At 72.3% G+C, this 56,577-nt stretch carries 51 protein-coding genes and 1 pseudogene (1 of these 52 running past the window's edge); 27 read left to right on the top strand and 25 right to left on the bottom strand.

Annotated features, from left to right (window positions below):
• The 6 genes from OG782_RS21665 to OG782_RS21640 form a co-directional block, all read left to right on the top strand.
• Window positions 1-139, top strand: the 3' portion of a protein-coding gene (locus OG782_RS21665) for a hypothetical protein (protein WP_406453409.1). Its footprint begins 1,121 nt before the window's first position; 139 of the gene's 1,260 nt are visible here — the last part of the coding sequence; its start codon lies off the left edge, out of view; the stop codon is at window positions 137-139.
• Window positions 140-357: 218 nt separating this feature from the next.
• Window positions 358-3,549: a hypothetical protein gene (locus OG782_RS21660; RefSeq protein WP_406453407.1), complete on the top strand. Its 3,192-nt coding sequence runs from the start codon at window positions 358-360 to the stop codon at window positions 3,547-3,549.
• The gene (locus OG782_RS21655; protein WP_406453405.1) at window positions 3,546-4,253 is read left to right on the top strand and encodes a DUF4255 domain-containing protein; all 708 of its coding nucleotides are present in this window, start codon (window positions 3,546-3,548) and stop codon (window positions 4,251-4,253) included. Before OG782_RS21660 ends, OG782_RS21655 begins: the two co-directional genes overlap by 4 nt.
• A 113-nt stretch (window positions 4,254-4,366) precedes the next feature.
• A complete protein-coding gene (locus OG782_RS21650) occupies window positions 4,367-6,460 on the top strand; it encodes an ATP-binding protein (RefSeq protein ID WP_406459201.1) in 2,094 nt (697 codons plus the stop codon).
• 87 nt (window positions 6,461-6,547) lie between these two features.
• Window positions 6,548-7,180 carry a DUF4157 domain-containing protein gene (locus tag OG782_RS21645; protein ID WP_406453403.1) on the top strand — a complete coding sequence of 211 codons (633 nt, stop codon included), beginning with the start codon at window positions 6,548-6,550 and terminating at the stop codon, window positions 7,178-7,180.
• Window positions 7,181-7,318: 138 nt separating this feature from the next.
• Window positions 7,319-7,909, top strand: coding sequence for a DUF1707 domain-containing protein (locus OG782_RS21640; protein ID WP_406453401.1), 591 nt, complete (start codon window positions 7,319-7,321; stop codon window positions 7,907-7,909).
• 6 nt (window positions 7,910-7,915) lie between these two features.
• On the opposite strand, the gene OG782_RS21635 is transcribed toward OG782_RS21640, so the two are convergent.
• Window positions 7,916-8,299, bottom strand: coding sequence for a Zn-ribbon domain-containing OB-fold protein (locus tag OG782_RS21635; RefSeq protein ID WP_406459199.1), 384 nt, complete (start codon window positions 8,297-8,299; stop codon window positions 7,916-7,918).
• 98 nt (window positions 8,300-8,397) lie between these two features.
• Window positions 8,398-8,850, bottom strand: a complete 453-nt coding sequence (locus OG782_RS21630) for a DoxX family protein (protein WP_406453399.1) — start codon at window positions 8,848-8,850, stop codon at window positions 8,398-8,400.
• 148 nt (window positions 8,851-8,998) lie between these two features.
• Here OG782_RS21630 and OG782_RS21625 point away from each other — a divergent pair, with 148 nt between their 5' ends.
• The 3 genes from OG782_RS21625 to OG782_RS21615 all read left to right on the top strand — a co-directional run bounded on the left by OG782_RS21625 (window position 8,999) and on the right by OG782_RS21615 (window position 13,770).
• Window positions 8,999-10,186 carry a flavin-containing monooxygenase gene (locus OG782_RS21625; RefSeq protein ID WP_406453397.1) on the top strand — a complete coding sequence of 396 codons (1,188 nt, stop codon included), beginning with the start codon at window positions 8,999-9,001 and terminating at the stop codon, window positions 10,184-10,186.
• A 382-nt stretch (window positions 10,187-10,568) separates the two neighbouring features.
• The gene (locus OG782_RS21620; protein ID WP_406453395.1) at window positions 10,569-12,797 is read left to right on the top strand and encodes an acetate--CoA ligase family protein; all 2,229 of its coding nucleotides are present in this window, start codon (window positions 10,569-10,571) and stop codon (window positions 12,795-12,797) included.
• 133 nt (window positions 12,798-12,930) lie between these two features.
• Window positions 12,931-13,770, top strand: a complete 840-nt coding sequence (locus tag OG782_RS21615; protein WP_406453393.1) for an enoyl-CoA hydratase/isomerase family protein — start codon at window positions 12,931-12,933, stop codon at window positions 13,768-13,770.
• Between the two features lie 31 nt (window positions 13,771-13,801).
• On the opposite strand, the gene OG782_RS21610 is transcribed toward OG782_RS21615, so the two are convergent.
• A complete protein-coding gene (locus OG782_RS21610) occupies window positions 13,802-14,365 on the bottom strand; it encodes a Uma2 family endonuclease (protein ID WP_406453391.1) in 564 nt (187 codons plus the stop codon).
• A 161-nt stretch (window positions 14,366-14,526) separates the two neighbouring features.
• Here OG782_RS21610 and OG782_RS21605 point away from each other — a divergent pair, with 161 nt between their 5' ends.
• Both OG782_RS21605 and OG782_RS21600 read left to right on the top strand, forming a co-directional pair.
• Complete coding sequence (locus OG782_RS21605) at window positions 14,527-15,981, top strand: sensor histidine kinase (protein ID WP_406453389.1); 1,455 nt, start codon at window positions 14,527-14,529, stop codon at window positions 15,979-15,981.
• Window positions 15,982-16,042: 61 nt separating this feature from the next.
• Complete coding sequence (locus OG782_RS21600; protein ID WP_406453387.1) at window positions 16,043-16,729, top strand: response regulator; 687 nt, start codon at window positions 16,043-16,045, stop codon at window positions 16,727-16,729.
• 87 nt (window positions 16,730-16,816) lie between these two features.
• On the opposite strand, the pseudogene OG782_RS21595 reads toward OG782_RS21600, so the two are convergent.
• A pseudogene (locus OG782_RS21595) lies at window positions 16,817-17,410 on the bottom strand (phosphatase PAP2 family protein); the annotation flags it as partial.
• Between the two features lie 154 nt (window positions 17,411-17,564).
• On the opposite strand from OG782_RS21595, the gene OG782_RS21590 reads away from it, so the two are divergent.
• Complete coding sequence (locus OG782_RS21590; RefSeq protein WP_406453385.1) at window positions 17,565-18,188, top strand: flavin reductase family protein; 624 nt, start codon at window positions 17,565-17,567, stop codon at window positions 18,186-18,188.
• 180 nt (window positions 18,189-18,368) lie between these two features.
• Here the strand turns inward: OG782_RS21590 and OG782_RS21585 are convergent, their stop codons facing one another.
• Window positions 18,369-19,694, bottom strand: coding sequence for an MFS transporter (locus OG782_RS21585; protein WP_406453383.1), 1,326 nt, complete (start codon window positions 19,692-19,694; stop codon window positions 18,369-18,371).
• 224 nt (window positions 19,695-19,918) lie between these two features.
• Here OG782_RS21585 and OG782_RS21580 point away from each other — a divergent pair, with 224 nt between their 5' ends.
• The gene (locus OG782_RS21580; protein WP_406453381.1) at window positions 19,919-20,251 is read left to right on the top strand and encodes a hypothetical protein; all 333 of its coding nucleotides are present in this window, start codon (window positions 19,919-19,921) and stop codon (window positions 20,249-20,251) included.
• Here OG782_RS21580 and OG782_RS21575 read toward each other — a convergent pair.
• Window positions 20,208-20,627 (bottom strand): DUF2809 domain-containing protein, encoded by a 420-nt coding sequence (locus OG782_RS21575; protein WP_406453379.1) that lies wholly within the window; start codon window positions 20,625-20,627, stop codon window positions 20,208-20,210. The genes OG782_RS21580 and OG782_RS21575 overlap by 44 nt on opposite strands.
• Window positions 20,624-21,886 carry an MFS transporter gene (locus OG782_RS21570; protein WP_406459197.1) on the bottom strand — a complete coding sequence of 421 codons (1,263 nt, stop codon included), beginning with the start codon at window positions 21,884-21,886 and terminating at the stop codon, window positions 20,624-20,626. Before OG782_RS21570 ends, OG782_RS21575 begins: the two co-directional genes overlap by 4 nt.
• Window positions 21,887-22,051: 165 nt before the next feature.
• Between OG782_RS21570 and OG782_RS21565 the strand changes: the two genes are divergently transcribed.
• Window positions 22,052-23,074 carry a GlxA family transcriptional regulator gene (locus OG782_RS21565; protein ID WP_406453377.1) on the top strand — a complete coding sequence of 341 codons (1,023 nt, stop codon included), beginning with the start codon at window positions 22,052-22,054 and terminating at the stop codon, window positions 23,072-23,074.
• On the opposite strand, the gene OG782_RS21560 is transcribed toward OG782_RS21565, so the two are convergent.
• Together OG782_RS21560 and OG782_RS21555 are read right to left on the bottom strand one after the other, a co-directional pair.
• Window positions 23,071-24,120, bottom strand: coding sequence for a Zn-dependent alcohol dehydrogenase (locus tag OG782_RS21560; RefSeq protein WP_406453375.1), 1,050 nt, complete (start codon window positions 24,118-24,120; stop codon window positions 23,071-23,073). The genes OG782_RS21565 and OG782_RS21560 overlap by 4 nt on opposite strands.
• A 550-nt stretch (window positions 24,121-24,670) precedes the next feature.
• Window positions 24,671-25,588 (bottom strand): SDR family oxidoreductase, encoded by a 918-nt coding sequence (locus OG782_RS21555; RefSeq protein WP_362544058.1) that lies wholly within the window; start codon window positions 25,586-25,588, stop codon window positions 24,671-24,673.
• 83 nt (window positions 25,589-25,671) lie between these two features.
• Here OG782_RS21555 and OG782_RS21550 point away from each other — a divergent pair, with 83 nt between their 5' ends.
• The gene (locus tag OG782_RS21550) at window positions 25,672-26,598 is read left to right on the top strand and encodes a cyclase family protein (RefSeq protein WP_406453373.1); all 927 of its coding nucleotides are present in this window, start codon (window positions 25,672-25,674) and stop codon (window positions 26,596-26,598) included.
• Window positions 26,599-26,641: 43 nt separating this feature from the next.
• Here the strand turns inward: OG782_RS21550 and OG782_RS21545 are convergent, their stop codons facing one another.
• From OG782_RS21545 to OG782_RS21530, 4 genes are all read right to left on the bottom strand, one after another.
• A complete protein-coding gene (locus tag OG782_RS21545) occupies window positions 26,642-27,196 on the bottom strand; it encodes an ATP-binding protein (protein WP_406453371.1) in 555 nt (184 codons plus the stop codon).
• A 496-nt stretch (window positions 27,197-27,692) separates the two neighbouring features.
• Window positions 27,693-28,640 (bottom strand): acyl-CoA dehydrogenase family protein, encoded by a 948-nt coding sequence (locus tag OG782_RS21540; protein WP_406453369.1) that lies wholly within the window; start codon window positions 28,638-28,640, stop codon window positions 27,693-27,695.
• Window positions 28,641-28,647: 7 nt separating this feature from the next.
• Entirely contained in the window at window positions 28,648-29,805 is a 1,158-nt protein-coding gene (locus tag OG782_RS21535; protein ID WP_406453367.1) for an acyl-CoA dehydrogenase, read from the bottom strand.
• An 11-nt stretch (window positions 29,806-29,816) separates the two neighbouring features.
• A complete protein-coding gene (locus OG782_RS21530; protein WP_406453365.1) occupies window positions 29,817-31,010 on the bottom strand; it encodes an amidohydrolase family protein in 1,194 nt (397 codons plus the stop codon).
• 145 nt (window positions 31,011-31,155) lie between these two features.
• Here OG782_RS21530 and OG782_RS21525 point away from each other — a divergent pair, with 145 nt between their 5' ends.
• Complete coding sequence (locus OG782_RS21525; RefSeq protein ID WP_406453363.1) at window positions 31,156-32,691, top strand: class I adenylate-forming enzyme family protein; 1,536 nt, start codon at window positions 31,156-31,158, stop codon at window positions 32,689-32,691.
• A 447-nt stretch (window positions 32,692-33,138) separates the two neighbouring features.
• Here OG782_RS21525 and OG782_RS21520 read toward each other — a convergent pair whose 3' ends face one another.
• Window positions 33,139-33,660, bottom strand: a complete 522-nt coding sequence (locus OG782_RS21520) for an EF-hand domain-containing protein (protein ID WP_406453361.1) — start codon at window positions 33,658-33,660, stop codon at window positions 33,139-33,141.
• Window positions 33,661-33,763: 103 nt separating this feature from the next.
• Window positions 33,764-34,135 (bottom strand): STAS domain-containing protein, encoded by a 372-nt coding sequence (locus tag OG782_RS21515; protein ID WP_406459195.1) that lies wholly within the window; start codon window positions 34,133-34,135, stop codon window positions 33,764-33,766.
• Window positions 34,136-34,532: 397 nt separating this feature from the next.
• Between OG782_RS21515 and OG782_RS21510 the strand changes: the two genes are divergently transcribed.
• Window positions 34,533-35,144 (top strand): RNA polymerase sigma factor, encoded by a 612-nt coding sequence (locus OG782_RS21510; protein ID WP_406453359.1) that lies wholly within the window; start codon window positions 34,533-34,535, stop codon window positions 35,142-35,144.
• 8 nt (window positions 35,145-35,152) lie between these two features.
• A complete protein-coding gene (locus tag OG782_RS21505; protein ID WP_406459193.1) occupies window positions 35,153-36,517 on the top strand; it encodes a zf-HC2 domain-containing protein in 1,365 nt (454 codons plus the stop codon).
• A gap of 17 nt (window positions 36,518-36,534) precedes the next feature.
• On the opposite strand, the gene purU is transcribed toward OG782_RS21505, so the two are convergent.
• Window positions 36,535-37,413 carry a formyltetrahydrofolate deformylase gene (gene purU / locus OG782_RS21500; RefSeq protein ID WP_406453357.1) on the bottom strand — a complete coding sequence of 293 codons (879 nt, stop codon included), beginning with the start codon at window positions 37,411-37,413 and terminating at the stop codon, window positions 36,535-36,537.
• A gap of 28 nt (window positions 37,414-37,441) precedes the next feature.
• Complete coding sequence (locus tag OG782_RS21495; RefSeq protein WP_406459191.1) at window positions 37,442-37,888, bottom strand: hypothetical protein; 447 nt, start codon at window positions 37,886-37,888, stop codon at window positions 37,442-37,444.
• A gap of 174 nt (window positions 37,889-38,062) precedes the next feature.
• Here OG782_RS21495 and OG782_RS21490 point away from each other — a divergent pair, with 174 nt between their 5' ends.
• Window positions 38,063-39,343: an ABC transporter substrate-binding protein gene (locus OG782_RS21490; protein WP_406453355.1), complete on the top strand. Its 1,281-nt coding sequence runs from the start codon at window positions 38,063-38,065 to the stop codon at window positions 39,341-39,343.
• Between the two features lie 75 nt (window positions 39,344-39,418).
• On the opposite strand, the gene OG782_RS21485 is transcribed toward OG782_RS21490, so the two are convergent.
• Both OG782_RS21485 and OG782_RS21480 read right to left on the bottom strand, forming a co-directional pair.
• The gene (locus OG782_RS21485) at window positions 39,419-40,930 is read right to left on the bottom strand and encodes a hypothetical protein (RefSeq protein WP_406453353.1); all 1,512 of its coding nucleotides are present in this window, start codon (window positions 40,928-40,930) and stop codon (window positions 39,419-39,421) included.
• 197 nt (window positions 40,931-41,127) lie between these two features.
• A complete protein-coding gene (locus tag OG782_RS21480; protein WP_406453351.1) occupies window positions 41,128-42,510 on the bottom strand; it encodes a transcriptional regulator in 1,383 nt (460 codons plus the stop codon).
• A gap of 322 nt (window positions 42,511-42,832) precedes the next feature.
• On the opposite strand from OG782_RS21480, the gene OG782_RS21475 reads away from it, so the two are divergent.
• The 3 genes from OG782_RS21475 to OG782_RS21465 are packed head-to-tail and all read left to right on the top strand — an operon-like array spanning window position 42,833 to window position 46,008.
• Window positions 42,833-43,489, top strand: coding sequence for a bifunctional DNA primase/polymerase (locus tag OG782_RS21475; RefSeq protein ID WP_406459189.1), 657 nt, complete (start codon window positions 42,833-42,835; stop codon window positions 43,487-43,489).
• A 39-nt stretch (window positions 43,490-43,528) separates the two neighbouring features.
• Complete coding sequence (locus tag OG782_RS21470) at window positions 43,529-44,359, top strand: ABC transporter ATP-binding protein (protein ID WP_406453350.1); 831 nt, start codon at window positions 43,529-43,531, stop codon at window positions 44,357-44,359.
• Complete coding sequence (locus OG782_RS21465; protein WP_406453348.1) at window positions 44,356-46,008, top strand: transporter; 1,653 nt, start codon at window positions 44,356-44,358, stop codon at window positions 46,006-46,008. The genes OG782_RS21470 and OG782_RS21465 overlap by 4 nt, the downstream gene beginning before the upstream one ends.
• A 93-nt stretch (window positions 46,009-46,101) precedes the next feature.
• Here OG782_RS21465 and OG782_RS21460 read toward each other — a convergent pair whose 3' ends face one another.
• Window positions 46,102-46,995 carry an alpha/beta fold hydrolase gene (locus OG782_RS21460; RefSeq protein WP_406459187.1) on the bottom strand — a complete coding sequence of 298 codons (894 nt, stop codon included), beginning with the start codon at window positions 46,993-46,995 and terminating at the stop codon, window positions 46,102-46,104.
• 747 nt (window positions 46,996-47,742) lie between these two features.
• On the bottom strand, window positions 47,743-48,435 hold the full coding sequence (locus OG782_RS21455) for a metal-dependent transcriptional regulator (protein WP_406453346.1): 693 nt from the start codon (window positions 48,433-48,435) through the stop codon (window positions 47,743-47,745).
• A gap of 208 nt (window positions 48,436-48,643) precedes the next feature.
• Between OG782_RS21455 and OG782_RS21450 the strand changes: the two genes are divergently transcribed.
• Window positions 48,644-49,399 carry an SIS domain-containing protein gene (locus OG782_RS21450; RefSeq protein ID WP_406453344.1) on the top strand — a complete coding sequence of 252 codons (756 nt, stop codon included), beginning with the start codon at window positions 48,644-48,646 and terminating at the stop codon, window positions 49,397-49,399.
• 232 nt (window positions 49,400-49,631) lie between these two features.
• Here the strand turns inward: OG782_RS21450 and OG782_RS21445 are convergent, their stop codons facing one another.
• Window positions 49,632-51,074, bottom strand: coding sequence for a PAS domain-containing protein (locus tag OG782_RS21445; protein WP_406453342.1), 1,443 nt, complete (start codon window positions 51,072-51,074; stop codon window positions 49,632-49,634).
• A gap of 356 nt (window positions 51,075-51,430) precedes the next feature.
• A complete protein-coding gene (pdxH, locus tag OG782_RS21440; RefSeq protein ID WP_406459185.1) occupies window positions 51,431-52,063 on the bottom strand; it encodes a pyridoxamine 5'-phosphate oxidase in 633 nt (210 codons plus the stop codon).
• 222 nt (window positions 52,064-52,285) lie between these two features.
• Here pdxH and OG782_RS21435 point away from each other — a divergent pair, with 222 nt between their 5' ends.
• The 4 genes from OG782_RS21435 (at window position 52,286) to OG782_RS21420 (ending at window position 54,960) form a co-directional block, all read left to right on the top strand.
• Window positions 52,286-53,395 (top strand): citrate synthase 2, encoded by a 1,110-nt coding sequence (locus OG782_RS21435; protein ID WP_406453340.1) that lies wholly within the window; start codon window positions 52,286-52,288, stop codon window positions 53,393-53,395.
• Between the two features lie 55 nt (window positions 53,396-53,450).
• Window positions 53,451-53,687 carry a FitA-like ribbon-helix-helix domain-containing protein gene (locus OG782_RS21430; protein WP_327709548.1) on the top strand — a complete coding sequence of 79 codons (237 nt, stop codon included), beginning with the start codon at window positions 53,451-53,453 and terminating at the stop codon, window positions 53,685-53,687.
• A complete protein-coding gene (locus OG782_RS21425) occupies window positions 53,684-54,088 on the top strand; it encodes a type II toxin-antitoxin system VapC family toxin (RefSeq protein ID WP_406453338.1) in 405 nt (134 codons plus the stop codon). The genes OG782_RS21430 and OG782_RS21425 overlap by 4 nt, the downstream gene beginning before the upstream one ends.
• Before the next feature lie 227 nt (window positions 54,089-54,315).
• Window positions 54,316-54,960 (top strand): hypothetical protein, encoded by a 645-nt coding sequence (locus tag OG782_RS21420; protein ID WP_406453336.1) that lies wholly within the window; start codon window positions 54,316-54,318, stop codon window positions 54,958-54,960.
• A gap of 129 nt (window positions 54,961-55,089) precedes the next feature.
• Here the strand turns inward: OG782_RS21420 and OG782_RS21415 are convergent, their stop codons facing one another.
• Window positions 55,090-55,443: a beta/gamma crystallin domain-containing protein gene (locus OG782_RS21415; RefSeq protein WP_406453334.1), complete on the bottom strand. Its 354-nt coding sequence runs from the start codon at window positions 55,441-55,443 to the stop codon at window positions 55,090-55,092.
• Window positions 55,444-55,613: 170 nt separating this feature from the next.
• Window positions 55,614-56,201, bottom strand: a complete 588-nt coding sequence (locus OG782_RS21410; RefSeq protein ID WP_406453332.1) for a hypothetical protein — start codon at window positions 56,199-56,201, stop codon at window positions 55,614-55,616.
• Window positions 56,202-56,577: the final 376 nt, after the last annotated feature.

Genomic DNA, 56,577 nt, shown 5'->3' with positions numbered 1-56,577 from the left:
GATCAACCAGATGCTGATCTATATGCACCTGTGGGGGATCGACCAGGGACACCCCTTCTACGCACGGCTGCTGACGGCTTCCGGCACGGCCCGCGGCCGCCGGGACGACGCCCGCGAACGCGGGGCCGGGACGGCGTAGGACGCGACGGGCGCGGGGCCGGGACGGCGCACGCCGGCCGGTCCGCGAGACAGGTGTGGGGGATGTGGCGCCGGGGAGACGTGGTGCCCTGTCCGGCGGTGAACAGCCGCAAAGGGCACCGGGTCTTCCCCGCTCGGGGTACTCCGGGCCCTGTCCGTGTTCCCCCGCGCCCGCGATGCTTGAGGTGGAGAACCATCGACCAGACTGTGAGGTGGACCGTGGGCGGTCCTGCTGGCCCGGCACGACGTACCCGGTCACGCCGACTGGGCGGTGTCGTGGTGCTGCTGACCCCGCTGCTGGTGGCGGGTTCCATGTCCGCCCCGCAGGGCGCCCCACGAGCGGCCGCCGCCGCGGAGGCGGCTGGGGCGGACACCGGCCGGATCGCCTTCGCCGGCACCGGGCACCGCAGCCTCGGGCTGCGCACCTCCGTGACGACCTCCAAGGACCTGTTCAGCACCGGCCCTGCCCACTACGACCAGGACGCCTTCGGACTCGGCAGGACGCTGGTCTTCACCAGCCTCCGCGACGAGGCGAAGCCCCAGGTCTACCTGCGCGACGCGGACGGCGCCGTACGCAAGCTCACCAAGGGCCTTGATGCCGCGCACCCCGAACTCTCCCCCGACGGCCGGACCGTGGTGTTCGACTCGGCCGATCCCGGAGCCCCCTCGGCTCAGCGTGACCTCTGGTCGGTCGGGGTCGACGGCTCCGGTCCGCGGCGGCTGACGGACACGCCCGCCGACGAGACGCATCCGACGCTCTCCCCGGACGGCACCCGGATCGCGTTCGCGAGCGACGGCGGCCCCGAACAGGGCACACAGATCTACGAACGGGCGCTGTCCGGTGGGGCGGTGACCTGCGTCAGCGATCCCACGGAGGGCGACGCGAGCGAGCCGGAGTGGAATCCGGTGAACGACGACGCCCACCGGGAACTCCTCGTGTACACCCTCCACCAGGAGCCCGAATCGGACACGGACACCGGGCATCGGCTGCGGGTCACCAACGGTCCGGGGACCGGACGCCCCCTGCTGACGGGCGCCTTCGCCGGCTGGGGCACCCGCTCGGCCGCCTGGGCGCCGGACGGGGACGATCTGGTCTTCCTCAGCCCCAACACGGACTGCGGATGCTCCGTCTACGACCACGTGTACCGGGCCGGCTCCCTCGACAACCCGGTTCCGGTGATGAAGCTCTCCGAGGACCGTCAGATGGAGTCTCCCGCCGTGATCGACTGGGGGGACTCCTGGAACGTGGTCGTCACCCACAGGACCACCGTGGATCCGGACCTCGTCACGCTCCAGGACATGCGGCAGGACGGCTCGGACCCCCGGGACCTCAGGCTCGACGTCCTGCGCGAGGACCCGAGGGCCTGGTCCAACACCAGTGAGGATCCCGCCGACGACCCGCTGTTCCACCCGGCGGCCGGCTACGACCCCTGGACCGAGCGGCAGACCTACACGCCCGATGGCCGGAACATCGCCGTGACGCGCTTCGAGACCATCGACAACGTGCGTGTCCAGCGGATCTGGCTGGCCGGCACCGACGGGACGAACGCGGCGGCCATGGACGTGGAAGGACGGGGTGCCGGTGACTGGGACACCGACCCCTCGTTCTCCCCGGACGGCACCAAGCTGGCCTTCACCCGGACGTCTCCCCCCGCTGCCGGTGACACGGCGCGGCCGAGCCGGGTCCTCGTCGCCGACGTCGCCACGAAGAAGATCATCGGCGAGGTGGTCCCACCCGCGGGGGAGGTGGCGGGCGGCGACGCCCAGCCCGCCTGGTCCTCGGACGGCACCACGCTCGCCTTCACGCGTAACGAGGTGATCCGGGGCCTCGGCGGGATCAAGCACGTCTGGACGGCCCCGGTGAACGCGCTCGGCCAACAGCGCGACCTCAGCGTCACGGGCTGCCCCGGCGAGTGCAAGGTGATCGACGACAGCCCCGCCTTCTCGCCCGACGGCAAGGCCATCGCCTTCAACCGCAAGGACCGCGCCGACCAGATCAACCACCGGGCGAGCGTCGTCGTCACCTCGCCGGACGGCTCGGACTGCCGGGTCGTGCTGCCGGCCTCCCGGCGCGACGACCCCGCCGCGTGCGGCGAGCAGATCCCGGACGTCTCGGCGACCGGGCCGTACCAGCCGCGCGACGTGGCCTGGTCGGCGGACGCCGGGCGCCTGGTGCTGAGCTCCCGCCGGGACATCGCGCCGAACTCCCCCGAGCAGCTGTCCGAACTCGACCTCGCCACGGGCACGCTGACCCCGTTGACCGCGAAGCTTCCGGGCCGCCAGAAGGAGCCCGCCTTCCAGCAGCAGGTCGACCTGGCGCTGACCGCGCCGCCCGTCGGCCCGTCGGTGGAGGCCGGTTCCTCGGTGCCGGTGACGGTCACCGTCACCAACCGCGGTCCGGCCCCCTCCCCCGGCACGACGTTCGTCGCCGACACCCCGCCGGGCGTGCGCCTGGAGGAGCTCACCACCACCGCCGGTACCTGCGCCGCCGGTTCGCCCAGCTGTGATCTGGGCGTGCTGCAACCGGGCGCCGAGGTGAAGGTCACCGCACGGCTGACGGGTGTGACGGCGGGACCCTGGCAGCTCGGCTGGTCGGTCACCGGAGCCGTCGTCGACCCCAACCCCACGGACAACGCCACCGGGACGACGGTCCGGGTCCGCAACGTCCCCCCGCCGCCCGGCCCGGCTCCCTCGACGACCCCGCACACCCCGCCGCATCGCCCCTCTCCCGTACCACCGGCGCAGCCGCCCGCTCCGCTGCCGCCCGAGGCCGGTCCCGGGGTCGTCGTACGGGCCCAGCCCAGCCCCGGGTACGTCGGCGGGAAGGTCGTGCTGACGTACACCGTGCGCAACGGGAAGAACGCGCTCGCCACCGGCCTGCGGCTACGGCTCGGGCTGCCCGCCGGAATCCCGGTGGCCACCCTTCCGGCGGGCTGCGCCGCCGGGGTGTGCCCGATCCCCGACCTGGCGCCGGGTGCCTCCTCGGTCCTGCGCGTCGTGCTCGCCCCGGACCGGGCCCTGCGGACGAAGGTCACCGGGACGCTGACCACGAGCGGCACCGACGCCGACCGCGGTGACAACGTCTCCCGGATCCCGCTGCGCATCCTCCAGCCGCGCATCGTCTCGGTGCCCGAGGTCGGCAAGCCGGGGTTCGTCACCTCGGTACGCGGCAAGGACTTCCCGCCCGGTGCTCCGGTGAAGCTCACCTGGAAGCCCGGGATCACGGCAGCCGCGCCACCGGCCCGGCCGGGCGGTGACGGCACCTTCATCGCCCAGCTGCTGATCCTGGTGAAGGACCGGACGGGACCGCGCACCATCACCGCCTCGGGGCCCGGGTTCAGCCCGGTCACCACCGACTTCCTGGTGGTCTACGGCACCATCGTCCCGCCGGACGAGGTGGGACGCCGGTGATCCACGAAGTCGACGAAGGGCTGCGGCTGTTGCTGGTCGACGCCGGCCTCCAGGAGAGCGGGGTGGAGCTGGTCTTCGACGCCCCGACCCGGGACTGGTCCGCGCGGCGCAACGCCCCCACGGTCAGCGTCTTCCTGTACGGAATCCGTGAGGACGCGACCCGCCGCCGTACCGGCACGGCCGAGGAGTACGACGACCAGGGCGTGGTCACGGGGCGGCGGACACCTCCGCGCTGGTTCGAGCTGACCTATCTGCTGACCGCGTGGACCAACCGTCCGCAGGACGAACACCGTCTGCTCTCGGAGGTGTTGCGCTGTCTGATCCGCACGGACGTCATGCCCTCCCGGATGCTCACGGGCAGCCTGGCCGAACTCGGGATGACGGTGGAGATGGAGGCGGCGTCGGCGGGTTCCGGCGACCGGCCGTCCACCGTGGACGTGTGGTCCGCGCTCGGCGGCGAGCTGAAGGCCGCGATCGACCTGCGGGTATGGGCACCACTGGCCGGTGAGGTGGAGGCCGCCGGGCCGCCGGTCACCGAGGGCCTGCTGGTGCGGACGGTGCCCGGACGTGACGGCGAGGCGACTGAGCCGGGGCGGCGGCTGCGCTACGACGGGCCGTCGGACGCCCAGGGCCAGGGCTTCGCCGCGGAGCGTGAACGGCAGCTCCCGCCGGGCCGGCGCAGGCGCGGAGGCCCGGCCCGGTGACCACGGCACACCGGGCCCCTGCCCGCGTCCGAAAGCCGGCCCCGGACGAAGCCGGCACCACGCCGGCCTCCCCGCCGGCCTCCCCGGCCGAGGCCGCCGCCCCGCCGACGGCCGTGGAGGACCTCTGGGAGGCGCTGGGGCACATCGAGCGGCGGGTACGGCACGCCGTCGCCCTGCGCCGGGAGACCGACCCGGAACCGAACGACCCGTACCGGGGGCAGTACCTCACCCCCGCCGCGGCCGAGCGGATCCTGGAGTCCCGCGACGCGTTCCGCCCGGTCCCGGACCACGCTCAGGGCGCCCCGCCGCCCCCGGCCGAGGGCCGGATCGCCGCCCTCGCGGCGGACTTCGCCCTGGTCCCGCCGGACGTCGATCTCCTGCTGATCGCGATGGCCCCGGACATCGACCCACGGTTCGAGCGGCTGTACGGCTACCTCAACGACGACCTCACCCGGCGCAGGGCGACGATCGGACTGGCCCTCGAACTCTGCGGACTGCCCGCCGCGGGCTCCGGCCGCTTCCGGTTCTCGCCGTCCGCCCCGCTGGTCGCGGCCGGACTGGTGGAGGTGCGGGAGGACGAACGACCGCTGCTCTCACGGGTCCTGCGCGTCCCGGACCGGGTCACCGCTCATCTGCTCGGCGACGACGGGGTGGACGGAAGGCTGCACGGTCTCGTGCGGGTGGCCGGGCCGCGGGAGGAGCCGGACGCGTGTCCGACGACGCTGCGGGTCGCGGCGGCGCTGGGGACCGGCAGCGGCCTGGTGCATCTGCTGGACCGCGGCGGCGACCCCGGCCGCCTCGCGGCCGACGCGCTCCTCACGGCCGGCCTGCGCCCGCTGGTGGTGGACGCCGCGGCCCTGGCCGCCGCCCCTGAACCGGTGCGGACGGCGCGGATCCTGGCGACCGAGGCGCGGCTGAGCGGTGCCGGTCTCGTCCTCGGGCCGCTGGAGACGCTCGCCCCGGAGCGGCCCGGGGGCGCCGCGCTGATCGACGGGCTCTGCGAGGCGTTCGGCGGCGCCTCCCCGCTGATCATGTACGGGAAGAAGACCTGGGACCCCTTGTGGGCCGGCGAGAGCCCGGTGACGTTCTCCGTACTGCCTCCCGACCCGGCGGACGCGGCACGGCGGTGGCGCCGGGCGCTCACGGCGGCCGGAACAACGACCGGAAATCCGGCCGGCGCCCCGGCCGGAATCGCCGCCGGGACCGCGGCGGCCGAGGCACGCCTCCTCGACGCCACCCGCGCCTACCGGCTCGACTCCGGCCAGATCCGCAGGGCCGCCGCCGTCGCCTCCCGGCTGGCCGCCCTGGAGAAACGTCCGGTGGAGGCACAGGACCTGCGTACCGCGGTCCGGGCCCAGAACGGGGCGGGGCTGGCGCGGCTCGCCCGCCGCATCGAGCCCACGGTCGGCTGGGACGACCTCGTGCTGCCCCCGGCTACCCGCCACCAGCTGTCCGACCTCGCCCTGCGCGCACGCCACCGTGAGCAGGTGCTCGGCCGGTGGCGGATGCGGCCGGGCGGGGGCCGGGGCCGGGGCATCGTCGCCCTGTTCGCCGGGGAGTCCGGGACGGGCAAGACCATGTCGGCCGAGGTGGTCGCGGCCGACCTGGGCATGGAGCTCTACGTCGTGGACCTGTCCTCCGTGGTGGACAAGTACATCGGTGAGACCGAGAAGAACCTGGAGAGGATCTTCGTCGAGGCGTCGGACGTCAACGCGGTGCTGCTGTTCGACGAGGCGGACGCCGTCTTCGGGAAGCGTTCGCAGGTCAAGGACGCGCACGACCGGCACGCCAATGTGGAGTCGGCCTATCTGCTCCAGCGCATCGAGTCCTTCGACGGGATCGCCGTACTCACCACCAATCTGCGGGCCAACCTGGACGAGGCGTTCACCCGCCGTCTCGACGTGGTCGCCGACTTCCCCGTGCCCGACGAGCAGCAGCGCCTGGCCCTGTGGGAACGCTGCCTGGGTACGGAGGTTCCCCGCGACCCCGGTCTCGACCTGCGGACCTGTGCGGCGCGTTTCGAGCTGACGGGAGGTTCCATCCGCGCCTGCGCGGTCACCGCCGCCTACCAGGCTGCGGAGTCGGGCCGCCCCCTGGACACCGGGCAGCTCGTCTCGGCGGTCCTCGCCGAGTACCGCAAGCTCGGGCGGCTGGTCCTGGACAGCGAGTTCGGCCCGTGGCTGGAGCGCACCCGGCGCGGGGACTGACCGGCAGCCCCGGTCACCGCGCACCTGTCCGGCGCCCTTCCGGTGCGGAAGGGACCACCCGTGAAGCCATGCGAAGGGATCACCTCAGTGCACAGCAACGACATCGGCGAAGCACCCGGAACCGGTCGGCGCAAGGCCCCGGAATCCCGTCCCCCGGCCCCCGCCCGGCCCGCCGCCGTCCCGGAGGCGATGAGTCCGCAGTCGCTCGACGCCCTCCAGCGCACGATGGGCAACGCCGCGGTCAGCCGCATCCTCTCCGAGGCGGGGCAGGTCTCCGCGGACGGGCGCGAGGGCAATGGCTCCGCGGTGCAGCGCTCCACCGTCACGGATGTCCTGAAGTCACCGGGCCACCCCCTCGATCCGCGGCTGCGGGACGAGATGGAGCAGCGGCTCGGCTCGGACTTCTCCGACGTGCGGCTGCACACCGGGCCGGCGGCCCAGCGGTCCGCCGAGGAGATCTCCGCGCGGGCCTACACCGCGGGCAGCCATGTGGTGATCGGGGCCGAAGGCGCGGACAAGCACACGCTCGCCCACGAACTCACCCATGTGATCCAGCAGCGGCAGGGGCCGGTCGCCGGCACGGATGACGGCAACGGCCTGCGGATCTCCGATCCTTCCGACCGCTTCGAGCGCGAGGCGGAGGCGGCGGCCCACCGGGCGATGGCCACGCCCACACCGCCGTCCCGTGCGGTGGACCCGGTGAACGGCCGGGACGCATAGGGCGTTTGCTCCTGCGGCACCGGACGTGCGACGGGAGGGCGGCCGGCAGCACCGGGCGCGGGCATCGGGCGCGGGCATCGGGCGCGGGCGCCGGGCGCGGGCATCGGCCTCGCGCCCGGACGTCCGTATCATCAGCACATGACTGCAGAGCCCTCGCGATCCGCCGGCCGTATGCGCGCCTCCGACGCCGACCGCGAAGCGGTCGTGGAACAGCTGCGGGAGGCGGCGGCCGAGGGACGTATCGACCTCGAAGAACTGGACGAGCGGCTGGGTCAGGCGCTCACGGCCAAGACCTTCGCCGAACTCGCCCCGCTCACCGACGACCTGGGACCGGCCGTGCTCGACCCGGGCGAACCGCTGACCGTGAAGGGCGGCATCCACGGCGTGGTGCGGACGGGCCGCTGGAAGGTGCCGTCGCGGATTGCCGCGTACGGGGGGCTGGGCGGCGTACGCCTCGACTTCACGCAGGCCGAGTGCCGGCTGCGCGAGATCGAGGTGACGGTGGACGCGCAGATGGCCGGGGTGGTGTTCGTGGTCCCGGTGGGCTGGAGGCCGGACACCGACGCGCTGGATCCGGGGTTCGGCGGCCTGAAGGACAAGACCTCGGGCGAGCGGCTGCCCGGCACACCGGTGCTCCGGATCACGGGCTCGTGCGGTGCGGGCGGCGTGACCGTGCGCCACCCCAACCTCCGGGAACGCCGCAAGCAGCGCAAGGAACTGTCGCGCTGAGCCCGTTCAGGGCCTGAACACCGCCACCGCTTCGCGCCCCTCCTCCCGCCGGAACGTCACCCGGAGCTCCATCCCGATGGCGAGCGCGCTCTCCTCGCACTCCACGACCTCCGTCATCATCCGCGGCCCCTCGGCCAGGTCGACGACGGCGGCGACGTACGGCACCCGGGCGCCGAACGGGGGCAGATCGTTGCGGTGGACGACGGACCATGTGTAGAGCGTGGCCCGGCCGCTCGCCCGTTCCCAGTCGACCTCCTCGCTCCAGCAGTGCGGGCAGAACTCGCGGGGGTAGTGGTGCGCCCGGCCGCAGGCGCGGCAGCGTCGCAGCAGCAGGTGCCCTTCGGCGGCCGCGTCCCAGTAGGGGCGGGTGAAGGCGTCGGGCTCCGGCAGGTCGAAGCGGGGGGCCTGCGCGGCGGCCGGGGCGGGGGCCTTGGAGGCGGCCGCACCGGGGGCCGGGGCGGGGGATGCGGCGGCCGGGGTCGGGGGCGTCACAGGAAGAGTCCGATCGCTTCGTCGAGGGACCAGGTCTGCCAGGACATCGCGAACAGGGCAACGAGCGAGATGAGCGCCATCATCGCGTTCTGCCCCTGCTCGGCCCAGTCGTGGATCATCAGCACCAGGTAGAGCAGATTGAGCAGGAGCCCGGCGACCAGGGCGACCGGGGTGAGGAAGCCGGTCACCAGGCCGAGGCCCAGAGCCAGTTCCGCGTACACGACGAGGTACGCCATGGCCTTGGGGCGCGGCGCGACGATCCTCTCGAAGCCGGCCTTGACCACCGGCCAGCGGTGTTTGCCCGCGACGTCCGCCGCCCAGGCGATGCCGGTGCCGCGCTCGAACCAGCCCTTCTTGTCCTTGTGGCGCCAGCTCTCCAGCCACCACAGGCCGAGGCCTATTCGGAGCACGGCGAGCCACTGTGCTCCGTCGAGCCAGATCGTCCGCATGGGGCCCTCCCGTTCACGTAATCTGACGGTACGTCAGTTCACCTGATGGCGGCGGCCTGCGCAAGAGGTGCGCACCCGTGATCAATTCGCAATCGATTCCGGCCTTGACCGAGACCCATCAAGCGACTGCGCGATTACGCTCCGAAGCATGTCCGACAGCACACCCACCACCAGCAGCGCCGCTCCGGCCCCCATCGACCTCACCGAGGACCGCCCCGTCTACGTCATCGGCGGCGGCCCCGGCGGCCTGGCCGCCGCCGCGGCCCTGCGCGCGCAGGGGGTCCGGGCCGTCGTCCTGGAGAAGTCCGGGGACGTCGGCGCGTCCTGGCGGCGCCATTACGACCGGCTGCACCTGCACACCACCCGCCGCTGGTCGGCCCTGCCCGGACTGGCGATGCCCCGCAGGTTCGGACGCTGGGTCTCCCGGGACGACGTGGTGCGCTACCTGGAGAAGTACGTCGAGCACCACGCCCTGGAGGTGGTGACGGGCGTCGAGGTCTCCCGCGTCGACCGGGCGGCGGACGGTACCGGGTGGCGGCTGACCGCGACCGGCGGGCGTGAACTGACCGGCCGGGCCGTGGTGGTGGCCACCGGCTACAACCACACCCCGCGGATCCCCGACTGGACCGGGCGCGACACCTTCACCGGCGAGCTGGTGCACGCCTCGGCCTACCGCAACCCGGCCCCGTACGCGGGCAAGGACGTCCTCGTCGTGGGCGTCGGCAACACGGGGGCGGAGATCGCCGTCGACCTGGTGGAGGGCGGGGCCTCGCGGGTGCGGCTCGCGGTGCGCACCGTTCCACACATCGTGCGCCGCTCCACGGCGGGCTGGCCCGCACAGGCGACCGGCATCCTGGTGCGCCGGCTGCCGGTCGCGCTCGTCGACCGGGCCGGCGGCCTGATGGCCCGCGTCGCCGTGCCCGACCTCGCCGCACAGGGGCTGCCCCGCCCGGGCACGGGCCTCTACTCCCGGGTCAAGGACGGCGCCATCCCGGTCCAGGACGTGGGTCTGATCGACGCGGTCAAGCGCGGCCGGGTGGTTCCGGTGGCGGCCGTCGAGTCGCTCGACGAGGACGCGGTGGTGCTGGCGGACGGGACCCGGATCACCCCGGACGCGGTGATCGCCGCGACCGGCTACGAGCGGGCCCTGGAGCCGCTGGTCGGCCACCTCGGGGTGCTGGACGCCCGGGGCCGCCCGGTGGTGCACGGCCGCCGTACGCCGAAGCAGGCACCCGGTCTGTACTTCACCGGGTTCACCAACCCGATCAGCGGCATGTTCCGCGAAATGGCCCTGGACGCACTGAAGATCGCCAAGCGGCTGGCCCGCACCGGCTGACCGGAGCGGACACGGACACCGGACACGGACACCGGACGCAGACACCGGGCCCGACACCGGAAGCGGACACCGGGCACGGATACCGAGCACGGACACCGGAAGCGGACACCGAGCACGGACACCGGACACAGACACCGGGCCCGACACCGGAAGCGGATACCGGGCACGGACACCGGAAGCGGACATCGAGGGCGGGTGCGGGGGCGGGGGCGGCAGTGCGGCCCCCGCCCCCGCGGCCGTGTGCCGTCAACGCACTCAGCCTTTGCCTGCACACCCATTCCTGACGGAGCGTCAGTTCAGTAACCTGACAGTGCGTCAGCTTTGTGGCGCGGGCCGGGCACCACAAGTGCCGACGGACTTTCGAGCAGGAGTGGGCGGAACGATGCTTGGATCGACTCATGGCACCCTCACCACCGACTTCCGCGCCAGGGTGGAGGCCTGCGGCGAGACACCGCACGCCGCCGTCCACAGCATGGCGGCCACTGCCGAGGAGGGCGACCTCGACGTCAGCGGCCGCCCGCTGCACGCACCCGTACCGGATCTGGACCGGTTCTTCCGGCCGGAGTCCGTCGCCGTCATCGGCGCGTCCGACACCGAGGGACGCCCCAACACCGGGATCACCCGTCAGCTGATCGCCTGGGCCGAGCGGGTCGGGGCGCGGCTGTATCCCGTACACCCCACGCGTGAAACCGTCTTCGGACGGACCTGCTCCGCCTCCGTCGCCGATCTGCCGGAGCAGGTGGATCTGGCGGTGCTGCTGGTCAGCGACCCGCTCCCGGTGATCGAGGAGCTCGCGCAGGCCAAGGTGAAGTTCGCCGTCGCCTTCGCCTCCGGCTTCGCCGAGACCGGTGCGGAGGGCGCCGCCGCGCAGGCCAGGCTGGCCGCCGCGGTGGAGCGGTCCGGGCTGCGGCTGCTCGGGCCGAACACCAACCTCAACGCCTTCGAGGAGTTCCGCGACGACCTGGACGGGCCGGCGATCGCGCTGATCACCCAGTCCGGTCACCAGGGACGCCCCGTCTACACGCTTCAGGAGCTGGGCGTACGGCTCTCGCACTGGGCCCCCACGGGCAACGAGGCGGATCTGGAGACCTCCGACTTCATCGCGTACTTCTCCCAGCGCCCCGAGGTCGGGGCCATCGCCTGTTACGTGGAAGGCCTCAAGGACGGACGCTCCTTCCTGCTCGCCGCGGACCGGGCCGCACGGGCGGGTGTCCCGGTGGTGGCGGTCAAGGTGGGCCGTACGGAGACGGGGGCCAGGATGGCCGCGTCACACACCGGCAAGCTGACCGGCGCCGACCAGGTCGTCGACGCGGCGATGCGGCAGTTCGGCGTGATCCGGGTGGACGGCCTCGACGAACTCCAGGACACCGCTGCCCTGCTGGCCCGCGCGCGCAAGCCGCTGGCCGACGGCGTCGTGGTGTATTCGATCTCGGGCGGTACGGGCGCGCACTTCTCGGACCTGGCGACGGGTGCGGGTCTCCGGCTCCCGGTGCTGTCCGAGGCCAAGCAGGCCGAACTGCACACCTGGATCCCCGACTACCTGAACGTGGCCAACCCGGTCGACAACGGCGGCCACCCGGTCGGCGACTGGCGCGGGCGGAAGATCATCGACGCGATCCTCGCCGACCCGGAGGTGGGGGTGCTGATCTGTCCGATCACCGGCCCCTTCCCGCCGATGAGCGACAAACTCGCGCAGGACCTGGTGGACGCGGCGGAGGCCACGGACAAGCTGGTGTGCGTGATCTGGGGGTCGCCGGTCGGCACGGAGGACGCCTACCGCACGACGCTGCTCGGCTCCTCCCGCGTCGCCACCTTCCGTACCTTCGGCAACTGCATCACCGCAGTGAAGGCCTATCTGGACCACCACCGGTTCGCCGCCTCCTACCGCTCCCCCTTCGACGAGGCGCCGCGCACACCGTCGCCCTCGTTCCGCAAGGCCCAGGCGCTGATGCGGCCGGGCCACCAGCTGAGCGAGCACGCGGCGAAGCAGCTGCTGCGGGCGTACGGGATCCGGGTGCCCCGCGAGCAGTTGGTGACCAGCGCCGCGGCGGCCGTCCGGGCGGCAGGGCTCGTCGGCTACCCCGTCGTGATGAAGGCGTCCGGCGCGCGGCTGGCCCACAAGACGGAACTGGGCCTGGTCAAGGTGGGCCTCACCTCCGCCAGCCAGGTACGCGACGCCTACCGCGAGCTGACCGACATCGCACGGTTCGAGGACATCGAACTGGACGGCATCCTGGTCTGCCAGATGGTGGAGCGGGGCGTCGAGATGATGGTCGGCGTCACGCAGGACGCCCTGTTCGGGCCGACGGTGACGGTCGGGCTCGGGGGCGTACTGGTCGAGGTGCTCCACGACGCGGCGGTACGGGTGCCGCCGTTCGGCGAGGACCAGGCGCGGGCGATGCTCAGTGAACTGCGCGGCCGGGCCCTGCTGGAAGGGGTGCGGGGCGGCCCGCCGGTGGATGTGGACGCCCTGGTCGAGGTCGTCCTGCGGGTGCAGCGGATGGCGCTGGAACTCGGCGACGACCTCAGCGAACTCGACATCAACCCGCTGATGGTGCTGGGCCGCGGACAGGGCGCGGTGGCCCTGGACGCGCTGGCGGTCTGCCGCTGACCGGCCCAGGCCGCACCCGCGGCCGACGGCCGGCCCGCCCCGGCCGGCCGCCGCCGCACCCTTCCACCGGCCGCGCACACCGCGCCGACCGCACCGCCGTACGCCCCGCCACCACCTGCTCAGGAGCTGCCTCATGCCGTCCTCCCCCGAAGACACCACCGACCACGCCGATCCCTCCGGATCGCCTGAATCATTGATACTTCACGCCACTGACAACGGCGTCTCCTGGATCACCCTCAACCGCCCCGAGGCGATGAACGCCGTCACCTGGGACCAGCGCGAACGCATCATCGCCCTGCTCGCCGAGGCCTCCGCCGACCCCGGCATCCGGGCCGTCGTCCTCACCGCGACCGGCCGGGGCTTCTGCGCTGGCGCCGATCTGCGCGGCGCCCCGAAGACCGGCGACCGGGTGCCGGGCGACGTGGCCCGGACGATCCGGCTCGGCGCGCAGCGGCTGATCGCCGCGGTCCTGGACTGCGAGAAGCCCGTCCTCGCGGCAGTGAACGGCACGGCGGCGGGCATCGGCGCCCATCTCGCGTTCGCCTGCGACCTGGTACTGGCGGCGGAGTCGGCGAAGTTCATCGAGGTGTTCGTGCGCCGCGGGCTCGTACCGGACGGCGGCGGGGCGTATCTGCTGCCGCGCCTGATCGGTCCGCAGCGGGCCAAGGAGCTGATGTTCTTCGGCGATTCGCTCCCGGCGGCGGAGGCGGAACGCCTGGGCCTGGTGAACCGGACCGTGCCGGACGCGGAGCTGACACGGACGGCGAGGGCCTGGGCCCAGCGGCTGGCCGAGGGGCCGACCCGTGCGATCGCCCTCACCAAGCAGCTCGTCAACGCGTCGATGGACGAGGGCCGGGCCGCGGCGTTCGCCGCCGAGGCCATGGCCCAGGAGATCAACATGACGACGCAGGACGCCAACGAGGGCGTGGCGAGCTTCGTGGAGCGAAGGGCTGCGAAGTACCGGGGGGTCTGAGGGCTGTCCGGTGCGGAAACCGGGCCCCGGCTCAGACGGGTGACAGTGCGCCGGTGTCCAGATCCAGGCCGAACGGGTCGGGCAACCGCAGCACCGCTCCGAACGGGTGCGGTCCGTCCACGTGGGTGTAGCCCAGGGGACCGGGCTCGGAGAACAAGGTCACGCTGCCTTCGATCCGGTCGACCAGGAGATAGAGCGGGGCCCGGTACTCGGCGTACCGGCGCCGCTTCACGACCCGGTCGGTCTCCGCGTTGGACTCCGACGTCACCTCCACGACGAGAAGCGTCTGGTCCGGGAGCAGGGCTCCCCCGCCCCTGGCGAGCGACTCGGGGACGACAGCGATGTCGGGCACGTACCAGTTCGACGAGCCGGGCAGGTCCAGGTTCCCTGAACCCTCCACACACCCGAGTTCATCGACACGGTCCTCGATCTGGCGGCGGACCACCCTGGCGGCGCGTTCGTGGTCCCAGGTCGGTGACACGGACTCGATGATCCCCTCGATGATCTGGACACGATCTCCGCGGATGCGCTGCACGGCGAATTTCAGTGCGCGCTCGGAGTCGATGCCCTGCCCGTAGTCGGGTGCGCTGGTCATCTCACGTCTCCCCTCGCCGCACCACCTGTGACCACTCAGAGTATCCGCTGCGCCACCAGGTGTCGCCGAAGCCCAGGAAGCCGCTGCCGTTCCCCGCCGACCGCCGCTCACGGCGCCGGCCCGGCACCCCTGACCTTCGGCAGTGCCGCACCCGCCGCCGCATGCGTACGGTCGTCCGGGTGGAGAGAGCGAAGATCAGCGGCGCGGTCCGGCGGGCCGCCGCACCGGGGGACCTGCTGACCGTGGCCGCGGCGGTCTGCGTCGGGCTGAGCACGGTCAGTCCGTGGTGGGCGCTGCCCGCGGCGGTGACGGCGTTCCTCGCCGGCCGGGAGCCGGGCAGGACCGGGCCCACTTTTCTCGTGCTCGTCGCGGTGGTGGCCGGCGGAGTGGTGGCGGTGGCCCTGGTGCCCTCCTGGCTGCTGATGGCGGGGCGGTTCGTCGCGGTGGTCGCGGTGGCCGCGATGCTGCCTTGGTTCGCGGGGCGCTTCTGGCGTCAGTACCAGGAGCTCGTCCGGGCCGGCTGGGAGCGGGCGGGGCGCCTCGAGCGCGAGCAGCGGCTCGTCGCCGAGCAGGCCCGCTCCCGTGAACGGGCCCGGATCGCCCAGGACATGCACGACCTGCTCGGGCACGACCTCAGCCTCATCGCCCTGTCGGCGGGCGCCCTCAAGCTCGCGCCCGGTCTGGACGAGGCCCACCGGGCCGCGGCCGGGGAGATCCGGGCCCGGGCGGCCGCGTCGGTGGAGCGGCTCGGCGAGGTGATCGGTCTCCTGCGCGAGGAGTCCGGCGACCGGGCGGACGACGGGCCGCCCGGACCACCCGGCACCGGCATTCCCCGGCTGGTCGCACAGGCCGCCGCCGCCGGTCTCCCGGTCGTCCTGCACATCGGGGGCGACGCCGCCGCGATGCCCCCGCCCGCCTCACGGGCCGCCCACCGCGTCGTCCAGGAGGCCCTGACCAACGCGGCCAAGCACGCGCCGCAGGCCCGGGTGGAGGTGCGCCTGGCGCACACGGCCGAGGAGACAACGGTCCGGGTGGAGAACGGCCCCGCGCCCGTACACATGGGCCCGCAGGACGTCCCCGGCACCGGGCTCGGGCTGATCGGGCTGGCCGAACGCGTGCGGCTGGCGGGCGGCACCTTCGTCCACGGCCCGTACGACGGCGGCTTCGCGGTCACCGCGCGGCTCCCGCACACCCCGCCCGCCCGTCTCCCGGCCGCCCCGCCCCGGGTCGTCCGGAATGCCCTGCCCCCGGAACACCGGCACGCCCGCAGCCGCGCGCGCCGGGCCCTGACCCTCGCCGTCGTGCTGCCCCTCGTGGCGTGGGCGGTGCTCAGCGCCGGGCTCATGGCCTGGGACATCCGCTCGGCCCGGCAGTCCGTCCTGGACCCGGGCGACTACGCCCGGCTGCGGGTGGGCCAGGACCGGGGCTCGGCCGCACGGCTGCTGCCCGAACGCGAGACCACGCAACGGCCGGTGGCGGGCGAACCCGAGGGGGCGGGCATCACGTGCGCGTACTACGCGATGACGGCGGACCGCTTCGACGACCGGTCCGGGGACGCGTACCGGCTCTGCTTCCGGGACGGCCGGCTGATGTCCAAGGAGGCGCTCGCCCCATGAACCGCGGCTCCTGCCCCATGAACCGCAGCCCCTGCCGCACCTGCCCCACGAAGGGAGACTCATGATCCGCGTCCTCGTCGCCGACGACGAGCCGATGATCCGCGCGGGGGTGCGCTCCGTGCTGTCCACCGATCCGGGCATCGAGGTCGTCGCCGAGGCGGGTGACGGGCACGAAGCGGTGGAACTGGTGCACCGTCACCGCCCGGACGTGGCCGTCCTCGACATCCGGATGCCGGGGACCAACGGCATCGAGACGGCCGCCGAGATCCGGCGCACCGCGCCGGGGACGGGCGTCGTGATGCTGACGACCTTCGGCGAGGACGACTACATCCTCCAGGCGCTGGGAGGCGGCGCCGCCGGATTCCTGATCAAGTCGGGCGAACCCGAGGAACTGCTCGCGGGGGTACGTGCGGTGGCCGGCGGCGCCGCCTATCTGTCACCGAAGGTCGCGGCCCGGGTCGTCGCCCATCTCTCGGCGACGGGCGCCGGCGCCCTGGCCGGCCGCCGCAGCGCCGCCCGGGAACGGGTCCGTACGCTCACCGCCCGGGAACGCGATGTGCTGGCCCTCCTCGGCAGCGGGATGTCCAACGGGCAGATCGCCCGGCGGCTCCATCTGGTCGAAGGAACGGTCAAGGCCCATGTGAGCTCGATCCTGGCCCGGCTGGGTGTGGACAACCGGGCCGCTGCGGCGGTCGTCGCCCACGAGGCCGGGGCCGTCGCCCCGGCGGAGCCGCCGGTCGAGCGCTGACACCGCCGTCCTGGCGAGCGGCAGGAACGCGAGCAGCACGGCCGCGGCCACCGAGCCGCCGAGCACCGCGCCGGCCAGCACATCGTGCGGATAGTGCGCGCCCACCAGGACCCGCAGCAGCGCCGCCGCTCCGGCCAGGGGCAGCGTGACGGCGGCGAGGCGCGGCCGCACGAGGGCCAGGCCCACCCCGAGGCCGGCCGCCAGGGTGGCGTGGTTGCTCGGGAAGGACCAGTCGCCGGGCGGCGGGCACTCGGCGACCGCGGCGGCGCCGCGGAGCAGGACCCGGCAGGGGCGCTCCTCGTCGACGACGAGCTTGACGGCCTCGCTGGCCGCGTACGCGAGGACGGTGCCGATCCCGGTGAGCACGGCGCCGGCGCAGACCCGGGCGTCCGCCCGGCGTACGGCCCTCCACCAGACCCACACCAGGAGCAGCCCGAGAACGACCAGGGTTCCGTCACAGGCCAGTTCCAGCAGGTGCCCCGCCCAGGAGGGCGCGTCCGCCACCGCTCCGGTCAGCGAGCGGTAGACCGACGCCGAGGCGCCGTCCGTCACCTCCACGGCCTCGTCGGTCCCCAGGCCTCCCGGGGCGAGGCCCACAACGGCGGCCGCCCCCGCGCCCAGGACCGCGCAGGCGAGCAGGGGCCGCGCGGTCCGGGTTCTGCTTCCGGTTTCTCGTCTCATGGGGAGCGAACCTAGGAGCGGCGGGACCGGAAATCCCGGGCCGAACGGCAGGCCCGACCCCTGACGAAGGTCGGGGGTCACCCGTGCCGCTGCCCCGGCCCTTCCCATCTGACGCCTCGTCAGCTCTAATCGAAGGGTGATGGGACACGCAGGCATGGCCGCAACCGCCGTCCGCTACCTCAGGTCCGTCGGCGCCGCGACGACCGCCGGTCCGGGACGGGTCGATCCACTGCCGCGCCCGGATCTGCGGGCCGTCGCCGACGACGAGCGGCTGCCCGTCGATCCGGGCGAATTCCGCCATGTGCTGGGGCACTTCGCCAGCGGGGTCACCGTCGTCACGGCGCACGATCCGGGCGGCCCCGACAGCCCGGGCGGCCCGGCGGGCTTCGCCTGCCAGTCGTTCGCGTCACTCTCGCTGGATCCCCCGCTGGTCACGTTCATGGTCGCCCGTACGTCGACGACCTGGCCGCGCATCGCCCGTGCCGGGGCCTTCTGCGTCAACATCCTGGGCGCGGACCAGGGACCGCTGTGCCGGGGCTTCGCGGTCAGCGGGGCCGACAAGTTCGCGGGGGTGGCGCACTCCCCCGCCCCGGCGACCGGTTCACCGCTGCTGGAAACCGTGCCCGCCTGGGTCGACTGCCGCATCCAGGCCGTCCACACCGGCGGCGATCATCTCATCGTGGTCGGCCGGGTGGAGGCGCTGGGGGCGACGGCGGACGGAAACGCGGAGGGACCGTTGCTGTTCCACCGGGGCAAGTTCGGACACTTCGCCGGCTGAGCACGCGAGGAGGCTTCAGGAACTCCAGCGGCTGAGCGCGCGAGGAGGCTTCAGGAACTCCAGCGGCTGAGCGCGCGAGGAGGCTTCAGGAACTCCAGCGGCTGAGCACACTGAAGCGCTTCAAGCACCTCAGCTGCTGAGCATCCGAGAGCGCTTCAGGCACTTCCACGGCTGCGCGGCTCACACCGCGACGGCGCCCAAGAGCCGCTGCTCCTCCTTCACCCGGCGGATCATCAGTGCCATCAGCGCCGCCATCGCGCACAGCGCCCCCGCCGAGTACCAGACCACGTCGTACGAGCCGAAGTGGTCGCGCGCCACCCCGCCCAGGAACGCCACCAGGGCCGCACCCACCTGGTGGGAGGCGAGGACCCAGCCGAAGACGATCGCACTGTCGTCGCCGTACTGCTCCCGGCACAGGGCCAGGGTCGGCGGGACCGTGGCGACCCAGTCGAGTCCGTAGAACACGATGAAGAAGACCATCGGCGGCTCCACGGTGGCCTGCATCAGGAGCGGCAGGAACAGCAGCGAGATCCCGCGCAGCGCGTAGTAGACGGCCAGCAGCCGGCGGGCGTCGAAGCGGTCGGTGAGCCAGCCCGAGAAGATCGTGCCGATGATGTCGAAGATCCCGATCACGGCGAGCAGCGAGGCGGCGGCCGTGATGGGCATGTGGTGGTCGTGCGCCGAGGGCACGAAGTGGGTGCGGATCAGGCCGTTGGTCGAGGCCCCGCAGATCGCGAAGGACCCGGCCAGCAGCCAGAACGGTCCGGTGCGGGCCGCGTCGAGCAGGACGCGTACGGTCCGGCTCGCCGCCCCGCGCGCGGGCGCGGGCTTCTCCACGTACGTGCCGCCGTACGGGGCCAGGCCCAGGTCGGCCGGGTGGTCGCGCATCAGGAGCCAGACGAACGGGACGACGGCCAGGGCGGCCAGCGCGACGGTCACCGAGGCGGGCCGCCAGCCGTGCCGGTCGACGATCCAGGCGCAGAGGGGCAGGAAGACGAGCTGCCCCGAGGCGCCCGCCGCCGTGAGGATGCCGGTGACCAGACCCCGGCGGGCGACGAACCAGCGGTTGGTCACCGTGGCGGAGAAGGACATCGCCATCGCGCCGGTGCCGAGGCCCACGAGCAGCCCCCAGTAGATCATCAGCTGCCAGGCGGCCGTCATCCAGTAGCTGGCGAGCGCACCGGCGGCCACCGCGCTGAGGGCGACGACCACGACCCGACGGATACCGAACCGGTCCATCAGCGCCGCGGCGAAGGGCGCGGTGAGCCCGTACAGCGCCATGTCGAGGGAGACGGCGAGGCCGATCTCCCCGCGCGACCAGTGGAACTCCCTGTGGAGGGGGTCGATGAGCAACCCGGGCAGGGCGTTGAAGGCGGCGCCGCCGATGATCGTCACGAAGGTGACGGCGGCGACGATCCAGGCGCGGTGGATCCGCCGGCGCCGGGGCGCCTCGATGCCGGTCCGCGGGCTGTCGTCGCGGGCGACGGGTTCGGTTGTCTGGGTCACGTGGCCCAGCATCCGGTCCCCGCCGCCCTCCTCACGAGTGGCCCGAAGGACATGGTTCGCAGGGATCGGGCCATGGCCCGCCCCGCCGCCCACGACCCGCCCGCCGCCCGGCCCGGGGCCGGTGGCCCGGAAGCGCGTACGATCTGCGTCGATCGGCGGCCGGGCCCACCGCGCACCGCGCCTGCGCGTCCACGCCGCTTCGTCCACGTCCCCGGGGGAATCTCATGCAGTGGGTGGCACGCCAGAACTTCCACCACCGGTCCGCGCTGATGCAGGGGTGGGGTGCCGTACTGCTGCTCGCCGCCTGCGTGTTGTGGGTGTGGCTCGGCTTCCTGCTGTGGGATCAGGACGACACGTTGTACTGCTTCCGCGCGTCGTCGGTCTGCGAGCTGGACAGCACCATGCCCAAGCAGCTGATCCTCCTGGCCCTCTCCGCGCCGCTCTCGGTGGCCGGAGCGGCGCTGCTCGTCGCCGGCAGTGTGCGCCGGCAGACCAGCGCACACGTCCTCCAGGTCATCGAGATGCAGAAGTCCGAGGAGCGGGCTCGCGCCAAGTAGCCGCCGCGTACGCACCCCGGACGGCCGCCGCCCCCACCGCGTACCAGAACAGATCGGGCGCGTTGAACGTCGAACCGAGCACCAGCCGTGCCACCGCGCTGTGTGAGGACAGTGCGGCAGGGACGCCGGTGAGCTGGAGCAGTTCGACGGCCCAGCTGATCCCCAGCCCGGCGCCGGCCACGGCGAGGGGCCGGGCGCGGGGTGCGCACAGCGCGACGAGGGCGCAGATCAGGACCGTGTAGAGCGCGTCCCCCGCGTACTTGGCGAAGGCGCCGTCCGTCACGGTACGCACCCCGAGCCCGGCCGCGACCGTCACCACGGCCGCCCCCGCCGCAACGCACCGGGCCCGGGAGGCACTTCGGACGGGCCCGCTCACCCGATCCGCTCCAGCCGCCGGATCGGCCGGGCCGCCAGCAGCACGCCGACCGCCAACATGTTGATCACCGCCCCGGCGAGCAGCACCTCCGGTGCGCCCACCCGGTCCGCGACGGGTCCGGCGAGCGCGCGGCCCGCCGCCAGCATCAGGAGCGATCCGGCCACGTCGTACGCGTGCAGCCGGTTGAGCGCCTCCGGCGGCACATGCGTCTGGACCGTCGTCGACCACATCACCAGCCAGAACGCGAACGCCGCGCCCGCCACGAACTGCCCCACGCCCAGGGCGGGGACCGGCAGCCCGAGCCCCAGCACCACCAGGTTCACGCACACCCCGGTCAGGGCCACGGCGCCCGCCGCCAGCGGGCGGCGCGGCCGCAGCCGCAGGGCCAGCAGTCCGCCGACGACGCTGCCCGCGCCGTTCACCGCCATCATCGCGCCGTACGTCCCCGAGCCATGGGCCTCGGTGACCTCGACGGCCGTCAGCGGGAGCATCGGGCCGATCACGGCGAAGCCGTACACCGTCCAGATCGCGATGACCCCCCACAGCCAGCTGCGCGCCCTGAACTCACGCCATCCGTCGAGCAGTTCGGCGGCGAATGTGCCGCGCGGCGCCTCGTCCGACGGGCCCGGGGCCAGCCGCAGCAGGAAGAGGGAGATGCCGGAGACCAGGAACGTCGACGCGTTCGCCGCGTAGACCGCTCCGGCACTCGCCAGCCCGACGAGGATGCCCGCGAACGCCGGGCCCGCCATGGTCATCAGAGCCTCGGAGACACGTAGCACCGCGTTGCCGCGCTGCACGTCGGAGGCCACCCGCGGCACGGTCGAGGCGACTCCCGGCTGGAAGAGCGCCGCCCCCACCCCGGCCACCGCGCTCAGCGTGTACACCGCCCACAGCGGCGGGTTGCCGACAGCGAAGGAGACCGCGAGCACCGAGGCCCCGACCAGCCGCAGCGCATCGGCGATGATCATCATCCGGCGCGGGGTGAACCGGTCCGCCAGGACCCCGCCGAAGAGCACGAACAGTGCCAGCGGGCCCATCCAGGCCGCCAGCGCGAAACCCACGGAGGAGTGCGGCCGCCCGGCGCCCAGCAGACCCGCGGTGAGTGCCACCGGGATCATTCCGTCGCCGAAGAGCGCTGCGGTCCGGGCGACGAAGAAGAGCCGGAAGTTACGGTTCCAGAGCCGGTCCGGCTCGACGGGCAGAGGAGGCAGCGGGGAGGACGGGGATGACGAAAGAGGTGACGCCGGAGGCGACGGCAGAGCTGATGACGAAGGGGATGACGGAGGGGACGAATGACGCGAATCGCGCGAAGCGCTCTCGTGGTCCGCGGCGGGAATGCACGCGGGGTCTGCTGACTTTTCCTTCACACCGATGACATGTATCAGCTTATGGTCTATACCAGCTAGGGGTGAAGGGAGTCCACTGTGCCGCATCGCGTCGTCGTTCTCGCCCTTGACGGGCTGCTCCCCTTTGAACTGGGCATCCCTCAAAGGATTTTCGGCCGCTCACTCGGTTCCGAACCGCTGAACCGGGGCCGGAAACTCTATGAAGTCGTGACCTGCTCGGTCCGCCCGCCGGGCCCGGTCCGCACCGACGCGGACTTCACGATCACCGTCGAGAACGGCCCCGAGACCCTCGCCACGGCCGACACCGTGGTGATCCCCGCCAGTTACGAACTCGGCCCCGTCTACAGCGAGGGCCGGCTGACCGACGAGCTCGCCGCCGCGTTCGCGTACATCAGGCCGGGCACCCGGATGGTCTCCATCTGCACCGGGAGCTACGTCCTCGCCGCGGCCGGGTACCTCGACGGGCGCCCGGCCACCACCCACTGGTCCTCGGCCGACCACTTCCAGGCGCTCTTCCCCGCCGTCCGGGTCGACCCGGACGTCCTGTTCATCGACGACGGGGACGTCCTGACGTCCGCCGGGGTCGCCGCCGGGATCGACCTCTGCCTGCACATGGTGCGCCGCGACCACGGCGCCGCCGTCGCCAACGACGTCGCCCGGCGCACGGTCGTACCGCCGCACCGCGACGGCGGCCAGGCGCAGTACATCCAGCGCCCGGTCCCCGACACGGGGTTCGCGGCCACGACCACCGCACGCGCCTGGGCACTCGGCCGGCTGGAGCGGCCGATCCTGCTGCGCGACATGGCGCAGCAGGAGTCGATGAGCGTACGGACGTTCACCCGCCGCTTCCGCGAGGAGGTCGGGATCAGCCCGGTGCAGTGGCTGACCCGGCAGCGGGTGGAGCGGGCCCGCCGGCTGCTGGAGTCCACCGATCTGTCGATCGACCGGATCGCGCGGGACGCCGGATTCGGCACACCCACCTCGCTCCGCCAGCATCTGCAGGCGGCGCTGGGGGTGTCGCCGACGGTGTACCGGCGCACGTTCCGGTCGACCGACAGGCCGGTGGGTACGGGGGGACGCCGGGGGTCCCCCGCGCTCTAGAAGACCAGCACCCCGCGCGCCACGCGCCCGTGGTGGGCGTCGTCCGCCGCCTTGGCGAAGTCCTCCACCGGGTAGGTCTCGGTGACGAGTTCGTCCAGCAGCAGCCGCCCCTCGCGGTACAGCTCCGCGTACAGGGCGATGTCCCGCTGCGGGCGCGAGGAGCCGTAGCGGCAGCCCAGGATCGACTTGTCCAGGAACATCGACGAGACGAGGAACGACGCCTCGGCCGTCGCCGCCGGTACACCCAGCAGGATCGCCTGGCCGTGCCGGTCCAGCAGGTCGACCGCGGTCCGGATCAGCTCGGTGCGGCCCACGCACTCGAAGACGTGGTCCGCACCGTGCGGCAGGATCTCCTTGACCCCCTCGGTCGAGGTGAGGAAGTGCGTGGCGCCGAACTGCCGGGCCACCGCCTCCTTGTCCGGGTTGGAGTCGACGGCCACGATCTTCAGCGAGCCGGCGATCCGGGCGCCCTGGATCACGTTGAGCCCGATGCCGCCGGTGCCGATCACGACGACGCTGTCGCCGCGGTCGACCTTGGCCCGGTTGAGTACGGCTCCGACTCCCGTCACCACCCCGCAGCCGATCAGGGCGGCCGAGGTCAGGGGCAGGTCGGCGGGGATCTTCACCGCCTGCACGGCCTTGACCAGGGTCCGTTCGGCGAAGGCCGAGTTGGACGCGAACTGGTAGAGCGGCTTGCCGCCCCGCGAGAACGGCTGCCCCGGCATTCCGATCGCCTTGCGGCACATCGTGGGCCTGCCCCGGTCGCACTGGGCGCAGGCGCCGCAGCTGGCGAGCGTGGACAGGGACACGTGGTCGCCGGGCGCGACATGGTTCACGCCCGCGCCGACCGCCTCGACCACGCCCGCGCCCTCGTGCCCGAGAACGACCGGCACGGGGAACGGGATCGTCCCGTCGATCACCGACAGATCGCTGTGGCAGAGGCCGGCTGCGGCCACCGCCACGAGTACCTCGCCGGGTCCCGGGTCACGTATGTCCAGATCGTCGACGACCTCGGTCCGTTTGCCGTCGAATACGACGCCTCTCATCCCGACTCCCTCGGTAGGCCGAGCACGCGCTCGGCGGTGGTGTTCCTTACGTTCCCGGGGCCCGTCCGGCGACCCCGGCTTGCGCGACCGGGGCCAAATCAAGCCCGTCCCGCAACCCCGGCTCGCGTGGCCGCCCCATCCCGCACTCGCACACGTACGGGGCGAAACTCAGACCGTCCGGCGATTGAGGACCGGGGTCCGGGGCAGCGCCCCGGCGACGCGCCCGCGCCCGGCAAGCGTGGCTCGGCCCCAGCCGGGGGCTCCGCCCCCGAGCGTGGCTCGGCCCCAACCGGGGGCTCCGCCCCCGCACCCCCGCTCCTCAATCGCCGGAGGGGCTGAATATGCGCCTCGCACCCCGCAGGGGGAAGAAGCGCGCATCCCGCCCCGCAGAGGGGTAGAGGGGCGCACCCACCCCGCAAGGGGTAGAGGCGCACACCCCACCCCGCGAGGGAAAGAGGGCGCACCCACCCCGCGAGGGGAAGAGGGCGCACCCACCCCCGCAAGGGGGCGAGGGCGCACCCCGCCCCGCGAGGGTGGGCGAGCCGCCGGGCTAGGCGTTCGGGCGTGCCGCGGCCTTCGCCGCTGCCGCCATTTCCTCCAGCTGCGCAAGCATCGGCATCGGATCCGTCCCCACCGTCCCCGGCAGGAAGTCCGCGATGCGTTCCGGTGTCCACGCCGCGCCCTCCGCGTACCCCGCGCGCAGCTCCCTCGGCTGGGCCCAGACCGCGATCTTCGGGCCGGCGATCGTATAGACCTGGCCGGTGATCTTCTCGGCGCGCGCCCGGTCGCTGAGCAGGTAGACGACGAGCGCCGCCACGTCCTCCGGCTCGCCGATCTCCTTGAGCTCCATGGGGACGTTCGCGGACATCCGGGTGCGCGCCACCGGCGCGACCGCGTTCGCCGTGACCCCGTACTTGTGCAGACCGAGCGCCGCGCTGCGGACCAGCGAGATGATCCCGCCCTTGGCCGCGCTGTAGTTGGCCTGGGCCACGCTGCCCTGGTGGTTCCCGCTGGTGAAGCCGATGAGCGTGCCGGCACCCTCCTGCTTGCGCATCACCGCCGAGGCCGCCCGGAAGACGGTGAACGTGCCCTTGAGGTGGGTGGCGACCACCGGGTCCCACTCCGCCTCGGACATGTTGAACAGCATCCGTTCGCGCAGGATGCCGGCCACGCAGACGACCCCGTCGATCCGGCCGAACTGCGCGAGTGCGGTGTCCACGACCCGCTGCCCGCCGGCCATGGTGGAGATGTCGTCCGCCACCGCGACCGCTTCGCCGCCCGCCGCCACGATCTCCTTGACGACGGACTCGGCTATCTCGCTGGCGGGTTCACCGCCCTCGATGGAGACGCCGTAGTCGTTGACCACGACTCTCGCCCCCTCGGCCGCCGCGGCGAGCGCGACGGCTCGCCCTATGCCGCGCCCTGCGCCGGTCACGGCCACCACTTTGCCTGCCAAGAAGTTCCCCATGCCCGGCCCCTTCCCGCGGTTTCTGACGGACCGTTAGATTCTATGGGTCATCAGGTCCACCGGCACAAGCCCCAGGAGGCGCCATGTCACTGCCGGACGAATTCCACGATCTCGCCAAGCGCGTGAACAACTGGGGGCGCTGGGGCGCGGACGACGAGATCGGGACGCTCAACCTGATCACCGACGAGGTCGTACGGGAGGCCGCGGCCACCGTCCGCAGCGGGCTGCGGATCCCGCTCGCGCTCCCGCTCCAGCAGGACGGGGTGCAGAGCGGCCTCATCCCGGGACGGATCAACCCGCTGCACACGATGATCCAGATCAATCAGGAGCTCTTCGGCCCCGGCACCGTCGCCACCAGCGACGACACCGCGGTCCTGAGCCTTCAGACCGCGACGCACTGGGACGCCCTCACCCACGCCTCGCACTCGGGGAAGATCTACAACGGCCGGCCCGCCGCCACCATCACCGCCCACGGCGGCGCGCAGTTCAGCGGCATCGACAAGGCGCCGCACATCGTCTCGCGCGGGGTGCTCCTCGATGTGGCCCGCGCCCACGGCGTGGACCGGCTGCCCGGCGGCCACGCCGTCACCCCCCAGGACCTGGACGCGGCCGAGGAACTGGCCGGGGTCCGGGTGCGGTCCGGTGACATCGTGCTCGTACGGACCGGGCAGGTGCAGGTGTATCTGGCCGGTGACAAGAACGCGTACGGCTATCCGTCACCCGGTCTGTCGATCCGGACGCCGGAGTGGTTCCGGGCCCGCGATGTGGCCGCGGTCGCCAATGACACGCTGACCTTCGAGATCTTCCCGCCGGAGATCGAGGATCTGTGGCTGGGGGTGCACGCGCTCGACCTGGTCGAGATGGGCATGCTCCAGGGCCAGAACTGGAACCTGGAGGCATTGTCCACAGCCTGTGCGGATGAGGGGCGCTACGCCTTCCTGCTCTCCGCCATGCCGGAGCCCTTCGTCGGCGCCACCGGCACACCGGTCGCACCCGTCGCCATCCTGTGAACGGCCACGACGGCCCCGGCACCCACTCACACCCCCTCGGGGCCTACCCGCGAGGCGTACCGGCGTGCGACGGCTCGTAGGCGGCGCCCGCCTCCCGCCTGCAGGCGTCACAGCTTGCGCCGTCGCACGGCGCCGAGGCCTGCGCACCCACCCCATGACCGCCGGGGTGCATCTGCGCCTGGATCAGCGGGTCGGACCGGTCGACCTCGCACCAGATGCGCTTGCCGGCGCCCTCGGGCTGCCAGCCCCAGCGGTCGGCCAGCCCGTCGACCAGCTCCAGGCCCCGGCCGCCGGTGTCCTCACCCTTCGCGTGCCGCTGCTGCGGGGGGCGACAACTGGTGTCGGCCACCTCGACCCGGACGGTTCCGGCGTTCCCCGGCGCTCCCGTCGAGCCGAACAGCATGCGCAGCACGGCCGGACAGCCGGTGTGCACGACCGCGTTGGTGACCAGCTCCGAGATCAGCAGGATGAGCGTCTCGGCCAGCGGCTCGTCGTCTCCTATCCCGGACCCGACGAGCCTCGAACGCGCCCATCTGCGGGCCCGTCCGACCTCTGCGGGGTCGGGCCCGACCTCCAACTGAACCTGAAGCACCTGCACCGCTCACACCATCCGAACCGGCGGACACATCGCCTCGCGCCTCCTCAGGGTCACGGAACGTGATTCCCTTACGAGACAGCATGGTTGACGTACAGTCACCGCAACAAGCGCTTCGGGCATATTCCAGCGCGAAGGAGTACGCGTGGTGCATACTGTGCGACGCACGCTGCGGAGAGTCGAACAGAGGCGCTCCGAGACCTTGAGAGCCCCGAGAATCGTTTCCTCGGCAGGCCCGGCCCCTCTGTATGGATCACGAGCAGGGCACCTCTCGCGGACCGGAGTCGCCGCACAGGCCACATCCGGATCGCCAGGTTCCAGAACCACTCGCATCCAACGGAGCGTACCCGAGCCCGGCGCCGACTCCGGCCCGTGACGAATCACGCATAGGACACAAGCCGGTCTCGGCACGTGCCGACTGCGCTGCGTCACTGCACAGCGTGAACCTCAGGGGTCCGTCGCGTCACGTGCGTGCACCGGGCACACACACCGGCCGGATTCAGCCCAGATCGGCTGCCAGCACCTCCTCCGCGTCCGCCGCCGCCGGCCACTGCCCGGCCCGCAGCCACGCCCGCTTGAGATGCAGATGGACATCCTCCTCCCAGGTGAAGCCCATGCCGCCGTACACCTGGAGGCAGTCGCGGGCGTTGCGGACGGCCGCGTCGTCGGCGAGGAGTTTGGCCCCGGCGATCTCCACCGGGTCCCCGGTCACGGCGGCCGCGTAGAGCGCGGTACGGGCCGGCTCGGCGCGCACGAGCATTCCGGCGCACAGATGCTTGACCGCCTGGAAGGACCCGATCGGGGCGCCGAACTGTTCGCGCTCACCGGCGTGTTGGACCGCCGCCTCCAGGCTCCGGGCGGCGCTGCCGAGCTGCTCGGCGGCGGCCAGCAGGGCGCCCTCCCAGCGCAGCCGCGCCCCGTCGGCCAGCGGCTCGCCGCCATGGTCGGCGAGGTCGGGCACCCGCCACAGCGGCGTACCCGGGTCGAGCGACCGCACGGGCCTGGCCTCGTCCACCACCCGGCGCAGCGCCCCGCCGGTCAGCACCCGCGGCCGGTCCCCGTCCAGGACCAGCAGGGCATCGGCCTCGTCCAGGTGCCCCACGGGCCGCCCCGGCTCCGCGAGGGCCACCACGGCCTCACCCTCGGCCGCCCCCTTCACCGCGCCCGCGGCGAGCTGGGTGGCGGCCAGCGGGCCGGGCAGCAGCACCCGCCCGATCTCCTCGAACAGGAGTACGGATTCGGGGAGGCCGAGGCCGACCCCGCCCGCCGTCTCCGGCAGCCGCAGCGCGAAGAACCCGGCCGCGCCGAGCTCCCGCCACAGCCCACGGTCCACACCCCCTCCCCCCTCGTGCGCCGCTCGCATCCGGTCCCTGCCGAACCGGCCGGCGAGCAGGTCCCGTATCCCCGCCCGCAGCGCCCGCTGATCCTCCGAGAGCTGGAAGTCCACCCTCCGCTCACCGCCCCTTCGGCAGGCCGAGAATCCGCTCGGCGACGATGTTGTGCTGGATCTGCGAGGTGCCGGCCGCGATCGTGTACGAGAGCGAGGAGAGCCGGTCCAGCACCCACTCCCGGTCCAGATCGAGGGCGTCGCCCGCACCGAGCACCTCGGCCGCCGCCTCGTACAGCTCCTGGCGGGCGTGCGAGTACCGCAGCTTGAAGACCGAGCCGCCGATCCCGGGGACTCCCCCACTGGCCTGCGCCTCGCTGACGTTCCACTGGGTGAGCCGCCACAGCGACCGGAACTCGGCGTTCAGCCTGCCCAGCCTCCGCCGCAGCACCGCGTCGTCCCAGCGTCCGTTCCTGCGGGCCTCGGCGGCCAGCGCGTCCAGGGTGCGGCGGCAGGCGACGACCTCGCCGACGAAGGCCGTGCCGCGCTCGAAGGAGAGCGTGACCATGGTGACGCGCCAGCCGTCGTTCTCCGCGCCGACGCGGTGCGAGACGGGCACCCGCACCTCGTCCAGGAACATCTCGGCGAACTCGGTGGACCCGGCGAGCGTGCGCAGCGGCCGGACGGTGACACCGGGGGCGTCCATCCGCATCGCGAGCCAGCTGATCCCGCGGTGCTTGGGCGCCCCGGGATCCGTCCGGACCAGGAGCTCGCACCAGTCGGCGACCTCCGCGTGCGACGTCCAGATCTTCTGCCCGCTGACCACGTAGTCGTCGCCGTCGCGCACCGCGCGGGTCCGCAGCGAGGCCAGGTCGGAACCCGCCTCCGGCTCGCTGAAGCCCTGGCACCAGATCTCGTCGCCGCGCAGCACCGGCGGCAGCCAGCGGGCCCGCTGCTCAGCGGTGCCCTCGGCGGCGATCGTGGGCCCGGCGTGCAGCAGCCCGACGAAGTTCGCCCCGACGTAGGGCGCCCCGGCCCGCTCCGTCTCCTCCAGGAAGATCAGGTGCTGGGTGGGGGTGGCGCCCTGCCCGCCGGCGTCCGCGGGCCAGTGCAGGCCCGCGTACCCGGCGTCGTGGAGCAGCCGCTGCCAGCCGGCGTCGTACGCCCTGCGCCCAGGCCAGTCACCTGGATCCGGCTTCCCGGGCAGCCCCGGGAGCACCGAGCCCAGCCACTCCCGCAGCCGTGCCCGAAAAGCCTCTTCTTCCTCCGTGTACGCGAGGTCCATGACGCACGCGCCTACTTGTCGAGGTCGAGACCGAGCATCCTGATCGCGTTCCCGCGCATCAGTTTGTAGATGGTCTCGTCGTCCAGTCCCTTGACGTGGTCGAGGGCGACCTCCCTGGTGTTCGGGAAGGTCGAGTCGACATGCGGGTAGTCGGTCTCGAACGTCGCGTTGTCGCGCCCCACCACATCGAGTGACGCGATGCCGTGCTTGTCCCGGAAGAAGCAGCAGAACATCTGCCGGTAGTAGTACGTCGACGGCGGCTCGGGGATCAGATCGCGCACCCCGCCCCAGGCCCGGTGCTCCTCCCAGACGTCGTCGGCGCGTTCCAGGGCGTACGGGATCCAGCCCATCTGGCCCTCGCTGTAGGCGAGCTTGAGCTGCGGGAACTTCACCAGCACCCCGCTGAACAGGAAGTCCATCATCGAGGCCATCGCGTTGTTGAAGGAGAGCGAGGCCTGGACTGCGGGCGGGGCGTCCGGGGAGGCGGCGGGCATCTGCGAGCTCGACCCGATGTGCATGTTCACGACCGTGCCGGTCTCCTGGCAGGCGGCGAAGAACGGGTCCCAGTACCCGGTGTGGATCGACGGCAACCCGAGATAGGTGGGGATCTCCGAGAAGGTCACCGCCCGCACCCCGCGCGCCGCGTTCCTCCGGATCTCCGCGACCGCCAGATCGATGTCCCAGAGCGGGATGATGCAGAGCGGGATCAGCCGGCCGCCGCTGTCCCCGCACCACTCCTCGACCATCCAGTCGTTGTAGGCGCGGACGCAGGCGAGCGCGACCTCCTTGTCGTGGGCCTCGGCGAAGGTCTGACCGCAGAACCGCGGGAACGTGGGGAAGCAGAGGCTCGCCTCGACATGGTTGAGGTCCATGTCCTTCAGCCGCTCGGCGGGATCCCAGCACCCCCGTCGCATCTCGGCCCGGGTGATCCCCTCCAGCGTCATGTCGTCACGGTCGAATCCCACGGCGGCGATGTTCCGCTTGTACGGGAACTTGAGGTCCTCGTAGATCCACCAGTCGGTGGGCGGCCCGTCCGGATCCATCGTGATCACGTACTTGCCGCCGGTGTACGCCAGCTCACCGATGCCCGCGGTCAGCGGCTGCGGGCCGCGCTCGCGGTACTTGGCGGGCAGCCAGGTGGAGAAGAGGTGCGGCGGCTCGATCACATGGTCGTCGACGCTGACGATCCGAGGCAGTTCCGTCATGGTGTCCCCTTCGGCGCACGCATTTCTGATGACCCGTCAGATTTGACGTCGCCCTCAGGCTAGCCCCGCACCCCTGGACCGACAAGGCGCAGCGCTCTACGCTCTCCGCACGATCTGACTACCCGTCAGCTGTGAGGGGTTCGCCGTGAACGAGACCGCACATGCCCTGGGTGCATCGGGCACCTTCTGGGAGCTCATCGAACACCGGGCCGCCCTGACGCCGGACCGGCCCTTCCTGATCCAGGACGACCGCCGGCTCACCTTCGGCGAACTGCGCACCCGGGCCGAACTCGTGGCGGCGGGCCTGTACGCCATGGGCGTACGCCCCGGCACCGTCGTCGCCTGGCAACTGCCGACCCGGCTGGAGACGGTGCTGCTGTCCTTCGCCCTGACCCGGCTCGGCGCGGTGCAGACACCCGTCATCCCCTTCTACCGCGACCGCGAGGTCGGCTTCGCGCTGCGCGAGTCGAAGGCGGAGTTCTTCGCGGTGCCGGGCACCTGGCGCGGCTTCGACCACACCGCGATGGCCGCCCGCCTCTCCGCGGACCTGCCGCACCCGCCCCAGATCTTCGAGGCGTACGACGCCCTCCCGGACGGCGACCCGTCGACCCTGCCCCCACCCCCCACCGACGGCACGGCGGTGCGCTGGATCTACTGGACCTCGGGCACCACGTCCGACCCCAAGGGCGTCCTGCACACCGACCGCAGCCTCATCGCGGGCGGCTCCTGCCTGGCCCACGCCCTGCACCTGACGGCGGACGACACCGGCTCGGTGGCCTTCCCCTTCGCCCACGTCGGCGGACCGGACTACGCGGTCATGCTGCTCCTGTACGGGTTCCCCGCGGTGCTGTTCGAGCACTTCGCGATGCCGGAGGCCCTTGCGGGCTACCGGCGCCACGGGGTGACGGTCGCGGGCGGCTCCACGGCCTTCTACTCCATGTTCCTGACGGAACAGCGCAAGGACCCGGCCACCCCGCTCATCCCCACACTCCGCCTGCTGGCCGGCGGCGGCGCCCCGAAGCCCCCGGAGCTCTACCACGCGGTGGTCCGCGAGATGGGCGTCCAGCTGACCCACGGCTACGGCATGACCGAGGTACCCATGATCACGATGGGCGCCCCTGACGACACGGTGGAACAGCTCGCCGAAACGGAGGGCCGCCCGCCCGAGGGCATGGAGATCCGGATCACCGACGAGGACGGCAAGCCGCTGCCGTACGACACGGACGGCGAGGTCCGCCTGCGCGGCGAGGCGGTCTGCCGGGGCTATCTGGCCTCCGCCTCCCCCTTCGACGCCGAGGGCTTCCTGATCACGGGCGACGTAGGACACGTCAGGCCCAGCGGGCACCTCGTCCTCACCGGCCGGCTGAAGGACATCATCATCCGCAAGGGCGAGAACATCTCGGCGAAGGAGATAGAGGACCTCCTGGCCCGCCACCCCGGCGTGGGCGACGCGGCGGTGATAGGCCTCCCGGACCAGTCACGCGGCGAACGCGTCTGCGCGGTGGTGGAGCAGCCGCCCGGCGCCGCCCCCCTCACCCTCCCCGAACTGACGGCCTACCTGCGCGGCGAGGGCCTGTCCGTCCACAAGCTCCCCGAACAACTGGAACTCGTCGACGCCCTCCCCCGCAACGAAGCGCTCCGCAAGGTCCTGAAGTACCGGCTGCGGGAGCGGTTCGCCTGACGCGGGGTTCCGTCCTCAATCGCCGGACGGGCTTGTGTGCGGGTGCCCCGCGGGTGCGCCTTGTCCGGTGGGTGGGGGTGGGGCCCCTCCGGGGAGACTCCTCAAAAATGGCGTGTGCACCCGACGACGAACAGGGACCCGGGTCGTACGCCATTTTCTGCGGGGACTCCCCTGCACGTCCCCACCCGGCCGCCATCGCGTGTGTACGTCGGCGGTACTGCTGCCGCAGACGCAAGGCGGCCGGTCCGGGGCCGTGCAGGGGAGTCCCCGCAGGACGACGAACACCGACCCGGGTCGCTTGCGTACCCGCCGAACGTTCGTCGTCTGAGGAGTCTCCCCGGAGGGGCACCGGACCCCCACCACCGGGCAGGAGCGCACCCCGCGGGGGACCCCCACCAAGCCCGTCCGGCGATTGAGGACGGAACCCCGCGCCCCGGACCGGGGCGACTACGCGTCGGGCTCGATCACAGTGAAGTACGCGGCGAACGCCACCACCGCGTCGTCCTCCGCGATCCGTCCGTCCCGGTCCGCGTCCAGGCTCGTCGCGGCGAACGCCGCCGCGTCCTGGCTCGCCCCGAGCACCCGCAGCGCCCGCTCCACGGACGCCACCGAGGCCGCTCCGTCGTTCTCCCGGTCGGCCACGGCGATCGCGGCCCGCAGGAAGGGGCGGGCGATCTCCGCGAAGCGCTCGGGGTTGTCGCGGAGGCGTTTGACCGCGCCGCCCACGAACTCCTCACGGGTGACGCGCTGGTGCCCGTCGACGTCGGCGATGCCCGCCATGCCCTGCCAGAACGCCTCGGCTCCGGTGTAGAGCGCCTGCCCCTTGTCGCAGCGGGCCGTCGTACCGAATTCGGCGAGCAGACGGGCCGCGGCGGCGTTGAAATCCGCACGATCGATGTATCCGTTGCCGTCCTGGTCGAAGGCGGCGAAGCGGAAGGCGATCTTGCGCTCATATTCTGCGCTGTCCATGCGGGGAGCGTACGACGCCGAAAGGCGTCACGTGTCACTTACGCGCGTCACCGGTGTGACAACCTGGTATTAAACGCGGCGCCGGCCGCCGGCCGGGCACCGTTCAGGCCGAGAGCGGCTCGGCCTCGTCGTCCACGGCGGAGTCCCGGTCAGGGTAGACCTCGAACAGCCGGCGTACCCCGAGCGCGGCGAGCACCCGGTTGACGTGGGAGCCCTCCTCGGCGCCCCGGGCGGGCAGGATCAGCCGCAGCCGGCCCCCGCAGGAACGCATCAGGCGGCGCGAGGCGATCAGCACGCCGACACCGCTCGAGTCGCAGAACAGCACCTCGGAGAGGTCGAGCACGACATCGTGGCGGCCTACGGCGACCGCGCCGTGGACGGACTGACGAACGAGGGGTGAGGTCACCAGATCCAGCTCACCGCGTATGCGCAGCACGGTCCACACGCCCTGCTGGGTCTCGGCCACGTCCAGCAGCTTCCGGGAACGGTCCTGGGTGAGCCAGGGGGCGTGGACGGGCGCAGCCTGAGGGTGGTTTCCAGGAGGGCAAGGTGTACTCACGCGACTGGGCCTCTCGTTCCGGGGATTCCGGGGGATTCCGGCAATCCGGAAGTTTGCGTTCCCCCTCGCGGCTGCCCCGGCGCACACCCCGTGAAACACCGCTTCCCGCAGGAAGGCCCGGAAGTGTTTCAGGCATAAATGATCACTTCAGGTCCGATTCCGTCGTCGAGTGATGACGCATTCCCTATCATCCGGGGCGTCCGCGGGGACGTACTTGCCGTAAAGGGGCGTGCTCCGTCTGCGGGGCCGACTACATTCGATGTGACGAGGGGTACAGGGCGTCAGGCCCTGACGGCAGACGGCTGGGGGTCTCATGGCGAAAAACACACCACCGCGCTGGGACCGCATGATGCAGCAGCGGCTGGCACGCGGCGAGGCGGCCGCCCTCGGTGAGCTGTACGACCGGTTCGCCTCCCTGGTGCACAGCCAGGCCAACCGGATGCTGGACGACGAGAGCGCCGCGGATCTGGTGACCCGCGAGGTCTTCGGTTACGTGTGGGAGAACCCCGACGCCTACGACCCCAAGCAGGGCTCCATGCGGTCCTGGGTGGCCCGGCTCACGCACCGCGAGTCCGTGCAGCGGCTGCGCACCGCCGCCACCGCGGCGCACGGGGACGGGCCGTACGGCGGGTACGGGGAGTACGACGGGGCGGCCGCCGGTCCCGCCGATCTGGACGAGCGCGTGCGCCGGGCCACCGCCGCGGCCCGCGCCGACTACATCGTCGCGTCCATGCCCGCACCGCTGCGGGCCGCTCTCGAGCTCGCGTACATCCAGCGCCGCGACTACCGGCAGACCGCGACGGACCTCGGTGTCACCGAGGACGAGGCGCGGCGCCGGCTGCGGCTCGGGCTCCAGCTGCTGTCCACCGCCCACACCCGGCCCCTGGAGGGCTCGGCGCCGCCCGGATACGGACGGTCGCTGTGACCGACGACATGAACGGCCACGGCCAGGACGACGAGGTGCGCGGCGCCCGGCGTATACCGGGACCCCGGGCCGCCGCGGACGACTTCGACCTGAGCCGTCTGCCTCTGCCCGAAACCGGCCGTCCGGACGCGGACCACGAACCGGCGGACCCGGATCCGCCGGATGAACCGGCCGCCCGTGAACCGGCAGGGAAGCCGGCGGACAGCGCGCCGGTGCCGGTCGCCACGAACCTGCCGGAACCCCCGGTGCTCCCGCACCGCGTTCTGCAGGCGCTGCTCGGTGCCTGGGCGCTCACCGCGTGTTCGGCCGAGGAGACCGAGGCCGTCGAGGCACACCTCACGGAGTGCGCCCCCTGCGCGGACGAGGCACTGCGGCTGCGTGACGCGGTCACCCTGCTGCACACCGACCGCAGCCTGGATCTCGATCCGATGCTGCGGAACCGGGTGCTGGACAACTGCCTGAGCCGGCGGCCCGCCAGGATCCCGGTGCCGGAGTGGGCCTCGCCGTACGACGCGGAGACGGCCCGGCTGGACGCGCTGCTGCGCGACATCGGCGATTCCGAGTGGCACGCCCCGGTGCGGCTGAAGTGGTTCGAGGACGAGCGCGGGGTGAATCGCAAGACGACGGTCGCCGGGGTGATCGGTCACCTGATGACCGTCGACGGGCTGGTCAGCGCCGCTCTCGGCCTCGACGACCCGCTCGCCGACAGCATCCCGGGCAGCCCGCGCCGTGGCTCCGGGCTGCCGCTCGCCCCCACCGCACGCACCGAGACGTACTGGTCCTCCGCCCGGCGGCCGCCGACCCGGTCGGTCCGCGGGCCGTGGCGCGACCAGAGCCACACCCTGATCCGCACGGTGTCCTTCGCGGGCCGCGGTGTCTCGGAACTCTCCGTGTCCTACGGCGAGTTCGCGCTGCCGTTGCAGGACGCCCTGCTGGACCGCGCCTTCGAGTGCTGGGTGCACGCCGACGACATCGCGGAGGCGGTGGACTATCCGTACGATCCACCGTCGGGCGCCCACCTCAACCGGATGATCGATCTGGCCGCCCGCATGCTGCCGGCCGCCCTGGCCCAGCGGCGCCGGGCGGGGCTCGCGGGTCCGGCCCGCCATCTGGTGACGGCCGGTTCCCCGGGACGCTCGCTGCACCTGGAGGTGGAGGGCTCGGGCGGCGGCAACTGGTACATCGCGCTGGACTCCCCCGCCGCCGTCGGCTCCCCCGACCACACGGTGGCGCAGGTCGCGCTGGACGGCGTCGAGTTCTGCCAGCTGGTGGCGGGCCATGTGCCGCCCGTGGAGGCGGCGGCCGGTCAGCGCGGGGACCGCGAGGCGATCCAGGAGGTGCTCTTCGCGGCGGCCTCGCTCAGCAGACTCTGAGCACCGGCCCAGAGGCGCTACGCGAAGATCACCGTACGGCGGCCGTTCAGCAGGATGCGCCGCTCCGCGTGCCACTTCACCGCGCGCGCCAGCGCCTGGCACTCCACATCGCGCCCGATGGCGACCAGCTGGTCCGGCGTCACGCCGTGGCCCACCCGCTCGACCTCCTGCTCGATGATCGGCCCCTCGTCGAGGTCGGCCGTCACGTAGTGCGCCGTCGCACCGATCAGCTTCACACCGCGGTCGTGCGCCTGGTGGTACGGCTTCGCGCCCTTGAAGCTCGGCAGGAACGAGTGGTGGATGTTGATGATCCGGCCGCTCAGCTGCTTGCACAGATCGTCCGAGAGGACCTGCATGTAGCGGGCCAGTACGACCAGCTCCACGTTCTCCTCGCGGACCAGCTCCAGCACCTGCGCCTCGGCCTCCGCCTTGTTCTCCCTGGTCACCGGGATGTGCCGGAAGGGAACGCCGTACGAGGCGACGAGCTCGGCGAAGTCCGTGTGGTTGGAGACGACCGCCGCGATCTCGACCGGCAGCGCCCCGGTCCGGGAGCGGAACAGCAGGTCGTTGAGGCAGTGGCCGAACTTGCTGACCATCAGCACGACCCGCATCCGGTCCGACGAGCGGTGGATCTGCCAGTCCATCCGGAAGGAGTCGCCGATCGCGGCGAAGCTCGCCCGCAGCTTGTCCAGGGTCACCGGGCTGTCCGCCGAGAAGTGCACGCGCATGAAGAACAGACCCGTGTCGTGGTCCCCGAACTGCTGACTGTCCTCGATGTTGCAGCCGGTCATGAAGAGATAGCTCGACACGGCGTGCACGATGCCCTGTTTGTCAGGGCACGAGAGCGTGAGGACGTACTGCTCGGGGACGGTCTCTGCGGGCTGCGGCGCGGTCATCCCCGTAGCGTGCCACACCGTCCGGATATCAGGCGGTCCTGGTCATGATGCGGAGCACGTCCAGTGAGCGGGGCGGGACGTCGGGGTCCTCGCCGTCGTTCGTGGCGATCAGCACATGGGCCTCGCGGGCGGCCCGGACGGCCTCCGTCCAGCCGTGGTGCTCCAGATAGGCGGACACGGGGGCGTCGGCGCCGACCTGGTGCATGATGCGCAGCACCCGCAGCACCGCGACGTCGACGAGGGCGGCCTCGCCGGAGTCCCGGAAGACCGTGCCGACGTACTTCTCGGCGGACCAGTTGTCGAGCCAGGTGTCCTCGACCAGGCGGTACACGGCGTCGGTGACGTCGCCGTATCCCTCCCGGCCGGCCAGCCAGCACTCGTGGTGGAAGACGGGGTCGGAGAGCATGTGCAGCGCCGAGCGCACGTTGCTGCGCCAGCGCCACCAAGGAATGTCATTGAGCGGCATGCCGCCCATGGTGGAGGAGCGACGGCCGCGACGGGAAGAGTTCTCGGAACCTTGCTGCACGGTTGTCGATCGTACGTTCCCTTTTCGGCTTCCCGTACGGGCCCCTGGAATTCACCTGTACGTCACCGAGCGTTGAACGGAGCACACTGCGGCGTTACCCCTGGGCGGGAATTGTCTGGGGTCATGACCGGACGGCGACGCCCCACCCTCCCCCGCTCCTTCAGTTCGTTCACCGGTGCGGTGGCGGCAGGGGCATTGCTGATGACCGGCTGCGGTGTGCTCCCTGGGGCCTCGGGGGACTCCAGGGAGCCCGTCACCGTCGTCACCTGGGCACCCAGCGGCGCCTCCGGTCCGGACGCCGCCAGCATGGCGGGCATGACCGCCATGGCCCAGACGTACGCCCGCTGGATCAACGGCGAGGGCGGGATCGACGGGCACGAGCTGCGCGTGATCACCTGCGACGAGCAGGACACCTCGATCGGTGCGGGCAACTGCGCCCGCCGGGCCGTCAAGGAGGGCGCCGTCGCCGTCCTCGGCTCCTACAGCCGGCACGGGCGGGCGTTCATGACTCCCCTCGAGGTCGCCGGAATCCCGTACATCGGCGGGTACGGCGCCTCCGAGGAGGAGTTCCGGAGCTATATGTCCTACCCGGTCATGGGCGGCCAGTCGGCGCTGCTGGCGGGCAACGCCGAGCAGCTGGCCCGCAGTTGCAGCCGGATCTCCCTGGTGCGGCCGGACACGCTGGCCGGCGACGGACAGTCGTGGCTCCTCAGGACCGGCCTCGCCGCGGCCCACCGGCCCGCACCGGCCGACATCCGTGCGGCGGAGACGGCCACTTCGTACGACGAGGCGGCCGGGCAGGCACTGGCGGGGGCGGGCACGGACGGCGGGTGCGTCACGGCCGTGCTCGGCGATCGCACACAGACGTTCTTCGACTCCTTCCGGCGGCTGGAGCCGACGGGCGCGTCGGTACGGATCTCCTCCGTGCTCGGCAGCATCGGACAGCCGCTCATCGACCGCACCGGCGGCCGCGGCAGCCCGCTCGAGGGCGCGTACGTCACCGGCTGGTACCCGGCCCCGGGCGACGCCCGCTGGGACCCGATGCGGGAGGTGATCAGCAAGCACGCCTTCGGCGACAACCGGATCGACCCGGACGACACGGGCGTGCAGACCACCTGGATCGCGTACAGCGCGCTGAAGTCGGTCATCGAGACGCTGCACACGTCGCAGATCACGTCCTGGAAGGTCGCCAAGGCGCTCAACCGGGGGACCCGGGTGAACACCGGAGGTCTCACCCCCGTACTGCGCTGGCGCTACGAGGACATGCTCGGCTCCTCCTCGTACCCGCGCATCGTCAACAGCAAGGTGACGTTCCAGGTCGTGCGCGAGGGCCGGCTGGTCGCCGACAAGAAGGGCTTCGTGGACGTGACGCAGACCCTTGCGGACGCCAGCGCGACCGGCTGAGACATCCGGCATCCCAGGCCCCGGACGGGAGTGGTCCGGGGCCCGGCGGGGGCGGCTCGCGCCCCCGCTCCGCACTCAGAGCGCGGTGGCCTCGCGCTTCGTCAGGCCGTACTTCGCCGCGATGGTGTTCCACAGCCCGGACGCCTGGCGCTTGGCCTTGCTCGCCTCGCCGCTCTGCACGGTGGCCTGCTGCGTCTGTGAGGTCGTGCGGGCCTTGCCGTGCTTGCACACCTTCTTGCTCTTGGCCTGCGCGGCCCAGGCCGCGTAGTGGTCGTCCGCCGAGGCGGACGCCTGCCAGGCCCGGGTGAGGGATGCGGTCAGCTGCCCGTTGTCCGGCAGCTTGTCGACCGACAGGCCCTTGAGCCGGGTGACCAGATCGCGGCGCTGCTGGGCGGCGCCCTTGAGATCGGCCACGGCCTGGTCCAGATCGGTGCAGCTCTTGGTCTTCTCCACCGCGCCGATGACCGCGGCCCTGCTGTTGTTGCTGTCCGCGAGCAGCTTGTCGAGTGCCTCGGCCTGCGGCTTCGCCGGGTCGGCCGCGGGCTGCTCGGGCGCCTTGGCGGCCGGCGAACTCGCGGCGGCCACCGGCTGCTTGTTGTCCTTCTCGTCGTCGCCGCCGCTCAGCAGGGCGCCGGCGCCGAGCCCGATCACGGCGCAGGCGACGACGACCGCCGCGATCAGCGGAATGTGCGCGGACTTCTTGCGCCGGCCGTCCTGCCCGTCCTGCGGCAGTCCGTCCTCGGGTCCGGTGTACGCGGGCGCCTGCTGGTACGCCTGCGGCGGCCGGCCGCCCTGGTAGGGCTGCTGCCCGCCCTGGTGTGCTCCGCCCTGGTGCTGCGCGGGGTCGAAGCGGGGCATCTGCTGCGTGGCGCCCGCGGGCTCGTCGCTGCGGAAGAGGTTGTCGAACTCGGCGGGCGGCTGCCGCTCACCGGGGGTTCCGGGCCGGATGCCGTACGGGGCGCCGCCGGGCACCGGGGGTATGTACTGGGTCTCGTCGGCGTCCTGGCCGCCGGGTGCGGGCGGCGCGGCGTGACCGCCGGGCTGCTGGTAACCCTGCTGCGGGGCGCGGCCCAGGAACGTGGTGGACTCGGCGGGGCTCTCCGGCGGCAGCCCGCCGGACGGGCCCGCGGGCACCGGCGCGATGAACTGCGTGGCCTCCGCGTCGCCCCCCGCCCCCATGCCGGGCACGGCCTCGGGCGGCAGCGGCTGGGCGTAGGGCGACTGCGGCGGCTGCTGCTGTACGGGCGGCAGCGGCTGGGGCGGCTGCGGGACCTGGCCGTAAGCCGGAGCCTGCGCCCCCTGCCCGTACTGCTGCCCGTGCTGCTGTCCGTACTGCTGCTGTCCCTGGCCGTACGCGCCCTGGTTCTGGCCGTACGCGCCCTGGTCCTGTCCCTGTGCCGCAGGGTCCTGGTGCGGTGCCTGCGGGCCCCAGGGCTGCCCCCAGGGCTGCCCTCCGGCGGGGGCCGCCCGGTCCGCGGGTCCCGGCGGCGTCCAGGGCTCGCCGCCACCCGCGGGCAGCACGACGCCTTCGTGCGCGGGTCGTACAGCAGGGAGGTTCTGCTCGTCGCCCTGTCCGCTCTGTGTCACCGGGACTCCTACGTGTGTATCTATGGAATCGTCGGCTCACGCTATCGGGTGGCTGCCGCCGTCCGCCAAGTGCCCGCGGTCGCTCACCACCCCTTCACACGGGGTGTAACGCCCTGCCCGCCCGTGGCGCAGTTAACGGGCGGACGCGCACAATCGCCTGGTCAGACGCTCGTGCGGGCCCGGACGGGTCTCTTCGGTCAGGCCGCCTGCAACTCCATCCGGGCGCCGAACTCCCGTACGGCGGGCTCGTCCCCGTACGGCACCAGACGCTGTTGCAGATCCTCCAGATACTCCGCGCCCCGGCTGGAGCGCACCGTGCCCAGCAGCTCCATCGCCCGCGTCCCGGTGTGGCAGGCCTGCTCCACCTCGCGCAGCTGCACCTGCGCGGTGGCCAGCAGCGCCAGCCCGATGCCGCGGCGGCGGGCGCGGGACTCCGGGAGGCCGTCCAGGGACTCCTTGGCCCGGCGCGCGGCCGCCTCGGCCTGACCCAGATCCCGGTGGCAGTGCGCCAGTTCGTCGGCCAGGTAGGCGTGGTCGAAGTGGGCGATCCAGTCGGGGTCGTCCCCCGTGTCCGGATCGGCCTGCTCCAGCGCCGCCAGCGCCCGTCCCGCCACCGCCTGACAGGTGCGGGCATCGCCGAGCAGTGCGTGGCCGCGCGCCTCCGCCGCGTAGAACATCGCCTCCGCCCTCGGGGTGACCCGTCCGCGCGCCCCTTCCTGCGCCGCCCTGGCCAGCTGGGCGATCTCGCGCGGGTTGCCGAGCTCGGCCGCGAGATGGCTCATCGAGGCGGCCAGCACATAGCCCCCGTAGGCACGGTCGCCCGCCGCCTGGGCCAGGCGCAGGGCCTGGATGTAGTAGCGCTGGGCGAGACCCGGCTGGCCCGTGTCGATCGCCATGTACCCGGCGAGCTCGGTGAGCCGCGCGACCGCCGCGAACAACTGCCGCCCGGTCGATTCGCGGTACGCCCCCGAAAGCAGCCCGGAGACCACGCTGTTGAGGTAGTGCACCAAGACCGGCCGCACATGGCCGCTGCCGAAGCGGTGGTCGAGGTCGACCAGCGCGGCCGTCGTGGCCCGCACCGCTTCCACGTCCGGCATCCCGACCCGGGCCCCGGCGGCCCGCGCGACCTGCGGGTCCGCGCCGGTGATCAGCCAGTCCCTGCTGGGCTCGACCAGCGCCGACGACGCGACCGCGGAACCGGACAGGAAGTCGCGGCGGCCGACGTCGCTGCGCCACAGCTCGCAGACCTGCTCGATCGCCCCGATCACCGTCGGGGCGAACTGAAGACCGACCCCGGAGGCCAGGTTCTTGCCGTTGGCCATCCCGATCTCGTCGATCGTGACCGTACGGCCGAGCTTGCGCCCGAGCGCCTCGGCGATGATGCCCGGCGCCCTGCCGCGCGGCTGCTGCCCGCGCAGCCAGCGGGCCACGGAGGTCTTGTCGTAACGGAGATCGAGACCGCGCTCGGCCCCGACCATGTTGACGCGGCGGGCCAGGCCCGCGTTGGAACATCCGGCTTCCTGAATGAGCGCCTGGAGCCGTTCGTTCGGCTGGCGTGCGACGAGAGGCCTGGCTGACATGTTTCTCCCCCTGAGGCCGCAGTGATCGATGACAGGATCACTGCCCGACATATGCCTGAGAAATGCACCGATTCATCGTGATGGTCACTTTCATCGCGTCTCTCCTCGTTCGTCACGGCAAGCCCCCTATGATGCCGAGCGAACTGCGCCGGATTTCCCGTATGTGGCTACCCGCCCGCCCCCACGGCTCCTCCCGCGCGCCCCCACCGGTGCTTCGATGCGCCCCATATGCGGGATCGGCAGACCGTAACCGCGCTCGCCACAGCCGTAACCCCAGGTGGCGGCGGGAGTTGTGCTGGGCGTGGAAGAGCCCATCGGAGTCATGGAAGCCGCGCAGGTCCCCCAGCAGCGTGCCGAGCAACTGCTCGACGCCGCTGTGCGATACGCGGAGGAGCGGCACTGGGACGTGTGCCCCGGCACCTGGCTGGAGCCGGCCGACGGCGCCCAGCGGTGCTCGTGCGGCGAGGCCGGCTGTGCCGCACCCGGCGCCCATCCCACCCGGGCCGACTGGGCGGGCCGGGCGACCGGCAGCGGCGCGGCGGCCCGCCGGATGTGGACCCAGAACCCCAGGGCCGCCATCCTGTTGCCGACCGGACGCGCCTTCGACGTGGTCGACGTACCGGAGTCCGCCGGCTTTCTGGCGCTCGCCCGGATGGAGCGCATGAGCCTGCCGCTCGGGCCGGTCACCCGTACCCCGGACCGCCGGATGCAGTTCTTCGTGCTGCCGGGCGCCGCCGCCAAGCTGGAGGGCCTCGTACGGAAGGTGGGCTGGAACGCCGCGTCGATCGGTCTGCACGGCATCGGCGAGGGCCATTACGTCGCCGCCCCGCCGACCCGGATCGGCGGGGCCGGAGCGGTGCAGTGGGCCCGCAGCCCCTCCACCGCCAACCGCTGGCTGCCCGAGGTGGAGGAGCTCGTCAGCCCCCTCGCCTACGCCTGCGGCAGGGAGGCGGCCGACGCGCGGGCACGCCTTTCGTAGGGTGTCCCCCAAGTACGGGGACTTCGAAGGGCGTGCATCATGCCGGACCGGACAGAGACCGACGGAGCAGACCGGGCCGTCGGGCCGGACGTACCGCAGGCGACGCCGCCCGCGGTACGCGTGGAGGGGCTGTGGAAGCGGTTCGGTGAGCAGACCGCGGTCGCCGGAATCGATCTGGTGCTGCCCGCGGGCAAGTTCATCGGGCTGGTGGGGCCCAACGGCGCGGGAAAGACCACCACCCTGTCCATGGTCACCGGCCTGCTCCGTCCCGACCTGGGCAGGATCGAGATCGGCGGACGCGACGTCTGGCGCGACCCGGTCGAGGTGAAGTCCCGGATCGGCGTCCTGCCCGAGGGCCTGCGGCTCTTCGAGCGGCTCTCCGGCCGCGAACTCCTCGCCTACACGGGCCGGCTGCGCGGGCTGCCGGGCGACGAGGTGGACAGCCGCGCCACCCAGCTGCTGGACGTCCTGGACCTGGCGGGCGCCCAGCACAAGCTGGTCATCGACTACTCGACCGGCATGCGGAAGAAGATCGGGCTGGCTGCCGCGCTGCTGCACAACCCCGAGGTCCTCTTCCTGGACGAGCCGTTCGAGGGCGTGGACCCGGTGTCGGCCCAGACCATCCGCGGCGTACTGGAGCGCTACACCCGCTCCGGTGCGACCGTCGTCTTCTCCAGCCATGTGATGGAACTCGTCGAGTCGCTCTGCGACTGGGTGGCCGTCATGGCGGCCGGCACCATCCGGGCCCAGGGCACCCTCGCCGAGGTCCGCGGCGACGCCGCCTCGCTGCAGAACGCCTTCCTGGAACTCGTCGGCGCGGGCGGCCGCGACACGGGTGACGCGCTGGACTGGCTCGGCGGTGCCCGATGAGCGTGCTCGACGCCCCGGCGGGAACCGGCCCCAGGACGAGCGGCACGGGCGGCTCCACGGGTCTGGTCCCCGTCTTCGCACGGCTCAAGCTCACCCTGCTGCGCAACGGGCTGCGCCAGTCGGCCGGCCGCCGGGCCGTCTACATCGCCTCCGTCGCCGCCACCCTGCTGGTCGCGGCGGGACAGCTGATCGGACTGGTCGCGCTGCGCGGCCACGCCCACGCGGACTCCCTCGTCGTCCTGCTCGCCGCGGTGCTGGCGCTCGGCTGGGCCGTGATGCCGCTCTTCTTCGCCGCCGGGGACGAGACGCTCGACCCGAGCCGCCTCGTGATGCTGCCGCTGCGGCCCCGGCCCCTGATCATCGCGCTGCTGGTGTCCTCGCTGATCGGGATCGGCCCGCTGTTCACCCTCTGCCTGGCGGCCGGTTCGGTGATCGCACTGGCCCATGGGGCGGGTGCGGCGGTGTTCGCGGTCCTGGCGGTCCCGCTGACGCTGCTGGTCTGTGTCGCGCTGGCCAGGGCCGTCGCAACGGCCAACACCCGGCTGCTGACCTCCCGCAAGGGCCGCGATCTGGCGGTGCTCAGCGGGCTCGTGATCGCGGTCGGGATCCAGGGCGTCAACTTCGGTGTGCAGAGCCTCGGCCGGGCGGGCGGCCTCTCCGCCCTCGCCCCGGCGGCGGAGGTGGTGCGCTGGCTGCCGCCCGCCTCGGCCATCGGCTCGGTCCAGTCCGCGTCCCAGGGGGCGTACGGGCGGGCCGCCGTTCAGCTGCTGCTCGCCGCGGCCGCGCTGGCCCTGCTGATGTGGCTGTGGCAGCGCAGCCTGGTGAAGCTGATGACGGCGCCGGACGGTTCGACGTCCGCCGCCGCGGACCCGGCCCGCACGAGGTCCGGCCGGGACGGCTCCGGGCTCTGGGCGCTGCTCCCCGAGGGGCGCACGGGCACGGTGATGCAGCGCAGCCTGCGGTACGTCGCGCGGGACCCGAAGACCAAGGCCGCCTGGGTGACGGCGCTGGCGATCGGGCTGATCGTGCCGCTGCTCAACGCGGTGCAGGGCACCGGGTCGGTCTACTTCGCGTGCTTCGGCGCCGGGATGCTCGGCATCCAGATGTACAACCAGTTCGGCCAGGACACCTCCGCCTTCTGGATGGTGGCCCTGACGATCTCCTCGACCCGTGACGCGTACCTCGAACTGCGGGCGCGGGCGCTGGCGTTGCTGCTGATCACGCTCCCGTACACGATCCTCGTGACGGTCGTGACGGCCGCGGTGCTCGGGGACTGGGGGGCGTTGCCGGGGGTCATGGGGCTGTCGTTCGCCCTGCTGGGCGCGATGCTGGCGACGGGTGCGATGGCCTCGGCGAACTTCCCGTACTCGATCCCGCAGGACGGCGCGTTCAAGAACGTGGCGCCCGGGCAGGCCGGGCTCGCCTGGATCTCGATCTTCGGCGGCATGGTCTCGGCGGCACTGCTGTGCTCACCCGTGATCGGTCTGACGATCTGGCTGCATCTCGCCGATGCGGAGGGATGGCTGTGGCTCCTGATGCCGGTGGGTGCCGGGTACGGAGCGCTGATCGCCTGGGCCGGGCTGCGGTTCGCGGCCCCGCGCACGGCCGAGCGACTGCCCGAGATCCTGGCGGCGGTCAGCAAGGGGTGATGGATACGGACATACGGACAGGGGTACGGGGTGCTGTCGTGCGGCGGCACCCCGCCCGCTCCTCGGGAAGGGCGGTGGCGTCCCGCCCGCCCCTCAGGGAGCCACCGGCTCCCGGTCGTCCCGGGCGTCCTCGGTGAGCTGATCGAGGAAGGGTTCCACCGCACCGCGCCAGCCCTCCGGCTGGTCGTAGTGCACGAGGTGGCCGGCGTCGGCGACCTCGGCGTACTGCCCGCGCGGCAGCACCCGGACCATCTCCTGGGCCTCCGCCCGGCCCAGCTCACCGTCCAGACCGCGGAGCACCAGCGTCGGGCATCTGACCTGCGCCAGCTCCTCCCAGTGCGCGTCGAAGACCCAGGTGGCACGGGACTCGAGCATCTGCCGGCGGGAGAAGACGGGGCGCCAGCCGTCGGCGCGCTCGGCCATCACCTCGGCGTAGAACTCACCGCGGGCCGGGTTGGGACGCTCCACCCAGGGGTCGTCCTCGCCGAACCACTTCCGCACGTCGGCCAGGGTCGCGAACGGAACCGGCCAGGACTTGAACCAGTCCTCCCACTCCCGCTGCGAGGCCGCGCCGAGCGCGGAGGCCCGCATGTCGCAGATGACCAGGGCCCGGACGAGGTCGGGGCGCTTCGCGGCCAGCTGCCACGCGGTGAGCGCTCCCATCGAATGCCCGACGAGGGTGACGGGGGCGAGACCGAGCTGCTCGATCGCCGCCTCCGCGTCCGCCACATACGCGTCACGCGTGTACGGGCCGTCCGCCGGCTTCTCGCTGCGGCCGTGCCCGCGCTGGTCGAGGCCGACGGCCCGGTGGCGCTCGGCGAGCCAGCGGGTGGTGGAGGCCCAGTGCGAGGCCCGGCCCATCAGGCCGTGGAGAAGTAAGACGCCGGGGGCGCGTTCGCTTTCCGCACGCCCCTTGGGCGGGTCCGCGAACTCCCAGGCCGCAAGGCGTACGCCGCCGGTTCCGGTCACATCGATGCGCCGCACCATATGTTCTGGCACCCCCTTCAGGTCCCTCGATCACCCTGTGGTCGCGTCAGCCAGACTATCGAACCTTTATTCGAAAACCGGGTTCCGGCACCCAACACCGCTCGTTCGAGTGACTGCTTCCAAGGATTGACGCCGGCCGCGGAGGGGAGATCTTCTCCGGGAGGCGAGTCACTCGGGGATGAGGGCTCGCGGGAACCGACCTCGAGAGCTCGGGGCTCCAGGTCGGAACAGGGGAGGACAGGCCCCGGCGCCTTGCGGCGCCGGGGCCATCCATCGTTCCGGAGCCGGTCCGCAGCGCGGTTGCGGGCACCGCGGCGCCCGTCAGCGGCGCATGCGCCGGGAGCCTTGAGAGCACCGGTCGGGAGAGCGAAGGCCGGAAGGGCGAAGGCCGGAAGGGCGAAGGCCGGAAGAGCGCCGCTCGCGCCACCGGAACGGCGTCCGCGGGCAGGGCCTGCGGCAGCGCTGAAGCCGTCTCCCGGTGCGCAGGCCCGACCTGCCAGTGCGACGGGCGCATTCCCTGCTCCCCTCCCCGACCGCGCGGCCCGGCGGCCGGCACTCTCAGGTATCCCTCAGCCACAGCCTGGCACGCGATCCGTCCGGGCGCTGCAATTCCGGACGGAAAAGAGAAACCGGGCGCCGGCGGCAACAGCCGCCGGCGCCCGGGGAGTCCTCGGTCCGGCACCCGGATCGGGCCGGGCTCAGGGGGCCCTTCCGCTCGGCACCCGGATCAGGCCGGGCCCCGAGGCCCTACCGCTTGGCCACGAACACGTGCGAGGCGACGTCGGAGTCCAGCTCCGCCGCCTCACCGCTGCTGCCGACCAGCACCCCGCCGGGCGACTGCGTCACGCTGACCACGGAACCGGGCTGCACACCCGCCCGCCGCAGCGTGTACATCAGCTGGGCGTCCGTCTGGATCGGCTCACCGATCCTGCGGACCACCACCGTCTTGCCCTCGGCGCCCGGGTCGAGCTCCGACAGGCTCACCATGCCCTCGTCCAGGAACGGGTCGGCCTCGGCCTTCTCGCCCAGCTCCTCCAGGCCCGGGATGGGATTCCCGTACGGCGACTCCGTCGGGTGGCGCAGCAGCTCCAGAACCCGCCGCTCCACCGCCTCACTCATCACGTGCTCCCAGCGGCACGCCTCGGCGTGGACCTGCTCCCACTCCAGGCCGATCACGTCGACGAGCAGGCACTCGGCGAGGCGGTGCTTGCGCATCACCCGGGTCGCCAGCCGGCGGCCCTCCTCGGTCAGCTCCAGATGCCGGTCGCCCGCGACCTGCACCAGCCCGTCGCGCTCCATGCGCGCCACCGTCTGGCTGACCGTCGGACCGCTCTGGTCCAGCCGTTCCGCAATCCGGGCGCGCATGGGGACCACGCCTTCCTCTTCGAGTTCGAGGATGGTGCGGAGATACATCTCCGTTGTGTCGATCAGTCCGGACATTCGTGCCCCTCGATGCAATCGTGCGCTGGCCCTGACCCAATTCTGACGCATAGCGCCGACAACCGTGCCTCGCCGTCCGAACGAGGTACGCGCGGGAGTGCCGCGGCGGGCCCGGCGGTATTGACATGTCACTGGTCCAGACCGCAACGTGATCGGCGGTACGGACGCCCCATGGACACCCCACACCTCGCCTGAAAGGCCCTCCTCGATGAGCGAAAGCAAGCTGGCCGGTCAGTTCTTCGACGCAGCGATCGGCCTGCTGGAGCGTGTACGCGACGAGGAGTCCGGCAACATCGCGGCCGCCGGTGCCGCGATCGCCGACACCGTCGCGGCCGGTGGCCGGCTCTTCGCGTTCGGCGCCGGGCACTCCTCGCTCGCCGCCCAGGACGTCGTCTACCGTGCGGGCGGCCTCGCCCTGATGAACCTGCTGGCCGTTCCCGGCGCCCTCGGGGTCGACGTCATGCCGGCGACCCTGGGCTCGGCGCTGGAACGGGTGGACGGCCTCGCGGGCGCGGTCCTCGACTCCAGCCCGGCGAAGGCGGGCGACGTCCTCGTGATCATCTCGCTGTCCGGGCGCAACGCGCTGCCCGTGGAGATGGCACTGAACGCGCGGGCGCTGGGCCTGAAGGTCATCGGTGTCACCTCGGTCGCGTACGCGGAGGAGACCCGCTCCCGGCACAGCTCGGGCGGGTTCCTGCGGGACCACTGCGACATCGTCCTCGACAGCAAGATCGCGATCGGCGACGCGGAGCTGGACGTCGACGGCATCGAGGCGCCGTTCGCGCCCGCGTCGACGGTGGTCACCAGTGCGGTGATGCAGGCGATGATGGCGGCCGCGGCGGAGGGTCTGCTGGAGCGGGGCGTGGAGCCGCCGCTGCTGCGGTCGGGGAACGTCGACGGTGGCCATGAGTGGAACGGCCGCGTGATGACGCAGTACGCGGACCGGATCTTCTACCGGCACTGAGCGGGGCGGCCGCGGGCGGCCGGTGCGCGGGGTGCGGAGTGTGGGGTGCGGGGATACGGGGGCCCGGTCCGTCCTCAAGCGCCGGACGGGCTGGAACCGGGCCCCTGCGGCCGAGGGGTGACCGCCCGCCCCAGCGGCGGTTCCGTCCTCAAACGCCGGACGGGCTGGAATGGCCGGACGGGCCGGGGCGGTCTGAGGGGCCGACCGCTGGGCCGGCGGGTCCGCCCGGCGTTCAAGCGCCGGACGGGCTGGGATGGCCGGACGGGCCGGGACGGGGCGGGCCGGAGTTCACCGCTCGGTGCAGGTCCACCGACGCCGCCACGCGGTCGGCCACGCTCTCCGCGTACACCGCGTCGGGGCGCTCGAAGGCGGCGCGGTGGGAGGAGCGCAGGAACGTCACCACGCCCAGGGTCCGTCCCCGGCTCCGCAGCACCACGCACAGCGCGTGCACCGAGTCGGCCGGCCATCGGCGCTCGGTCGCCCACTCCCCGCCCGCCCGAGCCGTCCCGGACCCCGCCGAGGCCCGTACCGAACCCGTGCGGTCCACCGCCTGGAGGGCCGGGTGGCCCGGTACGTACCGCAGCGGGATGCCACCGCCGGTCACCGGCAGGCACGGGCCCGGCTCGTCGGACGGCGTGGCCGCGGCCCGTACCAGCCGCTCCCCCGCCAGCAGGTCGATCAGCGCATGGTCGGCGAACCCCGCCAGCGCGTAGTCCAGCGACGACGTCGCCGCCTCCATCGGGTCCTCGCACTCGGCGGCCGTCCGCGAGGCCCGGTGCAGCTGGTTCGAGCGGAAGCGCACCCGGTCCGCCTCCTGCGCCGCCAGTTTCGCCGCCGTGACGTCCTGGAACACCCAGCCGACGCCCAGCGGCACCGGCTCCTCCGCGAGCGGCGAGGCCAGCCGCAGGAAGCCGCTGTGCCAGCAGCGCCGCCGGTCGCCCTCGCCGCCCCGCAGGGTCACCCACAGCTCGGCCGGGGCGGGCGGGGCGCCCTCGGCCAGGACGTGCTGGAGCGCGCCCTCCAGCTCCTCCACACCCTGCGCGATCAGCTCACCGAGCGGCCGCCCCAGCAGCGTCGTACGACCGCCGCCCAGGGCGCGGGCCGCGTGCGCGTTGACGACGGTCGGCCGCAGGTCCACGTCGACGAGGACCACACCCCACGACGCGTCCTCGAACAGCGCCTCGCTCAGCGCGATGGCCCGCTCCAGATCGATCTGCGCGTGGACCTCGCTGAAGGCGCAGTACACCCCGGCGGGCTTCCCGTCCGCGCCCCGCACCCCGGCCGACTGGGTGCGCACGAGCACCCGCCCGCCGTCCTTGCGCAGCAGCGCGAACTCGTGCACCTGGCGTCCGGGCCCGTCCATGACGGCCATCAGCCGCCCCTGCACCTCGCCCGCGTCCGCCCGCCGCACGGCCCACCCGGCGAACCCGGGCCGTCCGACGGCCTCCTCGGCGGACCAGCCGAGGATCCGCTCGGCCTCGCGGTTCCAGTGGGTGACGGTGCCGTCCGCGTCGAAGGCGCAGAGGGCGGCGTCCATCCCGTCGAGGAGGGCCGCCAGCAGCTCCGCCCCGGCGATCGCCCCCGGTACGGGTCCCGCAGCTGCCCCGGGCTCGCCCTCCGGACCCTCCTCGGGCCCCAGCGCGTCAGTGGTTCCACTGCTCCTGGAAGCACTCATCCCGTACCCCCCGCAGGACGTGTCCGGCATTGCTGCACGTCAGACCATTGAACTCGAACGTGACCCAGCACACAGCGACTTCACCGAAATCGGTCTCCCGATAATTCGGTTGTGCGGCCCGCGGGCCGTTCCTAAGCTGCTGCTACACGCAGAAAGGAGGTGTTCCGGAAGTGATTTCTTCTCGGACTCGTGAGGTGACTGCGGGCTGACGCCCGTTGTCGCGCTCTTTGCAGTGCAGGCCGGTCATCGGCCAATCCCAAGCAGTCACCGACCCGCAGGCTCGCCGGTAAGTCCGGCCGACCCCTCCGCAAGGAGGGACCAGAGCCTGCGGGTTTCTGCGTGTCCGGGGGTGTGCGTCACGGGCACAGCCGCTCGACGCGCCACGCGGCGTCCCCGGCCTCCCGGACGTACCGCAGCCGGTCGTGGAGGCGGTTCTCGTGGCCCTGCCAGAACTCGATCGTCTCGGGGACGACGCGGAATCCGCCCCAGTGCGGGGGCACGGGGACCTGTTCGCCCTCCGGGTAGCGGGCCGACAGATCCTCGTAGCGGTCGCTGAGCTCCTGACGTGAACCGATCACCGCCGACTGGTCGCTGGCCCAGGCGCCGAGCTGGGAGCCGTGGGGACGGGTGCGGAAGTAGGCGACCGTCTCCTCGCGGGCGACCCGGGACGCGGTGCCGGTGACGATGACCTGGCGGGCCAGGGGGTGCCAGGGGAAGAGCAGCGAGACGTGCGGGTTGGCGGCCAGTTCGCGGCCCTTGCGGGACTCGTAATTGGTGAAGAAGACGAAGCCGCGCTCGTCGTACATCTTCAGCAGCACCGTTCGGGAGGACGGCCGGCCCTCGGGGGTCGCCGTGGACACCACCATGGCGTTCGGCTCGTGGAGCATGCCGCCGGCGGCGACCTGCCGGAACCAGCGGGCGAACTGCTGCATCGGATCGGCGGCGAGACCGGCCTCGTCGAAGGCTTCGGACCGGTACTGCTCGCGCATCGCGGCCGGATCGGTGGTGGAATCGGAGGAGGAGTCTGCGGTGGGCACGGGGTCATCCTGCCGCAGCGGCCGCGTCCGCCGGACGAGGAGGTCCGCCAGCGATACGTGTGCGACGGGGAAGCCCTGTGCCGGATGTCACGCTTCCCGGTCACGTCGGAACCCGCCAGTATCTTGGGTGGGCCCTGGGGCCCGCCCGCAGCCGCCGACCGAGGGAGCCGCCTGATGTCCGACTTCGTACCCGGACTCGAAGGAGTCGTCGCGTTCGAAACGGAGATCGCCGAACCCGACAAGGAGGGCGGTTCGCTGCGGTACCGAGGCGTCGACATCGAGGATCTCGTCGGCCATGTGTCGTTCGGCAATGTGTGGGGACTGCTGGTGGACGGGGCGTTCAACCCCGGCCTGCCGCCGGCCGAACCGTTCCCGATCCCGGTGCACTCCGGTGACATCCGCGTGGACGTGCAGTCCGCGCTGGCGATGCTCGCGCCCGTGTGGGGCCTGAAGCCGCTGCTGGACATCGACGAGGAGACCGCACGGGAGGACCTGGCGCGGGCCGCCGTCATGGCGCTGTCGTACGTCGCCCAGTCCGCGCGCGGGCAGGGGCGGCCGATGGTCCCGCAGAGCGAGATCGACAAGGCGGGTTCCGTGGTCGAGCGGTTCATGATCCGCTGGCGCGGTGAGCCGGATCCCCGGCATGTGAAGGCCGTCGACGCGTACTGGACCTCGGCCGCCGAGCACGGCATGAACGCCTCGACGTTCACCGCCCGCGTCATCGCCTCGACCGGCGCCGACGTGGCCGCCGCGCTGTCCGGCGCGGTGGGCGCGATGTCGGGCCCGCTGCACGGCGGCGCACCGTCCCGCGTACTCGGCATGATCGAGGAGATCGAGCGGACCGGGGACGCCACCGCGTACGTGAAGAAGGCCCTGGACAAGGGTGAGCGGCTGATGGGCTTCGGGCACCGGGTCTACCGGGCCGAGGACCCACGGGCGCGCGTCCTGCGACGGACCGCCCAGGAGCTGGGCGCCCCGCGGTTCGAGGTGGCTCAGGCGCTGGAGAAGGCCGCGCTGGAGGAGCTGCACGCGCGGCGCCCGGACCGGGTGCTGGCGACGAACGTGGAGTTCTGGGCGGCGATCATGCTGGACTTCGCCGAGGTCCCGGCGCCCATGTTCACGTCGATGTTCACGTGTGCGCGTACGGCGGGCTGGTCGGCGCACATCCTGGAGCAGAAGCGGACGGGGCGTCTGGTGCGGCCCTCGGCGAAGTACATCGGGCCGGGGACGCGGAGTCCGCGGGAGATCGCCGGGTTCGATCAGCTGGCGGCTCTGGGGAACTGACCGAATCGGGACGGAAGTGGAGCCGAACCGCTTGCGACGGGACTAAAATGCTTGCATGGCAGTCATTCATGTACGCGAGGTTCCGGACGAAACAGTGACCACACTCAAGGTCCGCGCAGCCCGATCCGGCCAGTCGCTACAGGCGTATCTCCTCCAGCTACTGACAGGTGAGGCCGCACTATTGACCCCCGAGGAGGCCGCCGAGCAGGCCCGCGCCATAGCCGCGCGTGGACAGGTCACCGCCGACGACATCTCTGAGGCCATCGGCCAGATGCGCGAGGCCCGTGGATGACCGTCCTGGTACTGGACACATCCGCCCTGGTGGAGTTCCTCGTGGGCTCGGACGATCTTGCCGAGCGCGTCCGAGCCCACACGACAGGGTGCCGCCTGGCGGCACCGCACGCGGTGGACCTGGAATGCGTGTCGGTGCTGCGCAGGCTGGCCCACGCCAAGAAACTCCCCGAGGACGAAGCGGCCCGTGCGATCGATCTGCTCGGCCGCATGCAACTGCACCGGTACGACCACGCACCGCTGCTCCCGCGCATCTGGCAGCTACGTCACAACATGTGGCCCCATGACGCCGCCTACGTAGCCCTCGCTGAGGCCCTCGGCGCCGAACTGGTCACGGTTGACCGCAAGTTCGCCCAAACCCCCGGCCCCTATTGCGCGGTGCGCAACCTGCGCAACGACTGACACCCGACGGACCGAACGGGTGCGCCCGGCTGACGGCCGGCACCGTCGCGCGGCCCGTCCGAGGGCGCGAAGGCCGCCGCAACCAGGAGCCACGACCCGCCGAGCCGAGCCGTGCCGTACCCGTCGCATTCCTGTGGCACGCCTGTGTCATTCCCGCCTCAACCTGAGATGCGTCATGCACGTTCCGGCTGTCGCAGGAGGCAGCCCTCACTGCCAGTTAGGTCAAAATGACGCACAAGGGACGCATCATCTCCGCCGTCGCCCTCACCGCCCTGGGGCTCGGGCTCACGGCCTGCAATGACGGTGAGGACTTGCCGTCGGCACAGGACTCGCCCTCGGTATCCGCCCCGGCATCGTCCGACCCGGGCAGCGAGAGCCCGTCCCCGGACCCCAGTGACGACGCTCCCGCTCCGGCCGGTGGTGACGTCGCCGCACCGGGCACCAAGCTCAAGGTCGGTGACCGAGCGGTCCTCCCGTTCAAGTACGGGACCGAGAAGAAGGGCACCGTCGCCGTGACTGTCACGGCGATCGAGAAGGGCGTCGAGGCCGACATGGCCGCATTCGGCGCGAAGGCGAAGGGCATGACGCCGTACTACATCCGGATGAAGGTCGAGAACGTCGGCGGCACCGACCTGGCGTACTCGTCACTGAGGCTGCGCGGCCAGCTGGAAGGCGGCGCCCCCACGGGCGTCATCCTGATAGGCGACCTCCCGGGCAAGTGCGACAGCGAGTCGGCGCCGAGCGAGTTCACCACCAAGGGCGCGTCGTACGAGACCTGCTCGCTCACCGCCACGAAGACCTCACCCATCGCGGCCGCCTCGTTCGAAGAGGGTGACGCGTACAGCGACAGCCCGGTCATCTGGACCAACTGACCACCCATTCCCGCGTCCGCGCGCCGGGCATCTCGTCCTTGACGACATGCCCGGCCGACGGCCATCCGCTTCCAGGCCCCGGCATGCGGGCCCGAATGGACAGCCGCGAAGGGAATCACGCGACGAGGATCAGAGGATTTCGATGTCCTTGACCCGCGGCGGGTTGTTCGGGAACGTGATGTCGGTCCACCGGTCGATGCGCACCGAGTCGCCGTTCACGTCGTAGTAGATGAGGTCGTTGTTGCCCGTGGAAATGCGGTCGACCCACCAGCCGCCGAAGCCGGTGCGCCCCTTGTTGGCATAGCAGTCCACACTGTCCTGGCCGTCCAGGTGGGACCAGACCTTCAGGAAGTCCTCCCCGCCACGGCACTCGACGTGGTCGATGGCGGCGGCGTTGCTCATGGGCATGACCATCGTGACCGCTGCGGTGGCGGCAATGGCGAAGCCCACGGAACGGGCAGCCCTCTTCGTCTTCGAGATCACAAGTTCCCCTTGCAGTTGCTCTTGCTCGTGCTTGTGCTCGTGCTCTACGAAGATCCCGCAAGGCGGTCACGCACGGCAACCATCCGCAACTCTCAGTCCTGAAAGGGACCCTAAATGTCCAGATAGGGGTGTTGGGACCGTTTGCCCCTTCGGTGACTTTCGACCCGCCCCTACAGCTTCCCCCTGAGGACCACGGTGCGATGGCCGCCCAGCTTGCGGCCCAGGTCCCCGACGAAGCCGGAGCTGAGTTCCGCCCAGCCCCAGAACGTGAACCCGAGCTGCCCGCAGGCGTAGTAGTCGTCCTCCCAGCTCCACCGGTCGATGCCTGACGAGCCGCCGCAGGACGGGCAGTGCACGATCCCTTCGCCCCCACCCTCGGCCCAGTCGTGGAACCGCCCCTTGAAGGGCTCCCAGGCGGACTCGATGGGTTCCCACGCTTCGTCGACCAGCCGGATCTCGGTCCGGCAGAGCGGGCAGTCGGCCGCACCCGCGTCTCCCTGGCCGCTGTCGAAGACGGTACGGCCGGTCTGGACGTGGAGCCCGTTGGACCACAGGTCGACCGGGTCCGGGTCCTCGACGGCCTTGGTGAAGTGCGGGCCGGGGGCGTGACCGTACCCGTCACCGTCCAGGACGCAGTCGGTGCGCTCGGCGGCCACGATGCCTTCCGCGATCAGCCAGTCCAGGACCCGGGCCCCGAGCTCCTGCGCATCCCGCTCGGTGGCGTCGAGATCGACGACGGTCTGGAAGTAGTCACCCATGGGTTCCCCAGTGATTCAGCGGCCGACGTGTGCGGTGAAGGCCGGTACGAGATCGGCCTCGGGCACATTCTCCATCGCCGCGCCCCGCGCACCCTTCGTCTCCAGCGGGCCGTCCAGCCGGCGCACCGGGTCCGGGAGGAGCGCGCGGCGCCCTGGGGCTCATGGCTCGGAACTCGCAGCTCGGGGCTCGGGATTCGAGCTTCGAGCTTCGAGCTTCGAGCTTCGAGCTTCGAGCTTCGAGCTTCGAGCTTCGAGCTTCGAGCTTCGAGCTTCGAGCTTCGAGCTTCGAGCTTCGGGAGGGGCGGTTCACTCGTTCGAGCACAAGAGGAGACGGTGGCGGCCCGGGGCTTGAGACCCGGGACGCGAGCGTCGAGAT

The organism is Streptomyces sp. NBC_00876 (assembly GCF_045207435.1).
Taxonomy (GTDB): Bacteria; Actinomycetota; Actinomycetes; order Streptomycetales; family Streptomycetaceae; genus Streptomyces.
The sequence above is the reverse complement of the archived record's forward strand: the minus strand, read 5'-3'. Positions and strand labels throughout refer to the sequence as shown.

What these genes read in the sequence shown, in the direction of transcription:
- OG782_RS21640 (WP_406453401.1), top strand. Translation starts at nt 7,319, where the DNA reads ATGACTGCAGAGCCCTCGCGATCCGCCGGCCGTATGCGCGCCTCCGAC.
- OG782_RS21630 (WP_406453399.1), bottom strand. Translation starts at nt 8,850, where the DNA reads ATGCGGACGATCTGGCTCGACGGAGCACAGTGGCTCGCCGTGCTCCGA.
- OG782_RS21625 (WP_406453397.1), top strand. Translation starts at nt 8,999, where the DNA reads ATGTCCGACAGCACACCCACCACCAGCAGCGCCGCTCCGGCCCCCATC.
- OG782_RS21620 (WP_406453395.1), top strand. Translation starts at nt 10,569, where the DNA reads ATGCTTGGATCGACTCATGGCACCCTCACCACCGACTTCCGCGCCAGG.
- OG782_RS21615 (WP_406453393.1), top strand. Translation starts at nt 12,931, where the DNA reads ATGCCGTCCTCCCCCGAAGACACCACCGACCACGCCGATCCCTCCGGA.
- OG782_RS21610 (WP_406453391.1), bottom strand. Translation starts at nt 14,365, where the DNA reads ATGACCAGCGCACCCGACTACGGGCAGGGCATCGACTCCGAGCGCGCA.
- OG782_RS21605 (WP_406453389.1), top strand. Translation starts at nt 14,527, where the DNA reads ATGCGTACGGTCGTCCGGGTGGAGAGAGCGAAGATCAGCGGCGCGGTC.
- OG782_RS21600 (WP_406453387.1), top strand. Translation starts at nt 16,043, where the DNA reads ATGATCCGCGTCCTCGTCGCCGACGACGAGCCGATGATCCGCGCGGGG.
- OG782_RS21590 (WP_406453385.1), top strand. Translation starts at nt 17,565, where the DNA reads ATGGCCGCAACCGCCGTCCGCTACCTCAGGTCCGTCGGCGCCGCGACG.
- OG782_RS21580 (WP_406453381.1), top strand. Translation starts at nt 19,919, where the DNA reads ATGCAGTGGGTGGCACGCCAGAACTTCCACCACCGGTCCGCGCTGATG.
- OG782_RS21560 (WP_406453375.1), bottom strand. Translation starts at nt 24,120, where the DNA reads ATGAGAGGCGTCGTATTCGACGGCAAACGGACCGAGGTCGTCGACGAT.
- OG782_RS21555 (WP_362544058.1), bottom strand. Translation starts at nt 25,588, where the DNA reads ATGGGGAACTTCTTGGCAGGCAAAGTGGTGGCCGTGACCGGCGCAGGG.
- OG782_RS21550 (WP_406453373.1), top strand. Translation starts at nt 25,672, where the DNA reads ATGTCACTGCCGGACGAATTCCACGATCTCGCCAAGCGCGTGAACAAC.
- OG782_RS21535 (WP_406453367.1), bottom strand. Translation starts at nt 29,805, where the DNA reads ATGGACCTCGCGTACACGGAGGAAGAAGAGGCTTTTCGGGCACGGCTG.
- OG782_RS21530 (WP_406453365.1), bottom strand. Translation starts at nt 31,010, where the DNA reads ATGACGGAACTGCCTCGGATCGTCAGCGTCGACGACCATGTGATCGAG.
- OG782_RS21520 (WP_406453361.1), bottom strand. Translation starts at nt 33,660, where the DNA reads ATGGACAGCGCAGAATATGAGCGCAAGATCGCCTTCCGCTTCGCCGCC.
- OG782_RS21510 (WP_406453359.1), top strand. Translation starts at nt 34,533, where the DNA reads ATGGCGAAAAACACACCACCGCGCTGGGACCGCATGATGCAGCAGCGG.
- OG782_RS21505 (WP_406459193.1), top strand. Translation starts at nt 35,153, where the DNA reads ATGAACGGCCACGGCCAGGACGACGAGGTGCGCGGCGCCCGGCGTATA.
- purU (WP_406453357.1), bottom strand. Translation starts at nt 37,413, where the DNA reads ATGACCGCGCCGCAGCCCGCAGAGACCGTCCCCGAGCAGTACGTCCTC.
- OG782_RS21495 (WP_406459191.1), bottom strand. Translation starts at nt 37,888, where the DNA reads ATGGGCGGCATGCCGCTCAATGACATTCCTTGGTGGCGCTGGCGCAGC.
- OG782_RS21490 (WP_406453355.1), top strand. Translation starts at nt 38,063, where the DNA reads ATGACCGGACGGCGACGCCCCACCCTCCCCCGCTCCTTCAGTTCGTTC.
- OG782_RS21480 (WP_406453351.1), bottom strand. Translation starts at nt 42,510, where the DNA reads ATGTCAGCCAGGCCTCTCGTCGCACGCCAGCCGAACGAACGGCTCCAG.
- OG782_RS21475 (WP_406459189.1), top strand. Translation starts at nt 42,833, where the DNA reads ATGGAAGCCGCGCAGGTCCCCCAGCAGCGTGCCGAGCAACTGCTCGAC.
- OG782_RS21470 (WP_406453350.1), top strand. Translation starts at nt 43,529, where the DNA reads ATGCCGGACCGGACAGAGACCGACGGAGCAGACCGGGCCGTCGGGCCG.
- OG782_RS21465 (WP_406453348.1), top strand. Translation starts at nt 44,356, where the DNA reads ATGAGCGTGCTCGACGCCCCGGCGGGAACCGGCCCCAGGACGAGCGGC.
- OG782_RS21460 (WP_406459187.1), bottom strand. Translation starts at nt 46,995, where the DNA reads ATGGTGCGGCGCATCGATGTGACCGGAACCGGCGGCGTACGCCTTGCG.
- OG782_RS21455 (WP_406453346.1), bottom strand. Translation starts at nt 48,435, where the DNA reads ATGTCCGGACTGATCGACACAACGGAGATGTATCTCCGCACCATCCTC.
- OG782_RS21450 (WP_406453344.1), top strand. Translation starts at nt 48,644, where the DNA reads ATGAGCGAAAGCAAGCTGGCCGGTCAGTTCTTCGACGCAGCGATCGGC.
- OG782_RS21445 (WP_406453342.1), bottom strand. Translation starts at nt 51,074, where the DNA reads ATGAGTGCTTCCAGGAGCAGTGGAACCACTGACGCGCTGGGGCCCGAG.
- pdxH (WP_406459185.1), bottom strand. Translation starts at nt 52,063, where the DNA reads ATGCGCGAGCAGTACCGGTCCGAAGCCTTCGACGAGGCCGGTCTCGCC.
- OG782_RS21435 (WP_406453340.1), top strand. Translation starts at nt 52,286, where the DNA reads ATGTCCGACTTCGTACCCGGACTCGAAGGAGTCGTCGCGTTCGAAACG.
- OG782_RS21430 (WP_327709548.1), top strand. Translation starts at nt 53,451, where the DNA reads ATGGCAGTCATTCATGTACGCGAGGTTCCGGACGAAACAGTGACCACA.
- OG782_RS21425 (WP_406453338.1), top strand. Translation starts at nt 53,684, where the DNA reads ATGACCGTCCTGGTACTGGACACATCCGCCCTGGTGGAGTTCCTCGTG.
- OG782_RS21420 (WP_406453336.1), top strand. Translation starts at nt 54,316, where the DNA reads ATGACGCACAAGGGACGCATCATCTCCGCCGTCGCCCTCACCGCCCTG.
- OG782_RS21410 (WP_406453332.1), bottom strand. Translation starts at nt 56,201, where the DNA reads ATGGGTGACTACTTCCAGACCGTCGTCGATCTCGACGCCACCGAGCGG.